The organism is Hafnia sp. HMSC23F03 (genome assembly GCF_001816025.1).
GTDB classification, from domain to species: Bacteria; Pseudomonadota; Gammaproteobacteria; order Enterobacterales; family Enterobacteriaceae; genus Hafnia; species Hafnia paralvei.
The window spans coordinates 1-51,156 of sequence record NZ_KV824233.1 but is presented as its reverse complement, the minus strand read 5'-3'; the positions used below and the strand labels follow the sequence as shown (position 1 = coordinate 51,156).

Annotated in this window: 48 protein-coding genes and 3 tRNA genes (1 of these 51 only partly in view); 20 read left to right on the top strand and 31 right to left on the bottom strand. The window is 49.0% G+C overall.

Annotated features, from left to right (window positions below):
* From HMPREF3091_RS15125 to HMPREF3091_RS15115, 3 genes are all read left to right on the top strand, one after another.
* Positions 1 to 28 (top strand) — tRNA-OTHER (locus tag HMPREF3091_RS15125) (it extends 45 nt beyond the left edge of the window).
* Positions 29 to 94: 66 nt separating this feature from the next.
* A tRNA-Val gene (locus HMPREF3091_RS15120) sits at positions 95 to 170 on the top strand.
* Positions 171 to 177: 7 nt separating this feature from the next.
* Positions 178 to 253 (top strand) — tRNA-Lys (locus HMPREF3091_RS15115).
* 98 nt (positions 254 to 351) lie between these two features.
* Here the strand turns inward: HMPREF3091_RS15115 and HMPREF3091_RS15110 are convergent.
* Positions 352 to 1,023, bottom strand: coding sequence for a hypothetical protein (locus HMPREF3091_RS15110; protein WP_070716744.1), 672 nt, complete (start codon positions 1,021 to 1,023; stop codon positions 352 to 354).
* Between the two features lie 267 nt (positions 1,024 to 1,290).
* Entirely contained in the window at positions 1,291 to 2,007 is a 717-nt protein-coding gene (locus tag HMPREF3091_RS15105; protein ID WP_004096167.1) for a winged helix-turn-helix domain-containing protein, read from the bottom strand.
* 479 nt (positions 2,008 to 2,486) lie between these two features.
* Here HMPREF3091_RS15105 and pgaA point away from each other — a divergent pair, with 479 nt between their 5' ends.
* The 4 genes from pgaA to HMPREF3091_RS15085 are packed head-to-tail and all read left to right on the top strand — an operon-like array spanning position 2,487 to position 8,194.
* Positions 2,487 to 4,424, top strand: coding sequence for a poly-beta-1,6 N-acetyl-D-glucosamine export porin PgaA (gene pgaA, locus HMPREF3091_RS15100; protein WP_070716741.1), 1,938 nt, complete (start codon positions 2,487 to 2,489; stop codon positions 4,422 to 4,424).
* Positions 4,421 to 6,535, top strand: a complete 2,115-nt coding sequence (pgaB, locus tag HMPREF3091_RS15095; RefSeq protein WP_070716739.1) for a poly-beta-1,6-N-acetyl-D-glucosamine N-deacetylase PgaB — start codon at positions 4,421 to 4,423, stop codon at positions 6,533 to 6,535. The genes pgaA and pgaB overlap by 4 nt, the downstream gene beginning before the upstream one ends.
* On the top strand, positions 6,532 to 7,809 hold the full coding sequence (pgaC, locus tag HMPREF3091_RS15090) for a poly-beta-1,6-N-acetyl-D-glucosamine synthase (RefSeq protein ID WP_070716738.1): 1,278 nt from the start codon (positions 6,532 to 6,534) through the stop codon (positions 7,807 to 7,809). Before pgaB ends, pgaC begins: the two co-directional genes overlap by 4 nt.
* Positions 7,790 to 8,194: a hypothetical protein gene (locus HMPREF3091_RS15085; RefSeq protein ID WP_070716735.1), complete on the top strand. Its 405-nt coding sequence runs from the start codon at positions 7,790 to 7,792 to the stop codon at positions 8,192 to 8,194. Before pgaC ends, HMPREF3091_RS15085 begins: the two co-directional genes overlap by 20 nt.
* A 41-nt stretch (positions 8,195 to 8,235) precedes the next feature.
* Here the strand turns inward: HMPREF3091_RS15085 and HMPREF3091_RS15080 are convergent, their stop codons facing one another.
* From HMPREF3091_RS15080 to zipA, 3 genes are all read right to left on the bottom strand, one after another.
* Positions 8,236 to 8,457 carry a DUF3820 family protein gene (locus HMPREF3091_RS15080; RefSeq protein ID WP_008812854.1) on the bottom strand — a complete coding sequence of 74 codons (222 nt, stop codon included), beginning with the start codon at positions 8,455 to 8,457 and terminating at the stop codon, positions 8,236 to 8,238.
* A 67-nt stretch (positions 8,458 to 8,524) separates the two neighbouring features.
* Positions 8,525 to 10,561, bottom strand: coding sequence for an NAD-dependent DNA ligase LigA (gene ligA / locus HMPREF3091_RS15075; protein WP_070716733.1), 2,037 nt, complete (start codon positions 10,559 to 10,561; stop codon positions 8,525 to 8,527).
* Between the two features lie 78 nt (positions 10,562 to 10,639).
* A complete protein-coding gene (gene zipA, locus HMPREF3091_RS15070) occupies positions 10,640 to 11,662 on the bottom strand; it encodes a cell division protein ZipA (protein ID WP_070716731.1) in 1,023 nt (340 codons plus the stop codon).
* A 231-nt stretch (positions 11,663 to 11,893) separates the two neighbouring features.
* Here zipA and cysZ point away from each other — a divergent pair, with 231 nt between their 5' ends.
* The 7 genes from cysZ to HMPREF3091_RS15035 all read left to right on the top strand — a co-directional run bounded on the left by cysZ (position 11,894) and on the right by HMPREF3091_RS15035 (position 18,218).
* The gene (gene cysZ, locus HMPREF3091_RS15065) at positions 11,894 to 12,679 is read left to right on the top strand and encodes a sulfate transporter CysZ (protein ID WP_083321436.1); all 786 of its coding nucleotides are present in this window, start codon (positions 11,894 to 11,896) and stop codon (positions 12,677 to 12,679) included.
* A 188-nt stretch (positions 12,680 to 12,867) separates the two neighbouring features.
* Positions 12,868 to 13,836: a cysteine synthase A gene (cysK, locus tag HMPREF3091_RS15060; RefSeq protein WP_070716727.1), complete on the top strand. Its 969-nt coding sequence runs from the start codon at positions 12,868 to 12,870 to the stop codon at positions 13,834 to 13,836.
* A 400-nt stretch (positions 13,837 to 14,236) separates the two neighbouring features.
* Positions 14,237 to 14,494 (top strand): phosphocarrier protein Hpr, encoded by a 258-nt coding sequence (ptsH, locus tag HMPREF3091_RS15055; protein WP_000487600.1) that lies wholly within the window; start codon positions 14,237 to 14,239, stop codon positions 14,492 to 14,494.
* A 51-nt stretch (positions 14,495 to 14,545) separates the two neighbouring features.
* Positions 14,546 to 16,273 carry a phosphoenolpyruvate-protein phosphotransferase PtsI gene (ptsI, locus tag HMPREF3091_RS15050; protein ID WP_004096190.1) on the top strand — a complete coding sequence of 576 codons (1,728 nt, stop codon included), beginning with the start codon at positions 14,546 to 14,548 and terminating at the stop codon, positions 16,271 to 16,273.
* 46 nt (positions 16,274 to 16,319) lie between these two features.
* Positions 16,320 to 16,829 (top strand): PTS glucose transporter subunit IIA, encoded by a 510-nt coding sequence (gene crr, locus HMPREF3091_RS15045; protein ID WP_004096191.1) that lies wholly within the window; start codon positions 16,320 to 16,322, stop codon positions 16,827 to 16,829.
* A gap of 117 nt (positions 16,830 to 16,946) precedes the next feature.
* Complete coding sequence (locus HMPREF3091_RS15040; RefSeq protein WP_070716723.1) at positions 16,947 to 17,321, top strand: YfeK family protein; 375 nt, start codon at positions 16,947 to 16,949, stop codon at positions 17,319 to 17,321.
* 327 nt (positions 17,322 to 17,648) lie between these two features.
* The gene (locus tag HMPREF3091_RS15035; protein WP_070716719.1) at positions 17,649 to 18,218 is read left to right on the top strand and encodes a protein K; all 570 of its coding nucleotides are present in this window, start codon (positions 17,649 to 17,651) and stop codon (positions 18,216 to 18,218) included.
* 118 nt (positions 18,219 to 18,336) lie between these two features.
* Here HMPREF3091_RS15035 and cysM read toward each other — a convergent pair whose 3' ends face one another.
* The 11 genes from cysM to HMPREF3091_RS14980 form a co-directional block, all read right to left on the bottom strand.
* Positions 18,337 to 19,218 (bottom strand): cysteine synthase CysM, encoded by an 882-nt coding sequence (cysM, locus tag HMPREF3091_RS15030; RefSeq protein WP_070716716.1) that lies wholly within the window; start codon positions 19,216 to 19,218, stop codon positions 18,337 to 18,339.
* A gap of 120 nt (positions 19,219 to 19,338) precedes the next feature.
* On the bottom strand, positions 19,339 to 20,433 hold the full coding sequence (cysA, locus tag HMPREF3091_RS15025) for a sulfate/thiosulfate ABC transporter ATP-binding protein CysA (protein ID WP_004096196.1): 1,095 nt from the start codon (positions 20,431 to 20,433) through the stop codon (positions 19,339 to 19,341).
* Entirely contained in the window at positions 20,430 to 21,308 is an 879-nt protein-coding gene (gene cysW, locus HMPREF3091_RS15020) for a sulfate/thiosulfate ABC transporter permease CysW (RefSeq protein WP_070716714.1), read from the bottom strand. Before cysW ends, cysA begins: the two co-directional genes overlap by 4 nt.
* Positions 21,308 to 22,147, bottom strand: coding sequence for a sulfate/thiosulfate ABC transporter permease CysT (gene cysT, locus HMPREF3091_RS15015; RefSeq protein WP_004096198.1), 840 nt, complete (start codon positions 22,145 to 22,147; stop codon positions 21,308 to 21,310). The genes cysW and cysT overlap by 1 nt, the downstream gene beginning before the upstream one ends.
* Positions 22,147 to 23,151 (bottom strand): sulfate ABC transporter substrate-binding protein, encoded by a 1,005-nt coding sequence (locus tag HMPREF3091_RS15010; protein ID WP_064574567.1) that lies wholly within the window; start codon positions 23,149 to 23,151, stop codon positions 22,147 to 22,149. The genes cysT and HMPREF3091_RS15010 overlap by 1 nt, the downstream gene beginning before the upstream one ends.
* A 217-nt stretch (positions 23,152 to 23,368) precedes the next feature.
* Positions 23,369 to 25,300 (bottom strand): DUF3828 domain-containing protein, encoded by a 1,932-nt coding sequence (locus HMPREF3091_RS15005; protein ID WP_070716712.1) that lies wholly within the window; start codon positions 25,298 to 25,300, stop codon positions 23,369 to 23,371.
* Between the two features lie 78 nt (positions 25,301 to 25,378).
* Positions 25,379 to 26,278, bottom strand: a complete 900-nt coding sequence (locus HMPREF3091_RS15000; protein ID WP_070716710.1) for a Dyp-type peroxidase — start codon at positions 26,276 to 26,278, stop codon at positions 25,379 to 25,381.
* 202 nt (positions 26,279 to 26,480) lie between these two features.
* Positions 26,481 to 27,065 (bottom strand): RpoE-regulated lipoprotein, encoded by a 585-nt coding sequence (locus tag HMPREF3091_RS14995; protein WP_070716709.1) that lies wholly within the window; start codon positions 27,063 to 27,065, stop codon positions 26,481 to 26,483.
* Between the two features lie 125 nt (positions 27,066 to 27,190).
* Positions 27,191 to 27,640: a DUF2919 domain-containing protein gene (locus HMPREF3091_RS14990; protein WP_035504099.1), complete on the bottom strand. Its 450-nt coding sequence runs from the start codon at positions 27,638 to 27,640 to the stop codon at positions 27,191 to 27,193.
* A gap of 77 nt (positions 27,641 to 27,717) precedes the next feature.
* On the bottom strand, positions 27,718 to 28,143 hold the full coding sequence (locus HMPREF3091_RS14985) for a GNAT family acetyltransferase (protein ID WP_004096212.1): 426 nt from the start codon (positions 28,141 to 28,143) through the stop codon (positions 27,718 to 27,720).
* Between the two features lie 69 nt (positions 28,144 to 28,212).
* Positions 28,213 to 31,362, bottom strand: a complete 3,150-nt coding sequence (locus HMPREF3091_RS14980; RefSeq protein WP_070716707.1) for a beta-galactosidase — start codon at positions 31,360 to 31,362, stop codon at positions 28,213 to 28,215.
* A 288-nt stretch (positions 31,363 to 31,650) separates the two neighbouring features.
* On the opposite strand from HMPREF3091_RS14980, the gene amiA reads away from it, so the two are divergent.
* The 3 genes from amiA to HMPREF3091_RS14965 all read left to right on the top strand — a co-directional run bounded on the left by amiA (position 31,651) and on the right by HMPREF3091_RS14965 (position 34,018).
* Positions 31,651 to 32,523, top strand: coding sequence for an N-acetylmuramoyl-L-alanine amidase AmiA (gene amiA, locus HMPREF3091_RS14975; protein WP_004096216.1), 873 nt, complete (start codon positions 31,651 to 31,653; stop codon positions 32,521 to 32,523).
* Positions 32,524 to 32,645: 122 nt separating this feature from the next.
* Positions 32,646 to 33,563 (top strand): oxygen-dependent coproporphyrinogen oxidase, encoded by a 918-nt coding sequence (gene hemF / locus HMPREF3091_RS14970; RefSeq protein ID WP_070716705.1) that lies wholly within the window; start codon positions 32,646 to 32,648, stop codon positions 33,561 to 33,563.
* Positions 33,563 to 34,018 (top strand): YaiI/YqxD family protein, encoded by a 456-nt coding sequence (locus HMPREF3091_RS14965; protein ID WP_004096220.1) that lies wholly within the window; start codon positions 33,563 to 33,565, stop codon positions 34,016 to 34,018. The genes hemF and HMPREF3091_RS14965 overlap by 1 nt, the downstream gene beginning before the upstream one ends.
* A 12-nt stretch (positions 34,019 to 34,030) precedes the next feature.
* On the opposite strand, the gene HMPREF3091_RS14960 is transcribed toward HMPREF3091_RS14965, so the two are convergent.
* The 6 genes from HMPREF3091_RS14960 to HMPREF3091_RS14935 all read right to left on the bottom strand — a co-directional run bounded on the left by HMPREF3091_RS14960 (position 34,031) and on the right by HMPREF3091_RS14935 (position 39,751).
* Complete coding sequence (locus tag HMPREF3091_RS14960; RefSeq protein WP_070716703.1) at positions 34,031 to 34,822, bottom strand: phosphate/phosphite/phosphonate ABC transporter substrate-binding protein; 792 nt, start codon at positions 34,820 to 34,822, stop codon at positions 34,031 to 34,033.
* Positions 34,823 to 34,825: 3 nt separating this feature from the next.
* Positions 34,826 to 35,608, bottom strand: a complete 783-nt coding sequence (locus HMPREF3091_RS14955) for an ABC transporter permease (protein WP_070716701.1) — start codon at positions 35,606 to 35,608, stop codon at positions 34,826 to 34,828.
* Positions 35,608 to 36,543: an ABC transporter ATP-binding protein gene (locus HMPREF3091_RS14950; protein ID WP_004096226.1), complete on the bottom strand. Its 936-nt coding sequence runs from the start codon at positions 36,541 to 36,543 to the stop codon at positions 35,608 to 35,610. The genes HMPREF3091_RS14955 and HMPREF3091_RS14950 overlap by 1 nt, the downstream gene beginning before the upstream one ends.
* A complete protein-coding gene (locus tag HMPREF3091_RS14945) occupies positions 36,540 to 37,721 on the bottom strand; it encodes an ABC transporter permease (RefSeq protein WP_070716700.1) in 1,182 nt (393 codons plus the stop codon). Before HMPREF3091_RS14945 ends, HMPREF3091_RS14950 begins: the two co-directional genes overlap by 4 nt.
* A 63-nt stretch (positions 37,722 to 37,784) precedes the next feature.
* Positions 37,785 to 38,717, bottom strand: a complete 933-nt coding sequence (locus tag HMPREF3091_RS14940) for a glycine betaine ABC transporter substrate-binding protein OsmF (protein WP_070716697.1) — start codon at positions 38,715 to 38,717, stop codon at positions 37,785 to 37,787.
* Positions 38,666 to 39,751 (bottom strand): fatty acid desaturase, encoded by a 1,086-nt coding sequence (locus HMPREF3091_RS14935; RefSeq protein ID WP_070716696.1) that lies wholly within the window; start codon positions 39,749 to 39,751, stop codon positions 38,666 to 38,668. Before HMPREF3091_RS14935 ends, HMPREF3091_RS14940 begins: the two co-directional genes overlap by 52 nt.
* A 372-nt stretch (positions 39,752 to 40,123) precedes the next feature.
* Here HMPREF3091_RS14935 and yajD point away from each other — a divergent pair, with 372 nt between their 5' ends.
* Positions 40,124 to 40,468, top strand: a complete 345-nt coding sequence (gene yajD / locus HMPREF3091_RS14930) for an HNH nuclease YajD (protein WP_004096236.1) — start codon at positions 40,124 to 40,126, stop codon at positions 40,466 to 40,468.
* 161 nt (positions 40,469 to 40,629) lie between these two features.
* Here the strand turns inward: yajD and HMPREF3091_RS14925 are convergent, their stop codons facing one another.
* Positions 40,630 to 41,220 carry a Yip1 family protein gene (locus HMPREF3091_RS14925; protein WP_035504107.1) on the bottom strand — a complete coding sequence of 197 codons (591 nt, stop codon included), beginning with the start codon at positions 41,218 to 41,220 and terminating at the stop codon, positions 40,630 to 40,632.
* Between the two features lie 238 nt (positions 41,221 to 41,458).
* Here HMPREF3091_RS14925 and HMPREF3091_RS14920 point away from each other — a divergent pair, with 238 nt between their 5' ends.
* Positions 41,459 to 42,394: a LysR family transcriptional regulator gene (locus tag HMPREF3091_RS14920; RefSeq protein ID WP_004096240.1), complete on the top strand. Its 936-nt coding sequence runs from the start codon at positions 41,459 to 41,461 to the stop codon at positions 42,392 to 42,394.
* Here the strand turns inward: HMPREF3091_RS14920 and mdcH are convergent.
* From mdcH to mdcA, 8 genes are all read right to left on the bottom strand, one after another.
* Positions 42,391 to 43,323, bottom strand: coding sequence for a malonate decarboxylase subunit epsilon (mdcH, locus tag HMPREF3091_RS14915; RefSeq protein WP_070716694.1), 933 nt, complete (start codon positions 43,321 to 43,323; stop codon positions 42,391 to 42,393). The genes HMPREF3091_RS14920 and mdcH overlap by 4 nt on opposite strands.
* Entirely contained in the window at positions 43,323 to 43,952 is a 630-nt protein-coding gene (locus tag HMPREF3091_RS14910; protein WP_070716693.1) for a malonate decarboxylase holo-ACP synthase, read from the bottom strand. Before HMPREF3091_RS14910 ends, mdcH begins: the two co-directional genes overlap by 1 nt.
* A gap of 12 nt (positions 43,953 to 43,964) precedes the next feature.
* Positions 43,965 to 44,924, bottom strand: a complete 960-nt coding sequence (locus HMPREF3091_RS14905; protein ID WP_070716691.1) for an AEC family transporter — start codon at positions 44,922 to 44,924, stop codon at positions 43,965 to 43,967.
* Between the two features lie 189 nt (positions 44,925 to 45,113).
* Positions 45,114 to 45,929 carry a biotin-independent malonate decarboxylase subunit gamma gene (gene mdcE, locus HMPREF3091_RS14900; protein WP_004096249.1) on the bottom strand — a complete coding sequence of 272 codons (816 nt, stop codon included), beginning with the start codon at positions 45,927 to 45,929 and terminating at the stop codon, positions 45,114 to 45,116.
* A complete protein-coding gene (locus tag HMPREF3091_RS14895; protein ID WP_070716689.1) occupies positions 45,926 to 46,792 on the bottom strand; it encodes a biotin-independent malonate decarboxylase subunit beta in 867 nt (288 codons plus the stop codon). Before HMPREF3091_RS14895 ends, mdcE begins: the two co-directional genes overlap by 4 nt.
* Positions 46,785 to 47,087, bottom strand: a complete 303-nt coding sequence (gene mdcC, locus HMPREF3091_RS14890; RefSeq protein ID WP_004096253.1) for a malonate decarboxylase acyl carrier protein — start codon at positions 47,085 to 47,087, stop codon at positions 46,785 to 46,787. The genes HMPREF3091_RS14895 and mdcC overlap by 8 nt, the downstream gene beginning before the upstream one ends.
* 48 nt (positions 47,088 to 47,135) lie before the next feature.
* The gene (locus HMPREF3091_RS14885) at positions 47,136 to 47,990 is read right to left on the bottom strand and encodes a triphosphoribosyl-dephospho-CoA synthase (RefSeq protein WP_070716687.1); all 855 of its coding nucleotides are present in this window, start codon (positions 47,988 to 47,990) and stop codon (positions 47,136 to 47,138) included.
* Entirely contained in the window at positions 47,990 to 49,651 is a 1,662-nt protein-coding gene (gene mdcA / locus HMPREF3091_RS14880; protein ID WP_070716685.1) for a malonate decarboxylase subunit alpha, read from the bottom strand. The genes HMPREF3091_RS14885 and mdcA overlap by 1 nt, the downstream gene beginning before the upstream one ends.
* 354 nt (positions 49,652 to 50,005) lie before the next feature.
* Between mdcA and nlpA the strand changes: the two genes are divergently transcribed.
* On the top strand, positions 50,006 to 50,821 hold the full coding sequence (nlpA, locus tag HMPREF3091_RS14875; protein ID WP_035504111.1) for a lipoprotein NlpA: 816 nt from the start codon (positions 50,006 to 50,008) through the stop codon (positions 50,819 to 50,821).
* The last annotated feature ends 335 nt before the right edge of the window (positions 50,822 to 51,156 follow it).

Sequence of the window (51,156 nt, the reverse complement as noted above, 5' to 3'; positions counted from 1 at the left end):
GGCGGTTCGATCCCGTCATCACCCACCACTCTTTTAGAGTGACCAGTGAACCTGAATTTATTGATGTATCGCAGTAAACGACAGATTTCCGATTGGGTGATTAGCTCAGCTGGGAGAGCACCTCCCTTACAAGGAGGGGGTCGGCGGTTCGATCCCGTCATCACCCACCACTTCTGCGGGTCGTTAGCTCAGTTGGTAGAGCAGTTGACTTTTAATCAATTGGTCGCAGGTTCGAATCCCGCACGACCCACCATTCAGATAAAACATTAAGCGCCGAGAGGCGTTTTTTTGTTTTTGTACCCCCGCCTTCCTTCTGTATGACATCTTCTACACACCCAATCCTATTTATCGCTACCAAGCCCATAGCACCATCCCCAACAAAACCATAACCCCCACAAACACCACCCACCCAGAAGAACGAGCTGGAATTCGCATACTTTTAGACACCCACTCCTGCGGAATGAGTCCAAAGAGAGGCTTAGGGTCTGTTACCGAGGTGATTTTATTCTCTGCCTCATCAGGTTTCACATTCACCACAGGATTCTGAGCGGCAACAGCCAAATAATTTTCCAACGGGGATCGCACGACATCAGACGTCTGCGAACTAGGGCTTAGGCCGCCTAGCGCTTTATCTAATCCCTGATTAACCTGTAAAGCATGCTGGATTTCACTTTTGCTCATCAACGCCTTGGCAGTATCTCCAATCACGACCGTCTGAGCACTCTGTATATCAGCCAGTACCGTACGCGTAGCTGCTGTGCCTTCAGGGCGACTGCTCTGCATCAGAAAGGAGGGTTGGGAAGGTTTGGCTCCGGCATGGAGTTGGCTCAGCAGGGTTCTTTCCTGCTGTAACGAAGCCAGCGCCCGAATCAATGTTTCACGTTGCTGAGGAGAGATATCCTTTCTATCAAGTAAGTTAAGCAGCTGATCGATTTTAACCGTCAACATTTCTGCCGTAAGCTTCTCGCCATGTAACGTGGATAAAGCATCTGGCCGCGCATTTACCGGAGGTATGATGTTCATAATGCCTGCTTGAGATATCAGCTGCCGTGTTCTAGAGAAAGACTAGGCTACCCTAGATGGATTTTACAGTCCCTTTCGTACTGTTTCATATACCTATATACGGCAAAAACTACGTATAACTTTAATAATATTATCAATTGCTAAATTAAAGTCTTCCGATGAAACATAAAATATAAACTTTACAGATTATAAATTTATAATTTCACATATATTGAGAGGAATCTTATTGCAAATAATATAAATTCTAAAATTAAAAATAAATAGTCTCTATTTTTCCACGGCTTCATTTTCAGATAATTTAACCCTAGTACATACGAGTGAAAATTGCTCTTCGCCATGCCATGAATACTTACAAACAAATCTATAATCATCAGAGATGATTGCACTCCCCTCCTCTTGTTTGGCTGCAGAGATTAACGAATTGGGAATATCATCGCGCACTTTACTTTTTAGTAAAATGGGCAATGTTGGTGCCCCACCATGCCACAACATTCCACAGATAAAACATAATATCCCAATAGTTACACTCCCACCCCAGCGTTTTATTCCATAGGTATGGTTATTAGCTGGGTGAATATTTTGTGTTTTAGGCTTATTGTCTTCCGGTGAAAAGGCACTCTGCTGTTTCTTCTCCGAAACGCTATTCCCTGGATGGACAGGATCATTATTTACTATCGGCTCCAAAGCGAAAAGTTCTGGATGCTCGATTTGATACCCCATGCGAGGTATGGTTTGAATCAACGTGAAATCCTTGTCTCCCAGCTTGCGTCGAATTGATTTCATCGTTTGATTAATCGTCGCATCAGCGCTGTAAGTCCCGCTCCAAACATGTGAAATGATCTCACGACGAGTGACACAGAGAGGTGCTCGTTCTAAAAGCAGGCATAGCATTTGATATTCTTTACTGCGTAATGTGTGTTCCTCTCCATCTACAGTAACAATTTTATGCGTTAGCGTACTAATCGTTATTTTCCCTTGTTTCATCTAAAGCTCCTACCTGGAAAATCCCTCACATTATCAATATTCATACATGCGAGATAATTCCTATTCATGATGAAGAAAATTTCGTGATTATTTTATTGAAAATGTCATATGAAAATAAAAACACATCCCATTGCCTACATCCATTTTCATCTTCAAATTTCCATTATTATTTTACGCAGATACCGTTTTATAACAAGAGAGCAAAGCATCGCTGAACATTAACATCACAGGATTATACTTTTTTTCACTCCACTATTAATTCAGCGCATGAAATCATTACTAGGATTCTCTCGTTATAGAACAATTGGCTACAAATGAAGTTAAGGGAATATTCTTAGGTAATTAGTCCATATGTATATATGCACCTAATTCATTAAAGCTAAGATTTTATTTACCACAAATAGCCTAATGAGAAAGCATGTACTTTATTTCTGCCTTCACCGCACCGTAATCCAGTAACAACAGAAAAGGTATCGTTTGTGAGTTATTTAAACCCTCGTTGGGAAAACGTGGCGTTTGCGGCCTTCCTGATATTACCCATTGTTCCATATCCAGTCTGCGCAGCTATCGTGGAAGAACCTTCGGTTTCTGAGCTAATGGCGTTAGGCGCGCCAACGCTGGCTTGGGATAAAATCCAAAAGAAACCACAGTTAAACCCAAAAATTCGCGCAGAAGAAATCGCTCAGCATAGGCTGAGCCTCTACCTGCGTTGGGGTTTGGACGAAAGTCGCAATGATAACGGCCCGCAGCGTCTCATCCCTCTCAATGAGACCGTTAATAACGAGCAAGAATTTCTTACGACTTATGCACGTAAAAACGCTCCGGTATACCTTCAGGTTCTGGGCGATCAAATCGTCGCATTGAGTGGCAAAGGTGATGCTCGTGAGGCTATCGTTCGTGCTGATGAACTCGAGAAACTGACAGCGTTGCCGGCCTACGTCAGCGTCGCACGCGGCGATGCATTTATGCAGTTGGAACAGCCCGAGAAAGCCGTGGCTAGCTATGAATATGCTTTAGCTCACGCGGCACCTGGGGAGATCGACCCGATTCCCACACAAGAAATGCTGTTCTATGCCCTTTTAGACTGTGGTCGTTATGAGCAAGCTGAAAAGCTGTTGTCCGAACTTGAGCCTAATACACCGCAATGGGTCAGACTCAGCGCCGCACCTGGCCTCGTGAATCCGGACTACGCTACGGTCAAAAAAATGCGGGCGCAGTATACGCTGTACAGCGGAAACGTCACGCTGGGCCAGCAGCAAATTGACAGCTTGGTTCACTCTGCGCCAATGAACGACGCCCTACTCACCACACAGGCTCAAGCCTATCTGCTGCGAGACTTGCCCACACACTCAGCGCAGGCCTATCGAATTGCGCTGAATCAAACGCCAGACAGCCTAGAGGCACGAGCCGGGCTTGGCGAAGCCTCTCTGGCACGCCGTGATTTTGAACTTAGCCAAACCATTTATCAGCAATTATCTCACGGTTTTGAAGACAACCATTCGGTTACTCAGTTTGTTGATAATTATCAGCATGAGCAACTGCCCTATTTTACTTCCGACGCGAGCGGAGGACGTGGTAACGGCACACTGAGCGATTATGACTGGCAAATAGATAGCCACTTATATTCGGCGCCGATTCAGCAAAACTGGCGACTGTTTGCACATCAATTTACCGGCCGAGGGAAAACAGAAGAAGGCACACCGCTACGCGTACGTAACGGTGCTGGTATAGATTTTCGTGCTACTCAGTGGCTTAGTGCTTTAGAAATCAACCGTAGCAATGGCAGCTCTGCGAAAACTGGCGTCGCGACCCAACTTAGCTATTTGCCTTCCGACCATTGGCAATTCGATGTTGGATACGATAACAACAGCAATGAGCTCGCATGGAAAGCCTACGATAACGGTATCAGCAGCAAGCAAACAAGCGCCGCCGTACATTATCAAACCGACAGCACCCGCACTGCCGAGTTTAGCTATCAAAACCAACGCTTGAGCGACGGCAATCTTAGCCAGGCGTGGCAGGCCTCAGCAACACAGATGGTGTGGACGAAACCACGCCATCGACTGGATGCCTCACTAGCGCTTTCCACCAGCAGCAACCGCTTGTCTGATGCCGAATATTTCAGCCCTGAACGCGACTATTCGGCGGGGATCACCCTGTTACATCAATGGACGCCTTGGCAATCCTCGCGCCGCCACTTCACCCAGCGTACCTCCCTCACCGCAGGTGAATATCAGCAGCGTCATTTTGGCAATAGCCTGTTTGCAGAGCTCAGGCTAGAACATCAGTGGGCGCTCACTGCCTATTCAGAGCTCACCTACGGCATCGGAATTAATACTCATCGCTACGACGAATCGCGCGAAAACAGAACCCTTTTTTATCTGTCACTGACACTACCTCTAGGAAGCGCGCTATGACGTCTATTACTCGTTTAATTACCACTCTTATCTTGAGCATCATGTTGCTTCAAGGGGCTTTTGCCGCTGAACAACTGCCCCCGGTTGATATTCAGCCGCCGGCCGATCCCGACGACGGCGTCACCTTTCGCGTATTAGCGTTCCATGACGTACGAGATAATCTACGTGCCAGCTTTGAAACCTATCCAGATGCCACCGCCATTGATACAAAAACGCTGGCCTCGGTGTTTGCATGGCTGAAAGAAAATGATTATCACACGATATCCGTTGACCAAATCATTGCGGCACGCCAAGGAAAAAAGAAGTTGCCACCGCGCTCGGTGCTGCTTAGCTTCGACGATGGCTATCGCAGTTTTTATACGCACGTATTTCCACTGCTGAAAGCCTATGGATACCCTGCGGTTCAAGCGTTGATTACCGATTGGGTAAATCATCCCGCTGATGAAAAAATCAAAATCAGCGCCACGGTTACTTTGCCTGGAGACTATTTTCTCAACTGGGCCGAAGTCGCTGAGATGCAGCGCTCTGGGCTGGTCGAGTTCGCCTCTCACACTCACAATCTGCACCACGGAATGTTGGCAAACCCTCAGGGGAATGAATTACCTGCCGCTACCGCATTACGCTATTTAAGCGATGAAAAACGCTATGAAACCGAGCGCGAATATACCCAAAGAGTTCGCGACGATCTGGCCACCAGCACCCGTCTAATCCAGCAATACACGGGCAAAGCCCCGCGTATCATGGTCTGGCCCTATGGCGCGTATCATCAACCGGTGCAGGCAATTGCCCGTAGCTTGGGCATGCCGATTATGTTTACTCTGGATTCTGGCGCAAACGCCCCTTCCGTTCCGCTAGATAAAATTACGCGCATTCTGATCGGCTATGACACCACCACATCATTGCTCAAGCAGGAACTCAGAGCGCCAGCCAAATATAACGGCAATATCTATCCCGTTGAACGTGTCGTGCACGTCGATTTAGATTATGTCTATGACCCCGATCCGCGCCAGCAGGATAAAAATTTATCCTGTCTGCTGGATCGCATTAAGGATTTAGCGCCAACCAGCGTTTATCTTCAGGCTTTTGCCGATCCTGACGGCAGTGGCCTGATCAAAGAGGTTTACTTCCCTAACAGCGTCTTGCCTATGCGAGCTGACCTCTTCAGCCGCGTATCGTGGCAGTTACAGACGCGTACTCACGTCAATGTTTTCGCGTGGATGCCAGTGCTCAGCTTTGCTCTGCCGAAAAGCAATCCCGCCGCAGATAAATGGGTAACCTCTACCCACAGCCAGACGCGCGCGAGTATGTCACCTTACCCGCGGCTCAGCCCATTTGAGCCGGACGTCCGCGCGACTATCACTCAGCTTTATCATGATCTAGCACGCTACACGCCATTTCAGGGAATTCTGTTCCATGATGACGCCGCGCTCAGCGACGATGAAGACACTCGTCCTGCCGCGCTAGCCCAATACCGAGCATGGGGACTGCCTGATGACATTAACAAGATCAAAGCAGATCCCGCACTAATGCGCATATGGACAGATAAAAAGACTGATTTCTTGATTAGTTTTACACAGCAGCTTGCTAGTGAAGCGCAAAAAAATCAGTTCGCCAGTGCCAACATAATGACCGCCCGCAATCTATATGCGCAGCCAGTGATGGAGGAAACAGCTGAACACTGGTATGCCCAAAGCCTGCCAAAATTCTTGGCTAGCTACGATTACACTGCGCTAATGGCAATGCCTTTTATGGAGTCTTCTGCAACACCAGATCGCTGGTTAACTCAGCTGTATCAGAAAGTCGCTGCGCAGCCTCTGGGTATCCAAAAAACTGTTTTTGAGCTGCAAAGTCACGATTGGAAAAAGAAACAGCCTATTGATAGCCATGTTCTGTTGCACCAACTCACGCTATTGCGCGCACTTGGGGCGCGGCATCTCGGTTATTACCCAGACGATTTCCTCAACAATCAGCCGAATACTGAAATCATTCGCCCATTAATGTCGGCACAAAGCGATGTCATTGAGCGTAAACCGCTACCCAAATGCCACAGCCAGATAGTGCAAGAGGGCGTTAAACAGCCAAGCATCAAACAGTGGAGAACGGCACCATGAGCCACTTTTTCACATCTGATATTCCAACGTTACTGTTTGGCTTTGTTTTCTATTATCCCTTTTTCATGGCTTGGCTATGGATGCTAGGCGGGCTGATCTATTTCGTGGCTTACGAGCGACACGATGATTTCACTCATCCTGAGTTCTCTGAGGCAATCACCCCACGTATCTCGATCATTGTACCCTGCTACAACGAAGAGCAAAACGTACGTGAAGTCATCAGTCACTTACAGACTCTCAACTATCCAGACTATGAAGTGCTGGCAGTAAATGACGGAAGCAAAGATCGCACCGGTGAGATCCTCAATGAATTAGTCGAACAATTTCCGACTTTAGTGGCAATTCATCAGGATAAAAACCAAGGAAAAGCCGTGGGGCTGAATACGGCTGCACAGCTTGCTACCGGGGATTTTATTCTCTGTATGGATGGCGATGCGTTACTTGATGCGAACGCGCTGCACTTTTTAGTCCGTCATTTCGTTAAGCATCCTCGTATGGGAGCAGTCACGGGGAATCCACGCATTCGCAATCGCACCTCATTGCTGGGACGCATGCAGGTAGGTGAATTCTCCTCAACGGTCGGACTCATCAAGCGCTGTCAGCAAGTGTTTGGTCGCCTATTTACAGTATCTGGCGTTATCGCCCTATTCCGTAAAAGCGCTCTTGAAGAAGTCGGTTACTGGAGCGTGGATATGCTGACTGAAGATATCGATATCAGTTGGAAATTACAGACTCATGGCTGGGAAATCTGCTATGAGCCACGAGCGCTGACGTGGATATTAACCCCCGAAACCCTTATGGGTCTTTATCGACAGCGCCTGCGCTGGTCAAAAGGCGGGGTACAGACCGTATTTAAATATTTTCCAGCCATGTTTACGCCGCGTAACCGCATGATGCTGCCGCTGTTTTGCGAGTATGTAGTGAGTATTTTTTGGGCCTATTGCATGGCATTTGCATTCCTGCTGATGTTTGCCGATGCCTTTTTTCCATTGCCAACCAAATGGCAGATCTCAGTCGTACCGGTCTGGAACGGAATGGTGCTTGGGGTGACCTGTCTGCTGCAACTGTTGGTGAGTTGCCTAATCGACCGCCGTTACGACCGCGGAATTTTGAAGTGCTATCTATGGACGATTTGGTATCCATTAATCTTTTGGTTAATCAACGTGGTAACCAGTTTGGTTGCCGTTCCCTCCGTGCTGTTTCGTCGCCAAGGTGCGCGAGCAGTGTGGGTTAGTCCTGACAGGGGTATTCAACATGGAAAATCCGATCATTGAAGTATCAGCCAAAAGCTTTCTCACGGCTTCCAAGGTGAACAAACGCCAGAGAATGCTGCTCTATATTTGGTTTGGTTTTGGACAGCCGCTGTTGATTATTGGCGTTTGGCTTGCCATTGTCTTCTTTCTCTACAGCTATCTGCTCAACAGCCACGATTTACTCACCAACCTGAACCGGCTGGGTGATTACAGCCTCATTATTATATCGATGGGGATAATTCTGGCGCTGTGGTTTGCGCTGCGCTATCTATGGAAGGTATTGATAATGATGCGTAACCATGAACTACAGCAGCGCATTGGTGAGACTCATCCGCAGCAGGCGCACCGTATTGTTAAAGTCATGCATGATGAGGCTGGCAACATTACCCATATCCAGCCACAGTAAAAAATCCAAGGTAAAAATAAGGGCAGTTTTCACTGCCCTTATTAATTGCGTTGACGCTTAAGCGGCTTAACCAATCCTTCTAGCCCTTCAATCTTGATGGCTAACGTAATCTGCATCAACTCACCAAGCTTCCCCTGTGGGAACTCGTCTTTGCGCGCAAACCACAACAGATATTCTTCCGGTAAATCGATCAGCACGCGGCCTTTATATTTACCAAAAGGCATCACCATATTGGCGATCTCAATAAGGTTTTCTTTTTCCATGTTTAACCTATTCATCCCCTTTAACTAACCTCCCCTGCTAAAAGGGGAGGTTATGTATAAGAGATAATTACAGCCCTAACAGCCGAATCATTTCCGCTTCATCAATCACCGGAATACCGAGTTCTTGAGCCTTAGCTAATTTAGATCCTGCCGCTTCGCCTGCAATAACCATGTCGGTTTTCTTGGATACGCTGCCACTGACTTTAGCGCCTAACGCAGCCAGACGATCTTTAGCTTCATCACGCGGCATCAGGCTCAGCGAGCCGGTTAATACCACGGTTTTGCCTGCAAATGGGCTATCAATCTCTTCAGCCACAATGACCTGCGGTGCTGGCCAGTGGATACCAATCTCGTCGCTGATCAGCTCATCGATCACTTTCTGATTATGCTCTTCACCGAGAAAATGGCGCACATGCTTAGCCACGACTTCACCCACGTCCTGTACGCTTTTCAGCGCTTCAACATCAGCTTCACGCAAAGCCTCGAGTGAGCCAAAGTGTGCAACCAAATTCGCCGCGGTGGCTTCACCTACTTCGCGAATACCTAATGCATACAGGAACCTTGCTAACGTCGTTTCTTTCGACTTCGCTAAGGCATTAACCAGATTCGTCGCAGACTTCGGCCCCATGCGATCAAGGCCCGTGAGGATCCCCGCCGTCAAGCGATAGAGATCGGCCGGTGTTTTCACATATTCTTTTTCGACCAGTTGTTCGATGATTTTGTCGCCCATACCATCAACGTCCATCGCGCGACGTGAAACGAAGTGCTTCAGCGACTCTTTGCGCTGCGCACCGCAGATCAACCCGCCCGTACAGCGAGCCACAGCCTCGCCTTCCACACGCTCAACGTCAGAACCGCACACTGGGCAATGCTGCGGGAAGACGATTTCCTGTGTATTCTCAGGACGCTGCGCTTCAACGACGCCGACCACCTGTGGTATCACGTCACCAGCACGGCGCACAATAACGGTGTCACCAATGCGCAGGCCAAGACGATCAATTTCATCAGCATTATGCAGTGTGGCATTACTCACAATAACGCCTGCTACCAAAACGGGTTCTAGACGAGCCACGGGCGTGATTGCCCCAGTACGGCCAACCTGAAATTCAACGCCGTTTACCACCGTCATTTGTTCCTGAGCGGGGAACTTAAACGCCGTCGCCCAGCGAGGTGCACGCGCGACAAAACCGAGCTGTTCCTGAATCTCAATGCTATCAACTTTGATGACGACACCGTCGATATCAAAACCTAGCGTTGGGCGATCCTGCTCAACCTGACGATAAAACTTCAGCACCTCATCGCTGCCAGTACACAGTTTAACGCGATCGCTCACCGGCAAGCCCCAGGCTTTAAACTGTTGTAAACGGGCATAGTGGCTGGCAGGCAGTTCGCCACCGTCCATCAAACCAACGCCATAGCAGAAGAATGTCAGCGGACGTCTAGCCGTGATCCGAGGATCGAGCTGGCGCAGCGATCCCGCAGCGGCGTTTCGCGGATTGGCAAAAACTTTGCCGTCTTTGCGACGCGCTTCTTCATTCATGGCTTCAAAACCGGCTAGCGGCATAAAAACTTCACCACGGACTTCCACACGACGAGGAATATTATCGCCTTGCAACCGCAGAGGGATCGCACGGATCGTTTTCACGTTAGCCGTGATATCTTCGCCGGTCGTACCGTCGCCGCGAGTCGCTCCTCGAACCAAGACACCATCTTCATAGAGCAGGCTAACGGCCAAGCCATCAAGTTTAAGCTCGCAGCAAAAAGTTAATGGCTCTGCGGTTTTCAGTCGGTCGTGAACACGCTTGTCAAAGGCTAAATAACTTTCGTCATCGAAAACGTTATCCAGCGAAAGCATAGGAACTTCATGCCGCACTTGGCTAAATGCAGATAATGGCGCTGCACCCACTCGTTGGGTAGGAGAATCAGGCGTGATAAGTTCAGGATGTTGCTCTTCCAACGCGCGCAGCTCACGCATCAAACGATCGTATTCGGCGTCAGGGATCTCTGGGGCATCTAACACGTGATACTGATACTCATGATGGCGCAACGCAGTTCTCAACTGGTCGAGTTGCTGTTGAAGTTGTTGTCCGGTCGTAGAAGTCATAATCCACCATCATATATTAATGATAAAAAACCCCCGATATACGGGGGTTTCAGTTTACTCGATTATATCGCTTTAGCGTTATTTTGCCGTGTTATCCAAAACTTCACGGATACGCGCTTTGTAAATCTCTAGCTTCTGCGGTGTCATCATGCGGCGCTCATCGTCTAGCACCACACCACCTACATCGTCAGCAATACGCTGCGCTGATTGCAGCATCAGCTTAAAGTTCTGGTTGGCGTCACCGTAGGAAGGCACCATCATAAAGAAGGAGATCCCCGGCGTACTGAAATCAGACATATTGTCAGGGTCGAAGTTGCCTGGTTTCACCATGTTCGCCATGCTAAACAACACAGGGCCACTGCCCGCTGGGTTCAGGTGGCGATGGAAAATATTCATCGCGCCAAACTGGAAGCCCGACTGCAATACGCTTTGCAGCAACACTTCGCCCCCGATCACGCTACCATGATGTGCTGCGACGTGAAGAACCAAAACGGTTTCTGTCACTTTTTCCGGTTCAGCTGGCGCTACAGGCTCAGCCTGAGGCGCCTCATCCTCGTACTCTTCATCATCATAAGATGCTGAAACACGAGGTGCGGAAATTTCATCATCGTCTTCAGCATGGTGAGCTGGCTCGTGGCGATGAAGTGAAGGTTCTGCCGGTTGTGAATGACGAACCGGCTTCTGCACTGGCTGGCGATAATCATTTTCATCATCGTCACCAAACAAAGCGTCACCCAACAAAGGATCGCTTGGTTCGTGCTGTTCTCGAACGACAGAGCTTGGTTGCGCAGTGGCACGTGAAGGCGCACGCACCGAATCCAAAGGATCGGGACGGTCATCTTGCGGCTCACTAAACTGGCCAAAAGCAGGCTCTACCGGCTTCTGCACAGGCTTGCTGGAACGCTGAACCCGAACTTCACCGACGCCTTCATCTACTTCAGCCAGTGACTGTTCGTCACGCTGTTTTTTTGTTCGTTTCGCTGGACGATCGCGAAATAGCGAAGAACGTTCTTTACGACTGGTCCACAAGCCGTGCAGTAACAACGCTATAATGGCGACCGCACCAACAACAATTAATATCAGACGCAAATCCTGCATCATCGCAATCTCTGTTGTTTTAATACTATTGCCATAATGGCAAACCCTTAACGCATAACTCTATTTGGCTGTTGATACAAGTGCAAGTCTCGACTGAAATTTACCTTAAGAAAGATGACTTTTCGCACTTTTTTGCTGATTTTTCGGTCGATTCTGAACTGGAAACCCATTTCACTCATAGTTATGATAGCTGAGATTTTTTTTAATATAACTAATACAACTGAAAGAGTAGTTATGAAAAACACCCCAACCGGGTCAATGCAAAGAAATGTCCCAGAAAGAACCAGCGGCATACATTACTTTTCGGAAGGCTGGCGGCTTGTTCGTCTACCCGGAATCAAACGCTACGTAGTGATGCCTTTACTGGTCAACATCGTCTTGATGGGACTCGCATTTTGGTGGCTTTTTCTCCAGTTAGGCGCATGGATACCTAGCCTAATGAGTCATGTCCCCGAATGGTTACAGTGGCTAAGCTATTTGTTATGGCCGCTCGCCGTTATCTCTATTGTTTTAGTTTTCAGCTACTTATTTAGTACAATCGCTAACTGGATAGCCGCGCCATTCAACGGACTGTTAGCCGAGCAGCTTGAAGGGGTGCTAACCGGGAAACCCTTGCCGGACACCAGCATTTGGAGCGTGGTAAAAGACGTACCACGAATTATGGCTCGTGAATGGAAAAAGCTGGCGTATTACTTACCACGCGCGATCGTCTTGCTGATACTTTATTTTATTCCTGGAGTGGGTCAAACCGTCGCGCCCGTTCTGTGGTTCCTGTTCAGCGCATGGATGATGTCGATCCAATATTGCGATTATCCGTTCGATAACCATAAGGTGAGTTTCCCTGATATGCGTAATGCATTACGTCGCAACAAGGTCGATAACCTGCAATTTGGCGCACTCACCAGCTTATTCACCATGATCCCAATCCTTAATCTGGTGATTATGCCTGTTGCCGTATGCGGAGCCACAGCGATGTGGGTTGATCGTTACCGCGCGGAATACTCCCGCATTCAACCATAATCCCCTATGGCGTTCTCTCTGAGCAGCTTCGGCTGCTCTACTACTGACTTTTTGTTGTCGCTCTCCTCTTTCGCTAAACCTAATCCCTTATTGACATAAGCATATGCGATTTCTTTACTTCCCTACGGGAGGTAATCGCGTATGCTCAAGTAATGTTCCCTGAATTTCATAGAGTTAAAGGACGTGCTATGAGCAAGATTTTTGAAGACAACTCCCTGACAATCGGTCATTCGCCGCTTGTTCGTCTGAATCGTATCGGCAATGGTCGTATTTTGGCGAAAGTGGAATCACGTAACCCAAGTTTTAGCGTTAAAGACCGTATCGGCGCCAACATGATTTGGGATGCCGAAAAACGTGGCATTTTGAAACCTGGCATTGAGTTGGTGGAACCAACCAGCGGAAACACCGGTATTGCGTTAGCCTTCGTCGCCGCGGCTCGTGGCTACAAACTCACGTTGACCATGCCAGAAACCATGAGTCTTGAGCGCCGCAAGTTGCTTAAAGCACTCGGTGCCAATCTGGTGCTGACCGAAGGCGCTAAAGGGATGAAAGGCGCTATTGCCAAGGCTGAAGAGATTGTCGCCTCCGACCCGAAACGCTTTGTTCTGCTGCAACAGTTCAGCAACCCTGCCAACCCAGAAATTCATGAGAAAACCACGGGGCCAGAAATTTGGGAAGACACCGATGGCGAAGTGGACGTATTAATCTCCGGCGTTGGCACTGGCGGAACCCTAACAGGCACGACGCGTTATCTGAAAAAAACCAAAGGGAAACAAATTATTACCGTTGCCGTTGAGCCAGAAACATCGCCGGTCATCACTCAGGCACTCGCTGGCGAAGAGATTAAACCCGGCCCACATAAAATTCAGGGTATCGGCGCAGGCTTCATCCCAGACAACCTCGATTTAGATCTGGTTGACCGCGTGGAACTGGTTGGCAACGATGAAGCTATTGCAATGGCGCGCCGCCTGATGGAAGAAGAAGGTATTCTGGCAGGGATCTCATCGGGCGCAGCAGTTGTTGCAGCGGTAAAACTTGCTAACGATCCAGACTTTACTGGCAAAACAATTGTGGTTATTCTTCCGTCCTCGGGTGAACGATATTTAAGCACGGCATTGTTCGCAGATCTGTTCACAGAGCAAGAGCTGCAACAGTGATGCTGATGTTCTAAACATGCTAAAAAAGCACCCAACTGGGTGCTTTTTTGTGGTGCAGTTCAAAGTTTTTACCTGCCCAATCTTGCTTTTCCCGCCCGGGTCTAGTATTTAACCAAGCAATTATTTTGAAGCGCGAAATAAAGCACCCGTGCTGTATCAAGTCGGCTGAATCGATTTACTGATTTGTCCTGAACGGCACGAAAGCGGCATAATGGGTTGGTAGTGAGAAAACGATTGGGGGTAGTTCCAGCTGTAAATGAACTTTCCTCACTCATTTTCTACAACGCTCAGATTTGCCACTGCTCCACGAGTGAAGCGCTAACTGAAAACAGGCTAAAGTTGAGTCTTTAAGCTAAACTTTAGCCCCACAACATTAATTCAAAAATAGTTGGGGAAACCTATGTTCCAGCAAGAAGTTACGATTACCGCTCCGAATGGTCTGCACACCCGCCCTGCTGCTCAGTTCGTTAAAGAAGCAAAAGGCTTCACCTCAGAAATCACTGTGACTTCTAACGGCAAAAGCGCAAGCGCTAAGAGCCTGTTCAAGCTGCAAACTCTGGGTCTGACTCAAGGTACCGTAGTCACTATCTCCGCTGAAGGCGAAGACGAACAGAAAGCCGTTGAACACTTGGTAAAACTGATGGCAGAACTTGAGTAATTCTCAAGTCCAATACCATTTAGTTTAACCAGTCAACAGTAAGGTAGGGTTATGATTTCAGGTATCTTAGTATCGCCGGGCATTGCTTTTGGTAAAGCACTTTTACTGAAAGAAGATGAGATTATCATCAACCGGAAAAAAATCGCTGCTGAAGAAGTGGAGCAGGAAATCGCTCGTTTTAAAGCTGGTCGTGATAAAGCATCTGAACAGCTGGAAACCATCAGAGTTAAAGCGAGCGAGACCTTTGGCGAAGAGAAAGCCGCCATCTTCGAAGGCCACATCATGTTGTTGGAAGACGAAGAGCTTGAGCAGGAAATCATAGCCCTCATTAAAGACAGCAAAATGACCGCTGACGCTGCGGCTCACGAAGTTGTCGAAGGTCAGGCCAAAGCTCTGGAAGAGCTGGACGATGAATACCTGAAAGAGCGTGCAGCTGACGTACGCGATATCGGTAAACGTCTGCTGATGAACATTCTCGGCATGACCATCGTTGATTTAAGTGCAATTCAAGAAGAAGTCATTCTGGTTGCAACCGATCTGACTCCGTCAGAAACCGCACAGCTAAACCTGAACAAAGTTTTAGGCTTCATCACCGATCTGGGCGGACGTACATCCCACACCTCTATCATGGCGCGTTCTCTGGAACTGCCTGCGATCGTGGGTACTTCTGATGTGACCAAACAAGTCAAAAACGGCGATTTCCTCATTCTGGATGCCGTAAACAACAAAATCTACGTCAATCCGACGGCAGAAATCGTTGAAGAATTGAAAGCGGTACAAAACCAGTACGTTTCTGAAAAGAACGAACTGGTGAAACTGAAAGATCTGCCAGCGATTACGCTGGACGGTCATCAGGTTGAAGTTTGTGCCAATATCGGTACCGTGCGTGATATCGCCGGCGCTGAACGTAACGGTGCAGAAGGCGTTGGTCTGTATCGTACTGAATTCCTGTTCATGGATCGCGATGCGTTCCCAACAGAAGAAGAGCAGTTCCAAGCCTACAAAGCCGTTGCTGAAGGCATGGGTTCTCAGGCCGTTATCGTTCGTACTATGGACATCGGTGGTGACAAAGATCTGCCGTATATGGATCTGCCAAAAGAAGAAAACCCATTCTTGGGCTGGCGTGCCATTCGCATCTGTTTAGATCGCAAAGAAATCCTGCACGCTCAGCTACGCGCTATTCTGCGTGCATCAGCATTCGGTAAGCTGCGTATCATGTTCCCAATGGTAATTTCCGTTGAGGAAGTTCGTGAGCTGAAAGGTGAATTAGAACTGCTTAAAGCCCAACTACGCGAAGAAGGCAAAGCCTTTGACGAAACGATTGAAGTCGGCGTAATGGTTGAAACACCAGCAGCCGCAACTATCGCTCGCCATTTAGCGAAGGAAGTTGACTTCTTTAGTATTGGGACAAATGACTTAACCCAGTATACTCTAGCGGTAGATCGCGGAAACGAGCTGATTTCTCATCTCTACAACCCTATGTCTCCGTCAGTGTTGACCCTCATCAAACAGGTCATTGACGCGTCTCACGCGGAAGGTAAGTGGACCGGTATGTGCGGCGAGCTTGCTGGTGATGAACGTGCTACACTGCTTCTTTTGGGCATGGGGCTGGATGAGTTCAGCATGAGTTCTATCTCTATCCCTCGCATCAAAAAAATCATTCGTAATTCGAATTTTGAAGATGTGAAGGCACTGGCAGATGAAGCTCTGAACCAGCCAACGGCAGAAGATTTAATGAACGTGGTCAACAAGTTCATTGAAGAAAAAACTCTCTGCTGATTCATGCGCTGGGCGCCGCCCAACATTACTTGCTTAGGAGAAGATCATGGGTTTGTTTGATAAACTGAAATCGCTGGTTTCAGACGACAAAAAAGACACTAGCAGCATTGAGATTTTTGCTCCGCTGTCTGGTGAAATTGTCAACATTGAAGATGTGCCGGACGTTGTATTTGCAGAGAAGATTGTTGGTGATGGTATTGCTATCAAACCAACAGGCAACAAAATGGTTGCACCCGTTGATGGCACCATTGGCAAAATCTTTGAAACAAACCATGCATTCTCAATCGAGTCAGACAGCGGCATTGAGCTGTTCGTCCACTTCGGTATCGACACCGTTGAACTGAAAGGCGAAGGCTTCAAACGCATCGCTGAAGAAGGCCAGCGCGTTAAGAAAGGCGACGTTGTGATCGAATTCGATCTGGCGTTGCTGGAAGAAAAAGCCAAGTCTACCCTGACTCCGGTTGTTATCTCTAACATGGACGAAATCAAAGAGCTGACTAAGCTTTCTGGTACCGTCATTGTTGGCGAAACCCCAGTTATCCGCATCAAAAAGTAAGTTGAATACATCAAGAATGGCGCCTTTGGGCGCCATTTTTTTTGGAACTTTCTTCTTGGCTAAAACTCTACATCGCACAGGAGCTATTTGATCGAATAACAGGAACATATTCACGTCATGAAAAAAATCGTCTGTACCCTTCTCGCTCTATTTCTCACCTTCCCTGCTTGGGCAAAACTCAACGCTCATGAAGAGGCCCGCATCAACGCGATGTTGCAAGGGCTTGCACAGCAAAAAGACTTGGTATTTATTCGTAACGGTAGTGAGCATACCTGTGATGAAGCGGTTTCCCACCTACAGCTAAAGTTGGGTAATACCCGTAGCCTAATCGATACCGCAGAACAATTCATCGATAAAGTCGCGTCATCATCTTCAGTAACCGGCAAGCCCTACATTGTTCGGATCCCAGGACAGGCGGATGAAGCCGCTCAGCCCTATTTACATCACTTGATAAAAGCCACGGATAAAACGTTAACCAACACTGCGCCATAACTCACCAGCCACGTGCAATGCCCGCGCAGGCACCATTAGCGACTAATTTTAGGAATACTTAATCGAATCTGTCGCCGATTGTTATCGCTAATATGGACGAAATCAAAGATCTGGCTAAACTTTCTGGTACCGTTGGCATGTGGGGGCTCCCAGCCATTCGCATCAAAAAGTTAGTTGAACACAGCAAAGTTCAACCGAACCAATAGCAGGGATGTAATCTAATCACCGAGATCGCTCTGCTCTTCTTTTCATCGAGATCTACCGCGAGGCATTAATTTTTATGCCTAACGACGTGTAGAAAGTAAAAACAGTAATGGAATACTAAACATGATCAAAAAAACAATGCTAGCCGCACTCATTCCAGCCATGCTTGTCATGGGGGGCTGTGATGATTCGTCAAAAGAGAAGGCGGCTCCGGTGGCCGATCAATCTCACGAACAGAGCGCAGCAACTCAACCAAGCCCGAAGAAAGAACCAGAACTTAATGATGTAGATAAGAAAGTAAAAGCAATACAAGATCAATCTACGCCAGAAAAAATTGATCAGTTCAATAAATCACAAGACAACGATCCCCAGGTACTTCAACAAGCTGTTGTTTCGGAAATAAAGAAAAAGCTGCCAGTCTTGGTAGATCAGGCGACGTTAATGTCTGATGTTTCAGCAGAAAATAATACATTCACATACAAATACATCGTGAAAGGAATCACAATCAAAGCGATTGAGAGCCACGAATGGCAAGAAGCGATGCAAAAAACCATAAACAGTAGTTACTGCTCTAACGACGCAAGGGTTACGGTATTTAGAAATTTATTTCCTGAAGGGGTCATTTACAACTACTTCGTAGGCGAAAAGTTAGTGTACACCTACAAAGCGCTTCCATCGATTTGCAACAAATAAATTTTTATCATACCTGAGGTAGAAGCCACCGGAATCTACCTCAGGGCATTTCTACTGCCCTGAGTTTTATTATTCTCTGTAAATTTGCCAAGGATCGTGTGCTGGCTGCTTACATCCGTTAATCAAATACGCCAGTTGAGAGATAACGATCGCCACGATCGCAAATAATCGCCACAACGACGCTTCCCGGAGACTCCTCAGCCACACGCAGCGCCCCAGCAACAGCACCACCAGAACTCACACCACAAAACAGACCTTCCTCTCGCGCCAAACGCCGCATGGTCTCTTCAGCGAGCTGCTGGGACATATCCAGCACCCGGTCCACCAGATCAGGACGATAAATCCCCGGCAAATACGCCTGCGGCCAGCGGCGGATCCCAGGAATACTTGCCCCCTCTGACGGCTGTAAACCGACGATCTGAACCGTATCACTCTGCTTCTTTAAGAAACGCCCCACGCCGGTAATCGTCCCCGTGGTCCCCATGCTAGAAACAAAGTGTGTAATCTTACCCTGCGTTTGCTGCCAAATCTCGGGTCCAGTGGTCGTGAAATGAGCCAAAGGATTATCGGCATTATTAAACTGATCCAAAATCAGCCCTTCACCACGGTCGGCCATCTGCTGCGCGAGATCACGCGCACCTTCAATGCCCTGCTCACGGCTGACTAAAATCAGCTCTGCGCCATAGGCACGCATCGAAGCCTGACGCTCTTTGCTCATATTTTCAGGCATCAGCAATTTCATACGATAGCCTTTCATCGCGGCAATCATCGCCAACGCTATCCCTGTATTACCGCTGGTTGCTTCAATCAAGGTATCGCCGGGTTTAATCTCGCCACGCAGCTCAGCTTGCTGAATCATAGATAGCGCCGCGCGATCCTTAACCGAGCCCGCTGGATTATTTCCTTCCAGCTTGACCCAGACCTCACTCCCTAAGCCGCTAGCCATGCGCTGTAGCTGCACCAAAGGCGTGTTTCCAATACAAGATTCCAGAGAACTCACGAGCGGTTACCTATTTAGCAAAAAGATGAGAAGTTTAGTGTAATGCAAAAGCGGAAATGTTGAAGAGGCACACTCTAAATCCCCGCCCTCAGAGAAAAGGACGGGGAACGGTCAACAAAATTAGGCACTTTTCGCCAAGGCTACGGGTTGCAAGGGCGTATCTCCCGCATACAAACGCGCATTCAATCCACCAACAAAGTAGCGGCCACCGCGTTTAGGAGCCTGTGTTCCATTGCCTTCCAACATAACTACGCTGATCGGCTCTGGATGCCAGCCCTGAGGCTGAACGGTGAGCTGCCAGTAATGCCCACGCGGACTCACTTCCAACACCTGAACTGGAAGCGGGCAACGGGCGTTGGCCTGTAGACTCACCTCCATCTCCCAAGGACGTAGGAACATATCCACTTTGCCCTGATGCAGCGGAGAGAAAGCCAGCGGCCAATGATGCTCACCAATATAAATGTGTGAACCACGAATTTCGCCATCCACCTTATTCACTTCGCCCAAAAACTCCAGCACAAAGCGGCTAGCAGGCTCGCGCCAAACGTCATCAGGAGTACCAATTTGTTCGATATTACCCTGACTCATCACCACAATTTGATCGGCAACTTCCATTGCCTCTTCCTGATCATGAGTCACGAAAACGCTGGTGAACTTTAATTCTTCATGTAGCTGACGCAGCCAACGACGCAGCTCTTTACGCACCTGTGCGTCCAAAGCGCCAAACGGCTCATCTAACAATAAAATCTCAGGCTCAACGGCCAACGCGCGTGCCAGAGCGACGCGCTGTTTCTGTCCACCGGATAGCTGAGAAGGAAAACGATCGGCCAAATGTGCCAACTGAACCATTTCAAGCAGCTGTTCGACTTTCTGCTTAATCGCCGCTGTCGATGGACGTTCGCGGCGCGGTAGCACGGTTAAACCAAAGGCCACATTGTCAAAAACGCTCATATGGCGAAACAGGGCGTAGTGCTGAAAAACAAACCCTACGCGGCGATCGCGCGCATGCAGGCGGCTAACGTCATGACCATTGAAGCTTAGTTGTCCACCACTCTGCCCTTCTAGCCCTGCGATAATACGCAGTAACGTCGTTTTACCTGAGCCGGACGGGCCAAGCAGAGCCACCATCTGGCCAGACGGAATGGTCAGTGAAATATCGTTCAGGACTTTGGTACGGCCAAAGTATTTGTTGACCTGTTTAATCTCAATGCTCATTTCGCGCCCTCCCGCTCGGCGTGAACCACTTGACGGTTCAATCGCCACTGCAGCATATTTTTCAAAAACAACGTGACTATTGCCATCAAGGTCAGAAGCGCTGCGGCGGTAAATGCGCCGGCGGTATTGTAATCCTGATGCAACAACTCAACCTGTAACGGCAGCGTATAGGTTTCACCACGAATAGAGCCAGAAACCACCGACACCGCACCAAATTCCCCAATCGCTCGCGCATTGGTTAGCACCACGCCATACAACAATGCCCAACGAATATTTGGCAGCGTTACGCGACGAAACATCTGCCAACCAGAAGCACCGAGTAACACGGCCGCCTCATCTTCATGGCTTCCTTGGCTCATCATCACCGGCACCAATTCACGAACCACAAATGGACAAGTCACAAACACCGTGACCATCACCATGCCCGGCCATGAGAACATCAATTGGATATCATGCGCATCCAACCATCCGCCCAGTGGGCCATTCGAACCATAAAACAGCAGATACAATAGCCCCGCCACCACTGGCGATACGGCAAAAGGAATATCAATCAGGGTGAGCAACAACTGGCGCCCAGGAAACACAAAGCGCGTACACAGCCATGCCAACAAGGTACCGAAAATGAGGTTAACCGGTACCGTAATCAGCGCCACCAGCACCGTGAGCCATATGGCATGTAGCATGTCTGGATCGCTAAGATTCTTCCACACTACGCCCGCGCCTTCAGAAAATGCGATGGCAAAAATTGAAATCATCGGCACCAACAACAGCAATACGGAAAACAACACGCCGCTGCCAATCAGAAACCATTTCAACCAATCCGTTTTCGGCCGGAGTTGCTGGGCATTGCCCTGCCATGCAGATAAATCAGCCATTAATGCCCCCCGATACGCTTGCCGAAACGGCTCTGTAAGGTGTTGATGCTAAATAACAGCAGCAGTGACGCAGCTAAGATAACGGAGGCAATGGCGCTAGCCGCGGGATAATCAAACTCCTGCAGACGAATAAAGATCATCAGCGAAGTGACTTCCGTCTTCCATGCAATGTTGCCTGCAATAAAAATAACCGCACCAAACTCACCCAAGCTGCGCGTGAATGAAAGCGCTGTTCCGGCTAATAGCGCTGGGGCGACTTCAGGAAATACCACTTTACGGAAACTCTGCCAACGCGAGGCGCCCAACGTCTGCGCAGCCTCTTCGTACTCAGGGCCGAGTTCTTCTAATACGGGCTGAACCGTGCGCACCACAAACGGAATGCTCGTAAATGCCATCGCCACGGCAATACCCAACCACGTAAAGGCCACTTTGATATCAATCAGCGCCAGCCACTGTCCATACCAACCCGTAGTCGAAAACAGCCCCGCCAGCGTTAGCCCCGCCACCGCGGTCGGCAACGCAAATGGCAAATCCATCAGACCATCCAACAGCGTTTTTCCGGGGAATTCGTAACGCGTCAGGATCCACGCCATCAGCATGCCAAACACGGCGTTGAACACGCTGGCTACCCCCGCCGCCAGCAGCGTCACTTTATAAGCGGCGACCACCTGCGGATTAGTAATCACGTCCCAATACTGCTGCCATGTCATCTGTGCCAGTTGCATGACCAGCGCACTTAACGGCAGCAACAAAATCAGGCAGGTATACAGCAGGCTACTGCCCAGACTCAGGGTAAAGCCGGGCAAAACCCTTTTCGGCGCAGCGCGAGACAGCAACATTATCGATGTCCTTCCGCTAACAACTGATCCAACTCTCCGCCCGTTGCGAAGTGCGTTGTCATCACCTGCGGCCAACTCCCGAACTGCTCCTCAACGCGGAACAGTTTGGTTTCAGGGAACTGCTCTTTTGCCGCGGCCATCGCCTGCTTGTCATATACACGATAGTTAAAGCTGGTGATGATCTTCTGCGCCTCTGGCGAATAGAGGTAATTCAAATAAGCTTTAGCCGCTTTTTCTGTCCCATTGCGTTCGACGTTTTTATCCACCCATGCCACAGGAAACTCCGCCAGAATATCAACCGGAGGAACAATCACTTCGTAACCCGCATCGCCATATTGCTTCTGAATATTTTTCACTTCCGATTCAAAGCTGATCAACACATCACCCAGATTACGCTCCACGAAAGTGGTGGTTGCACCGCGACCGCCGGTATCAAATACCTCAACGTTACCGAGGAAACGCTTCATCCATTCGCGACTTTTAGCTTGATCGCCACCGTCTTGAAGATTCGCCGCTCCCCAAGCCGCCAGATAGGTGTAGCGACCGTTACCCGAGGTTTTGGGATTTGGGAAAATCAGTTTCACATCGCTACGGACCAAATCATTCCAGCCGTGGATCTGTTTTGGGTTTCCTTTACGAACTAAAAACGCCATGGTGGAGTAAAACGGCGAGCTATTGTTTGGCAGACGGGCTTGCCAATCTGCGGGAATAAGGTTGCCGCGATCGTGCAGAATCTGCACATCCGTCACCTGGTTGTAGGTCACAACGTCGGCACGCAGGCCCTGTAAAATCGCCAATGCCTGTTTGGAAGAACCCGCATGAGACTGTTTGATCGTCAGCGCCGGATTTCCCTCTTTCTGCCACTGGGTTTCAAAGGCCGGATTAAGCGCAGCGAAAAGCTCGCGAGAAACATCATAAGAACTGTTCAACAGTTCAGCCGCCGACGCGCTACCAGAAATCAGCAGCGTTGCCAGTGTCCATCCTTTGAGCTTGTTCAGTTTCATCGTTCACCTTCAGTCAGTCTGTGAAAACGACAACTCATGTCGTCTGTATGACTGTTAGTGTATTTATAACTAGAGGCTAACCTGTAACGGTTTTATATATCGTTTAGGACTCAGAAAGCATCAAACGCTATAAGGGGAAGTGTTGAATAGGTACGGCGATAACTTTTGCCACCGCAAGATGTTTTTTCCGCGGTGGCAAAAGTTGATAAGGTGGTCGCTAATTTGTGTCATTACCTGTTGTTTCAGGCAAATAATGACTCAAAAACTCAATCGATTTCACTTTGTCTTTTTCATCAACACAAAATGACAGACGCTGATCAAAATAAAAGTAGCCAATGCACTGGTCGCTGATTTGTTCGTATCCCGCACCATATCGCCGTACTACTTCAGCCATATCATCGCCAACACCAATGCCGCGCGAAGTTTTTATACTGCTGTCGTTAAATGTGATAGCAGAGAGATAAAGCTGACTACGATCGCCTTGGTAACCGGAGTAAATAAGCCTGTCGCGCACGATATCATCCTGTGGCACTAACGTCGCCGAGCCACCTTTAAAGTTAACGTTAGAGAAGGCATCGCCCGTGGTTTTGTCCTGCGTAGCGGTAATCTGGTTGCTGCTAAGCCATAGAACCCATTCATTGTTGGTTAAACCTGTTAGCATCGCACCTACGCCGTGATAGCGAAAATAAAAATCGCCGGCGACCAACGGCTCTCCGGTATAGGCCGTTGCTTTAGATGAGTCAATGAATTCGCGTAGACTTGACGATTTCATCCAGCCTGAAGAGATAACGTGGTCTTTACTAACATAGTTAACAAAATCAAAACCATCTTTTGTGCCATAAGACATCACTTTGTCATCAGGAATAACAAAGATATTATTTAATTTATCCGCATCTGATGGTGATGAGTAAAAATAAACCCGCTGTGAGCCGATAACGGATTTAGAAACCGGATTATATTTGGTATCTAACACCACGGGGGCATTCTTCAGTGAAGCTAAATTTGTCACTATCTTGCCTGAGTCAATATCGATGGTGATATCAAAGGGTTCCTGAGGAGACTCACCATTCTCTTTTTTACAGGCCGCGGAATTATTATCCCTGATAACAGAAATCGTTTCATTGTCAGATTCTGGATGGCGTTTATAGCGATATGAATAACATTGATCGTTGCCATCGGTAAGATGGTGGCGGTCTATAGCAGATAAAATCGTATTAATCGTTTGTCTAAAATAAGGTGAAGGCGTGTCTTCATCTTCGCCGATGGGATAATCGTCTGTTTCCGTTGTCTCTAATCTGGATGGTAAAATCCATCCGCGCTTATCACCGGAGCCTGAACTTTGATAACTGATGGCGACAAATCCCTGATATTCAATATAAGGCGATACTTTATCCCCAGAGTTCAGTTCTCCATTTTCAATGGCACAGCTGGTTTCAGGTGCGCTGTACACGGCGATCGGGCCACCAGCGCTAATAACGGTTTCCCCTCGCGTGATATTATTTTTTAACCATGACCGATGAGCATGTGCAGTATGATTGAGTTGTCGACAAAACGCTGGTGCATTCTCCTGCTCCACCATGACATCTTGATCTTGAGAAAAATAACATCCACTATTTTCAGCATCTAATAATTGAATGGATAATATTTTCCAAGATTTATCTTCTTGAGTTAAATTAACAAGAAAACGTTGCTTATTGCAGCCATCACCGAGCGTGATGATACTATGGGATAAATCAGGAAAGAAATCCGAAAATAACCTACTCACATTGATATGTGATACCCACTCTGGTGGGTAATCCTGTGCACGAATATAATAGTCGTAACCGGGGCCATTTTCATCTTGCCAATAATATTTCATCCGGTTAGCTAAATAATGAGATAAATAATTTTCGGCTACGAAATCATTCGGCATAGGCTTCCCAGCACTCTGCATATCCTGCGTTATCATATAGTTTTTATAAAAATCTAGAGAGAACTTATCAGGCTCAGCTTGTCCATCAGGTAAATTGATATTCACATCGTAGTGAGATGCCTGATTGGATGGAATAACAGAATCGGCAAACACCTGCGTAATAAATACAGAGCTTATCCCGAGCAAACTGACAAAAAGACGATGCTTTATTATGGCTGAAAAACATACGTGAGGCATTTTAGTATCCAATCCTTTGAATTCTAACGTTCAACATACCCCGAACGTCATGTCCGAGATATGTTGAGACGAGTACAACTATAGCGACATTAAACGATCCAAAGATGGTGCAAAGTAGTAGCTACCGGTAACCGCTTTACTAAAGCGCAACAGCTGATCGCGTTTGCCGTCCAAATCACCAAACATGCTCAACAGCTGTTTCTCAATATTGTGCAAGCGGCCACAATAAGCGACAAACATCAGACCATGAGCACCACTTGCGGTGCCATAAGGCAGGCTTTGGCGCAGAATTTTCAGCCCTTTGCCCTCTTCGCTCAGGTCAACGCGGCTGACGTGTGACGTATCTGGGCGAGATTCTGGGTCTAGCTCTTCGCTATCATGCTTGGTACGTCCGATAATTTGCTCTTGCTGCTCGGTGCTGAAACGGCCCCATTGCTTGAGGTTATGTTCCCAACGCTGAACAAACACATAGCTCCCCCCTGCATCGGCATCGTCATTGCCAACCACACCAACGATTGGACGTTGCTCGTCTTTTGGGTTTTCAGTGCCGTCAATGAAACCGCTCAGATCACGCTCTTCAACCCAGCGGAAACCATGAATTTCTTCTTCAACCTTAATGGCATCGCCGAACGCGGCCAGCGCTGCCTGAGCCAACGAGAAGTTGATATCATGACGCAAAGATTGGATGTGGATAAACAGATCGCGCTGAGTCGCAGGCGCTAGCCCCTTGCCCAACGGCGTGAACGGTTTTAAATCTGGAGCGCCCACACCGGCGGAAATATCGCGCCATACGTCGTTACCAAACGCGATAACGGCTCCCAAGCGATCCTGTGGGTACTGTTTTTGCAACGCTTGCAGACTATTTACGAAGGTTTTGCATCCCTGACGCACCGCATCAAGATCGCCTTGCACCAAGGCTTCAATGAAAATACCAAAACGACAATGCTCTAATAAAATACCGCTTTGTGGCTGTGACATTAAAACGTCATCTCCCTTTTTGACTGGTTGCCGCGCTCGCAGACGCGATTTAATTGCGCGTAGTTTACGCGATGCGTGAAGTGTTGCCTTGCTAAAAAACAAGAATTGGAAACAAAAAAGAGGTCATTGGAAAGAGGGAAAACCGGCTTTCAGAGTTAAAGCCGGTTGATTGACGCCGATACCCAAAACTTAGCGCTGCACGTTAGATGGCATTCGCATGCCAAACAATCTGGCTAATCTTCCAATCTTTCAGCGTATCGTCAGACGGCATTAAACCTTCTGGGCCACGCCATTCGCCGCTAAACAAATAGCTAACGTGGCGGCTCTCTTTGGAAACACATTCGACATCGTTGGCATTATCGCCCTGACCTTTCTGACATACACCGTACGCTTTTTCATACAAATCACTAAACGGTGTACCAATTTTCACGCCCCACGCGGTTTTGATCGCATCATTCTCAACATTCACGCGCTTCACTTTACCGCTATCATCGCCGCTGATCGTCATCACCACGGTGTCACCATCGAGCGCCTGATAAAACGATGTGACGGTGCCATTGCGCGTTCCCATTCCAGAACGCAGGCGATAATTATCGTCCAGCGCCTTATTAATCGCAGACTCATTCAACGGCGTCGACGCATTAATGCCTGCAATCCCCATATCACTCACTTCAACTGAGCTACTAAACCAGTTCAGCGGCGACATGCTTGACCATGACATATTACTCATCGTAGAGCAGCCCGTTAATAGCAACGGAACTACCAGCAACAGAGGACGAAAATTCATGCAAATGCTCCTTGGGATCGAGCGGTGATTAGCCCCCCGAAAAAGTTTATCTGGCAGGTTGGAGTTCGCCTGAGAGAAAAAGTGCCGAAACTTTTCAATTTATTCAGCAAAACTCTACATCAAAACTACTCGCTTACGTTGAAGCTATCAATCACACGCGAGTTGAACAGCAGATAGGCTAACGCCATTAGATCCAGCAACAAGATAGCCAATGACAGCAGGGTCACATCACCGCCGTCTGTCCAGAAAGGCACCGCTTGCAGCCCCATTTGAACGAAGGTTGTCGCGATTAATACCCAGCGCCACGCTTTCCAAATACCTTTCCATAAATGGCGACGGCCGCTCAGTAAAAAACCAAGCGCGGCGGGAAGCCCTGCTAGCATTCCACTCCAGAATAGTCCCCGGTCAGGATAAAACAGCGTCAGCAAATCCGCACCCTGTTGACGCGAAGAACCGGCGATAACAAACAGAAACCAGGTTTTAGCCTGTAAGACGAGCACCAGCCAAAATGCCCACGGCAAACTTAGCATGCCATGATGGTTAAAATCGTCGGGGGAGTAGCTACGATGAGACATAAAAAACTCGCGGGAATATCGCCGTTACTGGCTCGTTATCGGCTAAAACACCCCATAACGAGCCAACAGCGAAAAATTTAATACTCGTGGTCTTCGATTAGCCTTTTACTCATGCACAGCGTGTCCTGAGTCTCATAGTCGAGCTTCTCATACATGCCGATCACTGCGTCATTCTCTTCACCGACCAAGATCTGGATCTTCGGGCAACCGCGCGCGATAAGCTTTTTCTCGAGACGGCTAATTAACGCATTAGCGATGCCACGGCCACGAAAATCAGGATGAACGCCCAGATAATACGCCGTACCGCGATGGCCGTCATAGCCGCCCATTACGGTACCAACCACTTCACCGCCAACTTCTGCCACCAAAAAGAGATCGGCGTCGTGATTCAACTTACGCTCGATATCTGTCTCAGGATCGTTCCATGGGCGCAACAGGTCGCAACGCTCCCACAGCGTAGTAACTTCTTCAAAATCAGCTTGTTTAAAAACGCGGATTTCCATGATTCTGACCGTAATTATTTGTATTAATACCTAATTATCGCCGGAATCCTTCGATACGCAACGAAAAAGTTATCTTGCTGTTTCTATGGGCTTATCTGAATGCATCTGCCAGATCAGTGAATACGCGTAATGTGTTGCGCTCAACAAAAACTCTGGGCTCACGCTAGGGCTCCACGAATCATCGCCGCCAACCCCCATATGGAATCCATCAATGTTGACCCAAACCCCCTGTTCTTCGCGCAGTAAATGGTGATGCGAAGTTTCAGTCAATTGCTGCTGACTATAGCGACTGAGTCCAAAGTGAAAATCGCCCTGCCATGCCCAGTCAGCAAAATTGAGCTGGCGTGTATGACAGCGTAATCCGTTTTCAGTCGGGAAAATATACGGCGTATGCAGCTCAGAAAGCGGTAACGTCCAACGCCCATGCTGAGCGGAAAGCAAACGATCTGGATAATTTTCGTGTGGGCCGAGTCCCAGCCACGAGGCATATTCAGCCACGTCGGCTAACTGGCTGCTCAACCCAATACGCGCAGGTGCTGGGATCCCAAACGTGACATCAACGTTCACATCAATATGTAACCGGCCCTGTCGGTCAATCAAATAGGTCTTACGACTGATAAATAGAGTGCGACGTTGGTAGATATAAACATGGGTAGTGCAGATTTGCACGCCGCGAGAAATCAAATCAGCCTCGCATTGCCGCAGATGCGTCTCCAGCGCATACATTCCCGCCTTCTTCCAGCGTTCGACCCAGGCATTAGGATCGATACGCGTAACCTCACTTACACCGATATCATTATCCAGCGGGGCTCGCGTGAAGTTGTCACTCAGCGGAGTCAGTAAAGAAGCATGCTCATGCCGCCACCATTGCTCAAGCAGACCCGTTTGCCGACTAAACTGCCAGCGTTGGCTGCCCCACTCAATGCTAAATACATCATCGTGCGTATTCAGCGTGGGCAACTCATCCTGAGCATTGCTGTCATCTTCTGAATAGCTAGCAGGCAGCGCTTGTGGCCGTGCTAAACGCCATTGATCCCAAGCACAACGGTGGTTCGCCTCAGACCATGTAGTCCCTTTGATTTGGCGAATTTCCACGTTTAACCACAGCTCGCCGTCGCCACAGCGGCTCAGCTCTGGCATCTCTCCCAGAACAATGTGCAGCGACCCCTGCGGCGGTAATAAAATCTCGATGTCACCCTGCGCAATAAGTTTTCCATCTACAGCGAGATTCCAGCAAAGCCGCTCGTTGTCGCTGCTACGAAAGAGATACTCGCTGTTCACTTCTATCGTTAACGGATGCTGGTTAAGTAAATGGAACTGGAAAAACTGCTGCGCACGTTGGGCTTCATAAAGCGCGGGATGAGGTGTGCGATCGGGGAAAACTAAACCATTCATGCAGAATTGGCGATCGTTAGGCCTATCGCCAAAATCGCCCCCGTAAGCCCAATGCGGTTCGCCGTTTTCGTCTTTTTGGCTCAACGCCTGATCGACCCAATCCCAAACAAAACCGCCCTGTAAGCGCGGATGTTTACGAAACGCTTGCCAATAGCGATCAAAGCCACCAAAGCTATTGCCCATTGCATGGGCGTATTCACACAAGATCAACGGTCGCGCTTCATCTGGCATGCCAATCCATTTTTTAATCGACCATTTTGGCACAGTCGGATGCGGCTGATCTTGCTCCACGCGTGCATACATTGGACACAGAATATCCGTGGCGGCGGTATTTGCACCCCCTCCCTCATACTGGACCGGACGCGTTGGATCGTTGGTTTTAATCCAGCGATAAAGCGCATCATGGTTACAGCCATGGCCGGATTCATTCCCCAACGACCAGATAATGATACAAGGATGGTTACGGTCACGCAGTACCATGCGAGTCACTCGCTCGCTCATCGCATTAAACCATACAGGATCGTCGCTCAGACGATTCATCGGCACCATGCCATGAGTTTCAATATTGGCCTCATCTACCACGTATAGACCGTATTGATCACACAGTTGGTACCATCGCGGATGATTTGGATAATGCGAACAGCGTACCGCGTTAAAGTTATGCTGTTTCATCAGCATAATATCGCGGCGCATGGTTTCCTCATCCATCACCTGTCCATTTTCTGGATGGTGTTCATGGCGGTTAGTGCCACGGATCAGCAACGGTTTTCCATTCAGCCTTAGCTGACCGTGACTGATTTCCACCTGCCGGAACCCAACGTCATAAGCCTCAACGTCAACCACCTTGCCCTGTTCATCCAACAATGAAACGACCGCTCGATAAAGATGGGGCTCTTCAGCACTCCATAACAGCGGTTTCTCCACCTGTAAACGTAGCGTAGTGCGATCGTCATATGCGCCACGCTCATCGATAGTTTCGCTGCGAATAGCCTGTTGCTGCTCTGCCACCAGCGTATGCCCTCGCCATAGCGCAACACGTGCGCAATAGCCATCAGCGGATTGATTGACACAGATCTGAGCGTCTAATTCAGCGCAATGAAATCCCGGCGCCAAATAGGTACGCAGTTGGATATCATGGAGATGAAGGCGTGGCTTATGCAGCAAAGTCACATCGCGGAATATACCGCTCATGCGCCACATATCCTGATCTTCCAAGTAACTGCCATCGCTCCAGCGTAGCACCATAACAGCGATTCGATTTTTGCCTTGGCGAAGAGCGTGGCTGAGGTCAAATTCGGCTGGCAGTCGGCTGTCCTGCGAATAGCCAATCCATTCGCCGTTACACCAAAGATAAAAAGTAGAGTTCACGCCATCGAAAATAATACGGGTTTGCCCTCCCTGCTCTAGCCACTCATCGTCCACGCTAAAGCTAAGTGAATAACATCCAGTCGGATTTTCTTTAGGTACAAAAGGAGGGTTTACGGGAAAGGGATAAGTCACGTTGGTATAAATCGGCGCGTCGTAGCCTGCCATTTGCCAATTAGAAGGCACCTGTAGTTCATCAGCATCATCGAGGTCATGCTGCAACCATGCTTCCGGCACCCGTTCTGGCTGGCTAAAATAGCTAAATGCCCAAGCCCCGTTTAATGAAATCAATTGTCCTGAAGGCTGCCCATCGCGAGCCTCTTGCTCACTACGCCAACTGCAAAAAGGCGGATGTGCCGCTAACCGACGATATTGAGTACAAGCAAGATTTTCCCAATCACGACGGAAAAGCACAGCGGACAACGAGCTAAAAGAATTATCAATTTGAACAGGTGTCATTGTTGAGGTCCTATTAACGATCAATATCATTAACTCTCAATATCGTGTAGGCCACCAACATGAATAACAAACGAAAGGCTGTAAAGCAGTAAACATCGGTTAACCGACCGGCTTAACAAAGTGCGTGACATCTGGGCATCTCCCACACAGCACAAATTCGCTAACGCTTTGTCATGCTTGATAATAAAAGAAACAAATCGAAATAGTAATCAACTCGATTATTACACTCCCCCCACGCTACTATTCACCACCTGTTTTATCATTAATGGCTCATGAAACATTCATCACATGAAGAATTTCTCACATTTCCGCCTGTTGCCTAAATATACGTCTCGTCGCCAGTTTCTGCTGTCTGGATTAGCAGCAATAGCGCTGACAGGAAGTAAAATCGGGGATGCGTCTGCCAACAGCACTGCACTGACCGCAAAACCGGTAAGAAAAGAACCCGGTGCTCGCAAGGTGATCATGCTTGATCCCGGTCATGGCGGCATTGACCCTGGAGCCGTCGGGCATCAGGGAGCGAAAGAGAAACATGTGGTGTTGGAAATTGCGCACTATATTCGCGATTACCTGCATAAAAACAGTAACATTGACGTTAAAATGACGCGTGAAGATGATTTCTTTATCCCACTTTATAAACGTGTAGAAATCGCCCACCAGCATCAGGCGGATCTGTTTGTCTCAATTCACGCCGATGGATTCACCAGCCCTACCGCGTCTGGTGCCTCAGTATTTGCGCTATCCAACCGCGGCGCGAGCAGCACAATGGCAAAGTATTTGTCTCAGCGTGAAAACGACGCTGACAAAGTTGCGGGAGCCAAATATGCGGATGAAGATAACAACTATCTACAGCAGGTGCTCTTCGATCTGGTACAAACCGACACCATCAAAAATAGCCTAACGCTAGGACGTCATCTGCTAGATCACATCAAACCGGTACACCATCTGCACAGCCAACACACTGAACAGGCCGCTTTTGCGGTTCTGAAATCACCCTCTATTCCATCAGTGTTGGTGGAAACCTCATTTATTACAAATCATCAAGAAGAGCAGTTGCTAACGTCAGTCGCCTTCCGCCAGAAAATTTCACAGGCCATCGCCACGGGTATCGTAAAATATCTGGATTATTTCGACGCGCACGAACGCCGCCGCCCAAGCTAATACAGAAAGTTAATCCCACAAGAAAGCGATGTTTTCCGCTATACTGTTGCCCTTATTTGCATCGCGAGATGCACTTTTCGCAATATTTTTGCCAATCAATGTAGCTGTGAGCGGAAAACGTCATGAGCAAGCCTTCTTCATCGCAGGTGAAAGCTTTTTTGCTGAACCTGCAGGACTCCCTGTGCCAACAGATTGCCGCAGCCGATGGTCAATCCACATTTCGTGAAGACAATTGGCAACGCGAGGCTGGCGGCGGTGGTCGCAGTCGCGTGCTCACACAGGGTGCCGTTTTTGAACAGGCTGGCGTTAACTTCTCGCACGTTACCGGCGGACAGCTCCCCGCTTCCGCCACGGCTCATCGCCCTGAACTCGCGGGTCGTAGCTTCGAAGCCATGGGCGTATCGCTGGTCATTCATCCACAAAATCCTTACGTCCCCACCAGCCACGCCAATGTGCGTTTCTTTATCGCTGAAAAAGCAGGCGAGGAACCGGTTTGGTGGTTTGGCGGCGGTTTTGACCTCACACCGTTTTATCCGTTTAAAGAAGATGTGCTGCATTGGCACCGCACCGCGCGCAATCTGTGCCTGCCTTTTGGTGAAGATGTTTACCCGCGCTATAAAAAATGGTGCGACGAATATTTCTACATCAAGCACCGTCAGGAATCTCGCGGCGTAGGGGGCCTGTTCTTTGACGATTTAAATACGCCAGATTTTGATCGCTGCTTCGCTTTCATGCAGGCAGTGGGCGCTGGTTTTAGCGACGCCTATTTACCTATCGTCGCCAAACGCAAAGATATGCCATTCAGCGATCGTGAACGTCAATTTCAGCTATACCGCCGTGGGCGCTACGTTGAATTTAATCTGGTCTGGGATCGCGGAACGCTATTTGGTTTGCAAACCGGTGGTCGAACCGAGTCGATTCTCATGTCGATGCCGCCGTTGGTCCGCTGGGAGTATGATTTCAACCCCGAACCGGACTCACCGGAAGCCGCGCTGGAGCGTGATTTTTTACCCGTGCAAGACTGGCTGGGAGAAGAATAATGTCAGAAGCCAAACAAATCTGGGTCGATGCTGACGCCTGCCCTAACGTTATCAAAGAAGTGCTGTTTCGTGCCGCCGATCGCGTGGGCATTTTTGTCACACTGGTTGCCAACCAAACGATCCGAACTCCGCCTTCGCGCTTTATTCGAAGCCTACGCGTCGAGGCGGGTTTTGACGTCGCCGATAATGAAATTGTGCGCCGCGTTAATCCCGGTGACTTAGTTATCACCGCCGATATTCCTTTAGCCGCAGAGGTATTGGAGAAAGGAGGCGTCGCGCTCAACCCTCGTGGGGAGCTTTACACCGAGGCCAATATTAAAGAACGCCTCAATATGCGTGATTTCATGGATACGATGCGTTCCAGCGGCATCCAAACCGGTGGCCCCGCCGCGCTGCACCAGCGCGATCGACAAGAATTTGCTAACCAGCTCGATCGCTGGCTGCAAAAACGCTAATCAGCGTACGTATTACAGCCGCGTAACGCCTAACGCGGCTGCTCTTAGTTTCATCTCGGTACAACGCTGATATTCACTCACCGCTATTGTGCTAAATCCGCTAATAAATAGACGCGAGCGCACCGCAGACATAGACGGATCCGCTACCATCTTTTTTAACGCATGGCGTAAACGTAGCAAGCGAGCTTCATCTCCTGCGGCTGTGATCAGCGGCAGCGCAGGTGCCGGCGGCGTTTCTCCGATAATTTTTAGCCCATTCATGCATTGCGGATCGGCCTTTTGCAATAATGCCAGCGTCACGCAGTCAATCGCCGCAATATCCGCTTCACCTTGCCTAACCGCCAATAGCGAAGCACGGTGTGAGCCGGTCTGTATGGTATTGGCAAAAAAACGTCCACGAGTCGCCATTGGGGCAATTACCGAGCGCAGCGCGTTATAACCTGACTGGGAATCCTCGCTGTTATAGGCAGCTTTGCGCCCATAAAAAGCGCTAATATCCGCGCCAGCATCCTTCTTTCTGGCAACTAAAAAGCTACGGTAATCATCGCCCTCACAACCCGGTACCCGATAGCGAAACACGCCAACAACTGCGACGTTTTGCTGGAGCGTTTCCTGTAACGGGTAGCCGCAGGTCTGGCTGAGTAATAAATCCGGCTGTTGCCAATGGTCATAAAGATCGTCAGGCCAGCACAAAGCAGCGGGCAAATTCGTTTCCCCTTCCTGCGCTAACCAACGGGATAAGCCTTGCCATAACAACTCAACATCCGCTCGATTCACCGCATACATCGGCAACGATACCCGCATGTTTTATGATCCTTCTATGAATAGTGCCCCATTGCGCCAGCGCGTTAGATAACTCACCCAACGCTCAAAGGCCGTATCGGTAATCATTGCCAACAAGGCAACCAGAAGCGCGCCCTGAATCACGTAAGCCGTATTAAACCCGCTTAGCCCTATAATAATAGGCGAGCCCAGCGTTTTTACCCCAACCGTTGAGGCAATCGCCGCCGTACCAATATTGATGATGACCGACGTGCGCACGCCTGCCAAAATCACCGGTGCGGCTAGCGGGATCTCCGCTCGCCATAATATCTGCCAACGACTCATACCTGCGCCGCGAGCGGTTTCACGGACTGCTGCTGGAACAGATTCAATGCCGCTGATCGTCCCCTGTAAAATCGGCAGTAGCCCATACAATACCAGCGCGATCACCGCAGGCTCGGGGCTGAACCCCATGAGCGGCACCGCCACCGCCAGCACTGCGACCGGCGGAAATGTTTGTCCTACTGCGGTGACGGTTTCCACCAAGGAACGGAACTCACGCCCACCGCGATGCGTAACTAATAAACCTGCGCTCACGCCCAACACCACGGCAATCAAACTTGAGACCCCCACCAGCGTAACGTGTGCGATAGTTAGCGACCAAAAGCTATCTTGCTGATAAACAGGCCGTGTCAGATCAGGGAATAACGCACCAAACAGCTTTCCCATATGAGGCATACCGCTATTTAAACCGATTAACAGCAGTACTCCCCAAAGCAGAGGATCTCGGTACCAGCGCCGGGTAGACGAAGGATGTTTTCCTGACATTACGCCTCCGCTTTTTTGACGAGATCGGAAAAGTAGAGAACGCCAACGGGTTGCCCTGCTTCATCGATCACCGGTAGACGATCGACCTGTCGATAGATGAACAGCGACATGGCATCGCGCAAATTGAGATCGCAGCGGATCGGCTCACCCAGTGAAAGTTCACCGCGCCGCACGCGGGAAGCCACCACGTCCAGACCCAAAAGCTTGATCCCAACATCGCTATGGCCAAAGAACTGACGCACAAACTCATTGACCGGATGGTTAAGTAATTCCTGCGGCGTGCCCTGCTGTATGACTTTCCCTGCATCCATCAATACGATGCGGTCGGCCAAACTCAGTGCTTCATCGATATCATGCGTTACCAGAACGATAGTGCGTCCCAGCAAAGTGTGAATACGCGCAATCTCTTGCTGAAGCGTGGTTCGCGTCACAGGATCCAATGCACCAAAAGGCTCATCCATCAGCAATACTTCAGGGTCAGCCGCCAGTGCGCGAGCGACGCCAACGCGCTGCTGCTGACCGCCGGAGAGCTGGTGTGGATAACGATGACGAAACTCTGCGACATCAAGACTGAGCATTTCCATCAGCTCGGTCACCCGCTCGCGGATACGCGCCGTAGGCCATTTCAACAGCTGAGGTACGGTGGCAATATTCTGTTCAACCGTCCAATGGGGAAATAAGCCAATGGATTGAATCGCATACCCCATGCGTCTCCTCAATGCCTCTGGCTCAAAGCTGCTGATATTTTGCCCAGCAAAAGTCAGCTCACCGCTATCGTGATCGATGAGGCGGTTGATCATCTTCAGTGTGGTCGATTTTCCGGAACCCGACGTGCCAATCAGCACGGTGAATTCCCCCTCAGCAATATGCAAAGAGAGATCTTCCACCGCCGGACGCCCAGCAAAAGACTTGTTAACATGTTTAAAATGAATCATTGTCGCGCCGCTTCAATTCGAGAAACCAAAAATTTAAATAGGGTATCAACCGTCACCGCCATCACAACGACCGGAATAACGCCGAGCAGCACCAAATCCAGCGCGCTGCTGAGCAATCCCTGAAAGACTATTGCGCCGAAACCACCCGCACCAATCAGCGCCGCAATCACCGCCATGCCTACCGTTTGAACCGCCACGATACGCGCTCCGCTCAATACCACCGGCAACGCTAATGGAAGCTCGACTTTGCGTAAAATTTGCGCTCGCGTCATTCCTACTCCGCGCGCGGCCTCAATGACCGGTGACGGCACTTGTTCCAACCCTGCGACCACGCTGCGCACCAGCGGCAGTAACGCATACAGCACCAAAGCAATCAGCGCTGGGGCAACGCCAATACCGCTAATGCCCAGTTCGCCTAACCATGGCCATGCCTGCGCTAACCCCGCTAATGGCGCAATCAGTAAACCAAACAGGGCGATAGAAGGGATGGTCTGAATAATATTCAGAACAGAAAACATCGGTTTTCTCCACGACTCCCGCCTAGCCGCCAATACTCCCAGCGGTATGCCTATGACCAAAGCGAATGACAGCGTGCTCAATAGCAGAGCCAAATGCTGACCAAGAGCCTGATTAAACACATCATCGCGGTTGGCGTACTCCTTCATCAAAGAGAGCGTATCGAGCGCACCGCTGAGCAGCAAAATAGGCACAGGTGCGAGGATCAACAACGCCGCCAGAATACGTAGCCCGCTGCTTTTGGTGAGTCGGCTGACGGCATCTGCCCCACATAGCAGAGCCAAAGCGCCAATAAGCCAAAATGCACCGCCTAAAGAAACGCGCACTAAGCTATCTTCGTCACCCGCCAAAAGATGGGACTGCCAGGCAATCAACAGCATTAACCCAGCAAACAGCGCACCGCTGATCAAATAAATCAGCCACAGTGAGCTTCGGTTTTGTGGGCAAAAACACAGAAGGAATAGCAGAGGAAACGGCAGGATCAATATCCATGCGTAACCATGAATAATCTCTCCCAGTGGTACACCGGTACCAGACACCAGACGGTTTGCAGCCTGAGTGAGCAGCGGCATTTGCCATAAAGCCAGCATCATCAGCAGCCAGAGTGTGAGAACAACTCTGTTTTTTACCAAAACAAGATTCCCTATAGTTTTATCTCTCATCTTCAGAGAGTGAAGCAAAGCAAATATCTCCCGCCGTTAAACGGGAGATTGGAGATAGCTAACTCAAGACTTAACAAAACCCTTATCTTTCAGATATTTTGCAGCGACTTTTTTCGCATCTTGACCATCAACCGCAATTTTGGCATTCAACTTTTGCAGGGTTGGTCCATCCAGAGATTCAAACACGGGCTTCAGCACAGCGGCAATTTCAGGATGAGCTTTCAGCGTCGCTTCGCGCACGATTGGCGTTGGTGCATAAATAGGCTGCACGCCTTTAGGATCGCTCAAGGTTTTCAAACCCAATGCGGCCACTGGGCCGTCGGTGCCATACGCCATTGCACCATTCACGCCCGACGTTTGTTCTGCCGCAGCCTTAATCGTTACCGCAGTATCACCGCCCGCTAAAGACAACAGCTGATCCTGATCCAGTTTGAAGCCGTAGGCGTTTTCAAACGCAGGCAGCGCATCTGGGCGTTCAATAAACTCTGCGGAGGCCGCCAGTTTGAATTTACCGCCCTGCTTTAACCATTTCCCCAAATCCTCTAATGACTCCAAATGGTTTTGCTGTGCGATATCGTTGCGCACCGCAATACTCCATGTATTGTTAGCCGGGGCTGGCGTAAGCCACACGATCTGGTTTTTCGCCAAATCCAACTGCTTCACTTTGTCATACCCCTGCTGCGCATTTTTCCATGCCGGATCATTTTCATCGGCAAAGAAGAAAGCGCCGTTGCCGGTATATTCTGGATAGATATCAATTTCACCGGCGGTAATTGCACCGCGCAGCACTTTAGTCGTGCCAAGCTGGGTTTTATTCACCGTTTTGATCCCGTTGGCATCCAGCGTTTGCACGATGAGGTTGCCAAGTAAGGAACCCTCAGTGTCAATCTTGGAGCCCACGGTGACCGCATCCGCGGCCTGAGCAGCGCAGATAGAAACGCCCATCAGCGCCAAAGATGCCAAAATCTTGCGTCCCATAGATAAATTTCCTGCCATAACGGTTCCTCATCATTATTATTGCGGTCGCCAGAGCCTAGGTGCTCCGGTGACTCATCGTGGGTCAAAGCCATTAACGGATGTTGCGTGACGTTTACCGAACGCCATGCATATTGCCGCCACCACTGTGAATATCCCTGAACCACAAACCCCTGATTCCTTTGCCGATACTCCATGCGATAAGCCAAATAGACCTTGCGCAATCCATACCACGGCAAGCTGGGTAAATCATGGTGCACAATGTGGTAATTCAAATTTAAAAACAGCAGCCGCCACGGCCACGCCGCCTCATTAATAATAGAACGGGCTGAGGGATCGTCCACCGCACGGTGTTCGTAAAACGAGCGAACCATCGCCAAACCTAAGGCCGGATAGCTAATCGCCAGTAGATACCACCACGCTGACATCCCCGCCAACTGTACGATCCACAGAATCAAACCGAGTAATGACAAATGGATCAGCCACATGGCAATTTTTTTGCTCTCTCCCTGCATAATGCCGCGGAGTTCGCCTTTAGCCAACGCACCAATCCCTAGCGCAGGCCCAATAATCATGCGGCCAAAAAAGGTATTCCGCAGCCAAATCACTCTACGACAAATTGCCGATGAATTCTTCCATCGAGACTCACTGAAATAGTACGATTCAGGATCTTCCAACGGATGAGTCAGCGACGCATCGCGGTGATGGGCCAGATGCGAATCACGATAAATACCGTAGGGATACCAGATCGCCAGCGGCATCAATCCTAAGAGCTGATTAACACGCGGCCAACGGGTGGGATGACCGTGGATAAGCTCGTGCTGAAGCGACATATACCAACAGGTCAGCAACACTAACAAAGGCGTTCCAAACCATTTTCCCAGCAGTTGCCAGTGGTAAACCACCAACGCCCAGCCAGCATATATGGCAATCAGGACACACCATGTTGGGAGCTCACTGCGCCAGACCCACTGGCGTTTCCACGCACCAATGCGGCTTTGCTGTTCGGCATGTAAGTAATGCGATGACCGCATGCCGCTAATTGCTTTTTTCATCAATGAGTCACTCCCTAAATCAGGTGAGGCTCAGTATTTCTGAAATTTATAATTCCATTAAATACTTAATAATTTATTTTTATTACTTAAATGAATATAAATCACAATAGAAAAGTGACTTGAATGTTACAAAATGGTTAGAGCAGAGGGCATAGGCAGGGTATAATCGCCGCAACTGTATTGAGGAGAAGAATCATGCTGAAAAAAGCAATTATCGCCGGAATGGCATTGCTGACTTTGGGCGGCGTCGGCGGTGTTATTCTGGCCGGCATTATTATCTACGTTCGTTCATAAATCAGGCAAAGATTGGAGTGCGATGTAAATTCACCTAATATAGGTGAATATTCCCCAGTCTTGTTAAGGTCTGTCCTCATGGCAATCATCCCTAAGAACTACGCCCGTTTAGAAACTGGCTATCGTGAAAAAGCACTTAAAATTTATCCATGGGTGTGTGGCCGCTGTTCACGCGAGTTTGTGTACTCTAACCTGCGCGAGCTCACCGTACATCATATCGATCACGACCATACCAATAACCCAGAAGACGGCAGCAACTGGGAGCTACTGTGCTTGTACTGTCACGATCATGAGCATTCCAAATACACCGAAGCTGACCAGTATGGCTCCACCGTGATTGCGGGTGAAGATGCGCAGAAAGACGTCGGCGAAGCCACCTATAACCCGTTTGCCGATCTCAAAGCGATGCTGAATAAGAAATAGCGCTCCTCTATTTCCGCAAATAATTCGAGTGGCGGAACAAAAAGCGTGAGCCTTTTTGACCAGCCTAATGACGTGAAAAAGGCGCTGAAGGTAAACTCCAGCGCCTGCTAGGTTATAATCAACAAAACGTTTTCACTTCTACTGCGTTGAACACCGCAGGGCTAGAAAATATGTGAACCATAGCCCCACATGATAACGGTAATCCCCAATAGTAACTCGAGTACCAACACACCGATTGCGAAGGTCGATCCAGAGAAAATAAACCCTTGATCTTCAGTGATACCGAGAAAATTCGGAATACCGCGATACAACAAATAACCGCTATAACACACCCCCACGATAACCGCGAGCATGCACAGCCATACCATCGGATAGATTGATACAATACTGCTTAGAAACATGGGCGTACCGACATAGCCCGCAAACACGATACAACGATTTAAACTCGGGCAGTTTTCATATTCCCGAGCCATCCAGCGAATGACCATACCAACAAAACCTACCGCGGCAAGCATTAGACCGTAAAATACAACTGCAATGGCTAATGCCGTCATCGGCAACACTTTAAAAACGCGATCACCGCCGAAATCCCAGCCAAACTGGGTAGTGCCAATAAAAGAGCAGATAACAGGAATAGCAGCCATCAGTAGCACATGATGAGTATAGATATGCGATACCGACTCATTTTCCTGCCGTATTTGCCGGAACTCCTGTGCCGGATGCGATAACAGTCCCCAAACATGGTTACTCATGACACACCCCCTGACGTCTGATGCGGGATAAACGTTTATCAACATTTTTCCCACACTTTCAGTATAGAACGCAGCGACAAAAATAAAGGGAAAAATAGGAAATTTTTTACTCCTATAAGCCTTGCCATAACTCAGTCTCACCTCATTTTAGGCTTCATTAGTCCACGCTGTTTTTTGCCAAACATAAATCCCTTATTTTGTTAAAGTATTCTCCCTGTATTTATATTTAGGCGGCCTTATGATCGACAGCGAAATAACTCTGCGTAAATTAGAAATATTTTTAGCCTTCATGGAAAAAGAGAATATTTCACGCGCCGCCGAATCTCTAGGATTAAGCAGTGTAAGCGTTCACCGCGCACTGCATACGCTAGAAGAAGGGTTTCGCTGTCCTTTATTTGTGCATAAAGGCCGCAATTTACTACCGCTACCTGCCGCGCATACATTAGCGGAATATGCCCACGACCTGGTGGAACTGGCACAAAAGGGGATCGAGGAAACTCGGATAGCCGCAGGTTTTGGTCAGCAGCGGATGAGAATCGGCACGATGTATTCACTCACGCTGGAAACCATCCCTAAACTGATTATGGGGGTGAAACTACGCCGCCCAGAAGTTGAGATCAGCCTCACTATGGGCTCAAACCAAGATTTGCTCCAACAGTTAGAAGACCAGCAGTTGGACGCCATTTTGATCTCTATCTCTGACAGTCAAGTGAATGCGCAGCTGTTTGAAACACTGCCTCTGTTTAAAGATGATATTTTCCTTGCCGCGCCGGCCACATCTACGCTGATCAAACCGGGCTTGGCTGATCTACGAGATTATCGCGGAGAAAAGTTTGTCTCTCTGGCTGAAGGTTTTGCCACCTACCATGGTTTTAACGAGGCCTTTCAAATTGCTGGTTTTGAACCGTATATCGTTACGCGAGTTAACGATATTTTTTCCATGCTGAGTTTAGTGCAAGCCGGTGTGGGGTATACCCTTATTCCAGGGCGGATGAAGAACGTGTATGAAAATAGCGTCAAGCTACTACCGTTGTGTGATGACTATCAGATGCGCCAAACCATCGCGCTTGTTTTCGCTCGTAGTCGAGAGCAAGACCCCAATATTTTAGCGCTCACAGCTGAAGGACGCATGTATGCACGCGCCCATCAGTCTTCGAAGCAGGCGATAGACTAAGCATTTCGCTGATAACGAGCGACAATGTCTGTGATGGATTTTAATCCAAGCTGGCAACGTGAAAGCGCCTCCCCCTGCTCCATGACCTTTTTAGTGAGCCCAGTGAGTACCGCTCCTGGCGGCATTTCTATCGCCAAACGCACTTCCCGCTCGTAGGCCGCCACCATTGCCTCATGCCAGCGTACGGTTCGTGACATGTTGAACGCCAAATCGTCTGCAATGCGCTCAGGCTGCCATAGCACACGTCCAGTACTACCGCTTAAATAGGCAATTTTTGGACATTTCAGCACCACCGTTTGCATCGCCTGTGCCAATTTCTGAGCGGGTTTGAGTAACAGCGCGCAGTGGGATGGCACACTCACGGCTAAACGCTGTGTCTTATGAGCACCTTGGGCTCGAGCCAATACCATAACCTGCTGCATCGCAGCTTCGCTACCTGCAATCACAAATTGCTCTTCGGCGTTAATATTGGCTAAATAGACCGGCTGCTGTGGCGAATTAACCTGTGTAATCAACGGTTCAAGCTGGGTCAGATTCAACCCCACGATTGCCGATAATCCGAAACCTTCTGGGTAAGCGTTTTCCATCAATTCGCCACGTAACGCAACCAAGCGAACTGCATCATCAAAGTCTAAAGCCCCCGCAACAACAGCTGCGGGAAAAGCACCAATCGACAGGCCACTGACAAAATCGGCCTGAACTCCGTTTTCCTGCAGCTCTCTCGCATAGGCAACACCGGCTATCAGTAAACAAATTTGAACCGCACGGGTTCTTGCCAGCGCGGAAGCGCTATCTAGTGCCAAAATATCTTCATCTAAAACGTCGCTGGCCTGCTCAAGCAACAACTTTGTGGTTGGGTTATCTGGTAAGTCATGCAGCATTGAAGAACGCTGCGGCCCTTGCCCTGGAAACGTAAATAATACTTTCATCATGCATCCTCTGGTCGCAACCACGGATCGCGCGTTAACATCGGCCCCGTTGCGGTTTTTAGCATTACTCGCCCATCACGTAGCCATTCCGCCAGAGCAAAACCCCCGTTGGGAGTTTCAATCTGCACGTCGGTTCGACACGGTAGGTGAACCTGAGCGAGTCTTTCGCTGAGGGATGTAAACTCAACAGGTGATACTCGCTGAGGGCAACGTACAACCAGATCCAGATCGCTATCGGTATGCATTACCGGGATATCCGTCGCTAATGCGTATCCGCAGCTTCCGGTAACCCCCCACGACCACGGCCACACTGTTTGCATCAGCATCACTAAGACCTGTACTGGCGGCAGAGAAATAAACGATGAGTGCAACAAGGCGACGGGATCGCTCACCAATGATTCTGGTGTAGCACAGCGCACAACACTTTTCTCATCGACCCAACCCGCTGCGCGTTGGCTGCGCTTCATACCACGAATACCAACCGGAATACGCCCGCCTTGTTGGAGATCACGCCTCACGACCAGCGGCAGAGATATTTGCCACTGCTGAGTTACCCAGTCAGGCAAGGGTTCTTCAGCCGTAAGTGCTTGTGCGTTGTTAATCCAAATCAAATCATGCGGGCGCAACATAGTGACTCCTTTTTAAATACCGGCGGTAAGCGTAATAAACAGCGGCAATGTTAGGATACAAAGCACAGAGCTAATTAACAGCGTTGCTTCAGCATCAGGCGACTGCACACCAAAACGATTGCCAAATACGATACCGAAGAAGCCAGCAGAAAGCGCGATCATCAGAATAGCCGTAACAGCAACGTCACCATGTAACCCCATAGCTAAGACGATGCCCCAAGCAATAAATGGCTGAATCAGTAGCTTAGTTACACTAGACAGAACGACGCAGGTATTGATTTTCAATTGACGAGCAGACAGGATCAAACCGGTCAAAAACAGTGCGGAAGCAGTCGCTGAAAGTCCAAGAGGCTTGATTGAAGCCAACACCATTTCAGGCATATGAATACCAACAGCCGACAGCACAACCCCTAACAAAGGCCCCCACACAATAGGTTTTTTCACAGAGCGCCACATCAACACGGGAAGCATGGTCAGCGTTGAGCCCTGAATCGCACCAGACTCACGTGCTTTTTCACGTTCCAGAATCAAGAGACAAAACGGCGTCATCAGCACAGAACCACAGGCAATCGCCACCGCGACAGAAAGCGACGTCGCAGAGCTTTCACCCAGTACACTTCCCAGAATCGGCAATCCTAACGCCGCATAGTTAGGCAACGCTACGGTCAAAGTCAGCACCGCTGCATCCTGAGGCGTTTTCTTAAACACTTTGGTGCAGACGAAGTAAATGCCGGCATAGGTGATCCACATACCTAAAACCAGAACCACGATCAAAGGAGACTGCTGCACAATTCCGCTCCACGGCGTCTGTACTGTTGCGCTAAATAACGCGGCAGGAAGAGCGAAGTCCATAACGAAAATATTCAGTAGAGAAACATTCTTGTTATCAACCATCTTCGCTTTACCCGCATAGAAGCCGAGCAACATGATGACGAATATCGGAGCAAGCGCGTGAATAATTACGTATGTCATAAATCACCTTGTATAAAAACAAAAAGCTAAAAACAAAAAGCGTTACAGATAAGAATTCAGGTAACGCGTTATTTTCTTTTTATAAAATGGTCGTTAGCGGGCAGGTGAAAGCTCACTGGGGGCGACGTTTTAGCATCGCGCCCAGCGTGATATGAAGAACTAACGATCGGTCTTGATATGTCTAACGCGTTACCATTCAGCGCGCATACGAGTGCGAACGAGTGATGAACTCTGGCGGTTCTGCGCGCCTAAACGATTGCGAAGATCAACACCCTGCTGACGAGCATCGACAATGGCATCACGCAATACTGAGATCACTCGGTTAAGATCGTCGGCGCTGGCGTTGAGTGGATCATTGATGTTCAGAAGTTGATCTAACAAACCTAGCGTGCTGTAGTTTTTGATGTCATAGGCCATAGGAGGAATGGTCGCCGCCAGTTTCTCTAGAGATTCTACAGAGCGTAGGGTGATACGCGCCGCAGATTCCTTCCCCATTGCATGAATCATGACACCTGCATCATTGAAGGCAATCAAACGGTTAGCTTGATAACCGTGGGCAAGAAAAGCCCCCGACATCGCTTTCCCAACGATCAACCCGATGACTGGATGACCTGCTAAACGCGCTTTGGCATAAGCGCCTGCAGCACCAGCCAACGCTTGATGTATACCAAAAGCTTCTTCGCGTCGGCCATATGCCTGGCTTGGAACATCAATCACCGCGACGATGGCTCGTTTTTGATCTTTACCTTGATCTGCATCGACGACTTCGCTCACTAGCTGTGCCAACGTCCAGCCCTCTAACAAACCAACTTCACCGTTAGCCGCTCGCGGGTAATGATTCTTGGCATCTGGAACCACCGCGATAATACGTGCTGGTTGTCCATCAATATCACCATCAGCAGCTTTTACCGACGCACACTGTCCTTCGCGCTGCTTTGCATTCTGGGTCAATAAGGAAAACCAGTACTGACCACGGCTGGCTGTATTCGTGATTGAGGTGCTCATGCGCGATCCTCCTGTTTGCAATCTTTTGCGGAGAAATGACTGTGGGAAAAAAGTTCTGCGGCCAGTTCAGCCGTCGCCTGTTGACGGGTGTCGAACCCCATAAGAGTCTTCAGATAATCATTAAACTTATCAGAGCGATGCTGTACGGGAACGCCGCGTGCAATGCATTTTTTCATCGCCTGTTTGACCGCATTCAAACCGTCGGGAACTTCTTCATCGACAAAACCATTGCGATAGCGCACATCTCCGCCGGTCATGCTCCAAATGAATGGACGGTCGCGCGAGTCATACTCTTCTATACCCGCTTCCTGTTCGATGACCTGTGGGCCATTCAAACCCAGTCGCGCCTCACGTGTCACAATGAGATAGCTGCACAGCGCTGCAGCGATTGACATGCCGCCAAAGCATCCCACCGTCCCTGCAACGATGCCAATAACTGGGGTGTAGCGGCGTAGATCAACGATAGCAGCATGAATATCCGCAATCGCTGCCAAACCGAGGTTGGCCTCTTGCAAACGTACACCACCAGTTTCCAATAACAGCACCGCCTGTGTAGGAATACCGTTACGATTGTCTTCTGCAGCCAGTTCTAATGCAGCCGCCATCTTGGCACCCGAGACTTCTCCCATACTGCCGCCTTGGAAAGCCCCTTCTACTGCCGCTACAACCGCAGGTTTGCCATCAATCGTACCTTTAGCAACGACCATTCCGTCATCAGCCTGAGTCACGATCCCTTGTGGTTCTAACCAAGGCGAAGTGATGTGTTCAAATGGCCCTAATAACTCGCGGAAACTACCAGCATCCAACAAATTACGTGCACGTTCACGGGCACTGAGTTCAATAAAGCTGAGATCGTTACGCATGAGTTGCCTCCTCAAAGACTTGTTCGATACGTAAACGGGCTACGCCCGGTGTAGCGCCAAAATCATTAATCTCTAAACGCCCAACCGGCAGAGTGCGAAGACTAGCAAGGCGTTCGAAAAGGTGCTGCCAGCGTAAACGACTACCGTCTACCGAAGTTTTGATCACCACAGTCAACACCTCGGGGCTGTGCTTAGGTTCAAACAAGGCCTCCATATCGCCGGAACCGACGACGCCACTCAATGCCTTTCCCAGCAGCTTCTCAGTTGCCGGATAGCTCAGTTCAATTCGTTCCATAACGTCCTCTTTATTCGTTGTCTAACGACCGCACTTTCATCCACAGCACTAACGGGGGTAGACGCGATCTAAAAACAGTGCAGCAGCCAGTAAATCTGCGGCTCCACCGGGTGACACACGATCGGCCAACATACGAGTCTCAAGCATTGCCAGCGCCGCCCGCCCTTTGGGCATACGATATCCACCACGGGTAAGCACCTCAGCCGCGCCCTGCTGCATCGCCTTCAGCGAAGACAAACCGCCACGCGATAACACACAGGTATCACTCAACGAAGTCATAATGGCCATCAGTGCATCGATACGGGCTTCCTGCTCACTCGCACCTTGCTCTCTGCTTAGCCATAGCTGGGGAAGCGCCAACGTCATCACATGCGGAAACCCTAGCTGTGCTTCTTCGCGTGCCCCTGGAACCCGATAACGCTGGGTTGCACGAAGCCCTTTACTGAAAATTTTGGGACTGGCGTGGTCGGGCAGTTTGGCTATCTGCGCAGCCAGCGATACCGTAGCGTGCAGATCTCTCATCGCTCCCTGTATCGCTGCTGCGCTAACCAGCAGACCTAATGCCCAAATCGCCCCGCGGTGGGTGTTTACACCGTTTGTCGCCAGCATCATGCTACGTTCACCGTCCCGCCCTATCCTTCCAATCTCCTGACGCAAAGCGATATCTACCGGACGCTGCCAACTGGCGATAGCCAACTGCTGAAAGGTAGGCCTTAAGCTATGTGCAGAGCGTTCCATCAATTCCAGCGTGAGATCCTGATGCGCACCTGAACCACGGCTATCGACCAAACCCGGTTTGGGTGACAGGCGGGCCTCATCAATCAATGACTGCGTGGCGTGACCGGCGAGCGACATAGCCAGCTCGTCTGCATCGAAATGGAGTGAATAGGGTTGAATTTTCATTACCAGCTCCGGAATTTCGCTGGTGGGTTGTATAAACCACCAGACCACTCAACCAGATCGGATATGCTGCCTGCAGCCAGTAAAGAGCGCGTTGCATCGGTGCGGCGAATGCCCATATCTTCAGGGAAGACCACTTTGCCTTCACGGCGTAATTCCGCGACACGTTTAGCATCAACGCCTAAACCGATATCCGTGATACCCGCAACGGCTGCAACCATCGCGCGGCGCTCTTCTAATGAACGCGCACGATAAAGATAGGCAATCCCCTCCTCGGTCAAAACATGGGTCACGTCATCGCCATAAATCATCACTGGCGCCAGCGGCATACCGGACTCTTTCGCCACATCGACCGCATCAAGTTTCTCAACGAAGGTTGGTTTTGCTCCGGCTTGGAAGGTTTCGACCATTTGCACCACAAGCTTGCGACCACGAGCTAACGGATCGGGCTCTTCGATCATATCGAGCCAAGCAGGTGTGGCATGGCGGCGACCATGGGGATCGTGTCCCATGTTCGGTGCCCCGCCAAAGCCGGATAGGCGGCCACGAGTAACTGTAGACGAGTGCGCAATACCATCAATTTGTAGCGTCGAACCGATGAACATATCCACGGCATATTGACCCGCCATTTGGCAGAAGGCGCGGTTTGAACGCATTGAGCCATCATGGCCGGTAAAGAAGATATCTGGACGTTCAGCAATGTAATTCTCCATCCCCAACTCACCGCCAAAGCAATGCACGTTTTCTACCCAGCCGCTTTCAATAGCAGGGATCAGTGTCGGATGCGGGTTTAACGTCCAATGCTTACAGATCTTACCTTTCAAACCCAGTTGCTCACCGTAGGTGGGTAGCAACAGCTCAATTGCTGCAGTATTGAAACCGATACCGTGGTTGAGTGACTGAACCTGATGTTTGGCATAGATACCTTTGATCGCCATCATGCCCATCAAAACATGCACGGGTTTAATCAAGCGAGGATCTCGGGTGAACAGCGGTTCAATAAAGAATGGCCTGTCAGCAACCACCACAAAATCGATCCAAGAGCCCGGAATATCTACACGCGGCAGATCGGTTTCGTCATCCACCAATTCATTAACCTGCGCAATAACCAAACCATTTTTAAACGCAGCGGCTTCGACTAACGCAGGAGTATCTTCGGTGCTAGGACCGGTATAGAGATTGCCGTGACGGTCTGCTTTAAATCCGGCGACCAAGGCAACGTTCGGAACTAAATCGACATAAAGTCGGGAGTACAACTCGATATAAGTGTGAATTGCGCCTATCTCTAATTGACCATCTTCTAGCAACTGAGAAATACGCAAACTTTGGGTGCCGGAAAACGCGAAGTCCAGCTTACGAGCAATACCTTTTTCAAAAATATCGAGGTGTTCTGCACGACCAACGCTAGGCATGATCATGTGCAGATCGTGAACTTTGGCGGGATCAATCTCAGCCAGACTGCGCGACAAGAAATCAGCCTGTTTTTGGTTATTACCTTCCATCACCACGCGATCGCCAGAGACGATCAGTTTTTCAAGAACGGCTGTTAACTCGTCGGTCGGAATCACTTTTCCGTTTGTCAGCCCCTGCACGCTTTCAATACGACGCCGTTTTTCCTGACGGCGTGTATCCCAAACGCGAGTGGGTGTTTGATGAAGCGACATACCTAAACCTCCCCGGTTTAATTCATTAGCGCATCATGCGAGTAAGAATTTTGCAGTGAGGTCAGGATAAAAGTCCTAGAGTCGTCTATCAATTAACCAACTTACATAATCATTAGCCATAGAGTAATGATTACTGAAACTTATAAAACAACGACTTACTTTCCAAACTCGATTTAATAACGGCCATGATGAAAAATAATCAGCATACAAACGTTAATGAAAAAGAGATGCTAAATCTGGCGTCAAAAATACCTATCTGATGGCATCAATGCGCATTTAAACGGGCATTCGCAGAGGGATAAACAATGAATGGCGCTGCTACTTATCATATTGAAAAACATAAGGATGGTTCTCATGAAATCTGTGTTTAACGCAACCTTATTCGTTGCGCTATTTAGCACCGCTGCATTGCTCTCTGGCTGTGACCAAAAATCGGATCAAGCACATCATATAAAAGTCGGCGTGATTAACGGTGCCGAGCAAGATGTGGCTGAAGTAGCGCAGAAAGTGGCGAAAGAGAAATACGGATTAGACGTTGAGCTCGTGGGGTTCAGTGGTTCTCTGCTGCCTAACGATGCCACCGATAAAGGTGAGCTGGATGCTAACGTATTCCAACACCGACCTTATCTTGCTGAACAGAATAAGGCACATGGCTATAAATTAGTGGCCGTAGGCAATACCTTTGTTTTCCCAATGGCGGGTTACTCCGACAAAATCAAAAATGTTTCAGAGTTAAAAAAAGGCGACACTATTGCGATCCCAAATGACCCGACCAATTTAGGTCGCGCATTATTGTTATTGCAAAAAGAAAAGCTGATAACGGTTAATCAGGATAAAGGCTTACTGCCAACATCCATTGATATCACCGCTAACCCGTTAAACCTGAACATTATGGAGCTAGAAGGTGCACAGCTCCCGCACGTTTTAAAAGACCCGAAAGTTACCGTGGCTATTATCAGCACCACCTATCTGCAACAGACTGGATTATCACCGGTGAAAGACAGTGTATTTATTGAGGATAAGGAATCTCCTTATGTAAACATTATTGTCACTCGAGAAGATAATAAAGATGCCGCTAACGTACGTGATTTTGTTAAGTCTTATGAATCACCGGAAGTTGCTGCCGCGGCTGAGAAAATCTTTAACGGTGGCGCAGTTCAAGGCTGGTAATAACCGATAACCCGCACATTTGCTTATCTTTATCTATACTCATATGACTAGCGCCCATTACGGGCGTTTTTTATCAGCAAATAAGGAGCAGCAAATGAAAATATTATTATGGGTTATTGCGATTATATTTATTGTGGGGCTGCTGACGATTACTGGGGTGTTTAAGTTAATATTCTGAGGGGTTTTAATTTCGGCGGCTTATATGCCGCCTAGATCTTTTTGTGCTTGAACGGTTAAAGGTTTTGTATGCATGAGTTTGTGGAGTAGGTTTCGTACGCCTAATGCACCGAAACCGACATGAACTCCGTGCAGGCGTCCGAGTCGGGGGGCCAATC

What these genes read in the sequence shown, in the direction of transcription:
- HMPREF3091_RS14995 (WP_070716709.1), bottom strand. Translation starts at nt 27,065, where the DNA reads ATGAATTTTCGTCCTCTGTTGCTGGTAGTTCCGTTGCTATTAACGGGC.
- crr (WP_004096191.1), top strand. Translation starts at nt 16,320, where the DNA reads ATGGGTTTGTTTGATAAACTGAAATCGCTGGTTTCAGACGACAAAAAA.
- pgaB (WP_070716739.1), top strand. Translation starts at nt 4,421, where the DNA reads ATGACGTCTATTACTCGTTTAATTACCACTCTTATCTTGAGCATCATG.
- hemF (WP_070716705.1), top strand. Translation starts at nt 32,646, where the DNA reads ATGAGCAAGCCTTCTTCATCGCAGGTGAAAGCTTTTTTGCTGAACCTG.
- zipA (WP_070716731.1), bottom strand. Translation starts at nt 11,662, where the DNA reads ATGATGCAGGATTTGCGTCTGATATTAATTGTTGTTGGTGCGGTCGCC.
- HMPREF3091_RS15105 (WP_004096167.1), bottom strand. Translation starts at nt 2,007, where the DNA reads ATGAAACAAGGGAAAATAACGATTAGTACGCTAACGCATAAAATTGTT.
- HMPREF3091_RS15040 (WP_070716723.1), top strand. Translation starts at nt 16,947, where the DNA reads ATGAAAAAAATCGTCTGTACCCTTCTCGCTCTATTTCTCACCTTCCCT.
- HMPREF3091_RS14960 (WP_070716703.1), bottom strand. Translation starts at nt 34,822, where the DNA reads ATGCGGGTATCGTTGCCGATGTATGCGGTGAATCGAGCGGATGTTGAG.
- HMPREF3091_RS14985 (WP_004096212.1), bottom strand. Translation starts at nt 28,143, where the DNA reads ATGGAAATCCGCGTTTTTAAACAAGCTGATTTTGAAGAAGTTACTACG.
- HMPREF3091_RS14925 (WP_035504107.1), bottom strand. Translation starts at nt 41,220, where the DNA reads ATGAGTAACCATGTTTGGGGACTGTTATCGCATCCGGCACAGGAGTTC.
- mdcC (WP_004096253.1), bottom strand. Translation starts at nt 47,087, where the DNA reads ATGGAACGAATTGAACTGAGCTATCCGGCAACTGAGAAGCTGCTGGGA.
- HMPREF3091_RS15080 (WP_008812854.1), bottom strand. Translation starts at nt 8,457, where the DNA reads ATGGAAAAAGAAAACCTTATTGAGATCGCCAATATGGTGATGCCTTTT.
- HMPREF3091_RS14990 (WP_035504099.1), bottom strand. Translation starts at nt 27,640, where the DNA reads ATGTCTCATCGTAGCTACTCCCCCGACGATTTTAACCATCATGGCATG.
- HMPREF3091_RS14940 (WP_070716697.1), bottom strand. Translation starts at nt 38,717, where the DNA reads ATGGCAGGAAATTTATCTATGGGACGCAAGATTTTGGCATCTTTGGCG.
- HMPREF3091_RS14920 (WP_004096240.1), top strand. Translation starts at nt 41,459, where the DNA reads ATGATCGACAGCGAAATAACTCTGCGTAAATTAGAAATATTTTTAGCC.
- cysZ (WP_083321436.1), top strand. Translation starts at nt 11,894, where the DNA reads ATGAAAAACACCCCAACCGGGTCAATGCAAAGAAATGTCCCAGAAAGA.
- HMPREF3091_RS14885 (WP_070716687.1), bottom strand. Translation starts at nt 47,990, where the DNA reads ATGAAAATTCAACCCTATTCACTCCATTTCGATGCAGACGAGCTGGCT.
- HMPREF3091_RS14945 (WP_070716700.1), bottom strand. Translation starts at nt 37,721, where the DNA reads ATGAGAGATAAAACTATAGGGAATCTTGTTTTGGTAAAAAACAGAGTT.
- cysW (WP_070716714.1), bottom strand. Translation starts at nt 21,308, where the DNA reads ATGGCTGATTTATCTGCATGGCAGGGCAATGCCCAGCAACTCCGGCCG.
- HMPREF3091_RS15035 (WP_070716719.1), top strand. Translation starts at nt 17,649, where the DNA reads ATGATCAAAAAAACAATGCTAGCCGCACTCATTCCAGCCATGCTTGTC.
- ptsI (WP_004096190.1), top strand. Translation starts at nt 14,546, where the DNA reads ATGATTTCAGGTATCTTAGTATCGCCGGGCATTGCTTTTGGTAAAGCA.
- HMPREF3091_RS14895 (WP_070716689.1), bottom strand. Translation starts at nt 46,792, where the DNA reads ATGCGTAACGATCTCAGCTTTATTGAACTCAGTGCCCGTGAACGTGCA.
- ptsH (WP_000487600.1), top strand. Translation starts at nt 14,237, where the DNA reads ATGTTCCAGCAAGAAGTTACGATTACCGCTCCGAATGGTCTGCACACC.
- cysA (WP_004096196.1), bottom strand. Translation starts at nt 20,433, where the DNA reads ATGAGCATTGAGATTAAACAGGTCAACAAATACTTTGGCCGTACCAAA.
- HMPREF3091_RS14910 (WP_070716693.1), bottom strand. Translation starts at nt 43,952, where the DNA reads ATGTTGCGCCCGCATGATTTGATTTGGATTAACAACGCACAAGCACTT.
- cysK (WP_070716727.1), top strand. Translation starts at nt 12,868, where the DNA reads ATGAGCAAGATTTTTGAAGACAACTCCCTGACAATCGGTCATTCGCCG.
- HMPREF3091_RS15005 (WP_070716712.1), bottom strand. Translation starts at nt 25,300, where the DNA reads ATGCCTCACGTATGTTTTTCAGCCATAATAAAGCATCGTCTTTTTGTC.
- nlpA (WP_035504111.1), top strand. Translation starts at nt 50,006, where the DNA reads ATGAAATCTGTGTTTAACGCAACCTTATTCGTTGCGCTATTTAGCACC.
- mdcA (WP_070716685.1), bottom strand. Translation starts at nt 49,651, where the DNA reads ATGTCGCTTCATCAAACACCCACTCGCGTTTGGGATACACGCCGTCAG.
- amiA (WP_004096216.1), top strand. Translation starts at nt 31,651, where the DNA reads ATGAAGAATTTCTCACATTTCCGCCTGTTGCCTAAATATACGTCTCGT.
- HMPREF3091_RS14965 (WP_004096220.1), top strand. Translation starts at nt 33,563, where the DNA reads ATGTCAGAAGCCAAACAAATCTGGGTCGATGCTGACGCCTGCCCTAAC.
- HMPREF3091_RS15000 (WP_070716710.1), bottom strand. Translation starts at nt 26,278, where the DNA reads ATGTCACAGCCACAAAGCGGTATTTTATTAGAGCATTGTCGTTTTGGT.
- ligA (WP_070716733.1), bottom strand. Translation starts at nt 10,561, where the DNA reads ATGACTTCTACGACCGGACAACAACTTCAACAGCAACTCGACCAGTTG.
- mdcE (WP_004096249.1), bottom strand. Translation starts at nt 45,929, where the DNA reads ATGAGCACCTCAATCACGAATACAGCCAGCCGTGGTCAGTACTGGTTT.
- HMPREF3091_RS14980 (WP_070716707.1), bottom strand. Translation starts at nt 31,362, where the DNA reads ATGACACCTGTTCAAATTGATAATTCTTTTAGCTCGTTGTCCGCTGTG.
- HMPREF3091_RS14905 (WP_070716691.1), bottom strand. Translation starts at nt 44,924, where the DNA reads ATGACATACGTAATTATTCACGCGCTTGCTCCGATATTCGTCATCATG.
- mdcH (WP_070716694.1), bottom strand. Translation starts at nt 43,323, where the DNA reads ATGAAAGTATTATTTACGTTTCCAGGGCAAGGGCCGCAGCGTTCTTCA.
- cysT (WP_004096198.1), bottom strand. Translation starts at nt 22,147, where the DNA reads ATGTTGCTGTCTCGCGCTGCGCCGAAAAGGGTTTTGCCCGGCTTTACC.
- HMPREF3091_RS14950 (WP_004096226.1), bottom strand. Translation starts at nt 36,543, where the DNA reads ATGATTCATTTTAAACATGTTAACAAGTCTTTTGCTGGGCGTCCGGCG.
- yajD (WP_004096236.1), top strand. Translation starts at nt 40,124, where the DNA reads ATGGCAATCATCCCTAAGAACTACGCCCGTTTAGAAACTGGCTATCGT.
- HMPREF3091_RS15110 (WP_070716744.1), bottom strand. Translation starts at nt 1,023, where the DNA reads ATGAACATCATACCTCCGGTAAATGCGCGGCCAGATGCTTTATCCACG.
- HMPREF3091_RS14935 (WP_070716696.1), bottom strand. Translation starts at nt 39,751, where the DNA reads ATGAAAAAAGCAATTAGCGGCATGCGGTCATCGCATTACTTACATGCC.
- HMPREF3091_RS15085 (WP_070716735.1), top strand. Translation starts at nt 7,790, where the DNA reads ATGGAAAATCCGATCATTGAAGTATCAGCCAAAAGCTTTCTCACGGCT.
- pgaC (WP_070716738.1), top strand. Translation starts at nt 6,532, where the DNA reads ATGAGCCACTTTTTCACATCTGATATTCCAACGTTACTGTTTGGCTTT.
- HMPREF3091_RS14955 (WP_070716701.1), bottom strand. Translation starts at nt 35,608, where the DNA reads ATGTCAGGAAAACATCCTTCGTCTACCCGGCGCTGGTACCGAGATCCT.
- HMPREF3091_RS15010 (WP_064574567.1), bottom strand. Translation starts at nt 23,151, where the DNA reads ATGAAACTGAACAAGCTCAAAGGATGGACACTGGCAACGCTGCTGATT.